Source organism: Pseudohaliea sp. (assembly GCF_054552115.1).
Window position 1 is genome coordinate 1 of record NZ_JBTOLW010000018.1, and the last position, 57,203, is coordinate 57,203.

48 protein-coding genes and 3 tRNA genes (1 of these 51 running past the window's edge) are annotated in these 57,203 nt (G+C 68.6%); 21 read left to right on the top strand and 30 right to left on the bottom strand.

Going from position 1 to position 57,203, the window contains the following annotated elements:
* Window positions 1-162 precede the first annotated feature (162 nt).
* Both ACX93N_RS09990 and ACX93N_RS09995 read right to left on the bottom strand, forming a co-directional pair.
* A complete protein-coding gene (locus tag ACX93N_RS09990; protein WP_459428273.1) occupies window positions 163-528 on the bottom strand; it encodes a hypothetical protein in 366 nt (121 codons plus the stop codon).
* Between the two features lie 539 nt (window positions 529-1,067).
* Window positions 1,068-1,144: transfer RNA gene (locus ACX93N_RS09995), tRNA-Arg, on the bottom strand.
* A 119-nt stretch (window positions 1,145-1,263) separates the two neighbouring features.
* On the opposite strand from ACX93N_RS09995, the gene ACX93N_RS10000 reads away from it, so the two are divergent.
* Window positions 1,264-2,385, top strand: coding sequence for a PilT/PilU family type 4a pilus ATPase (locus tag ACX93N_RS10000; RefSeq protein WP_459428274.1), 1,122 nt, complete (start codon window positions 1,264-1,266; stop codon window positions 2,383-2,385).
* 18 nt (window positions 2,386-2,403) lie between these two features.
* Here the strand turns inward: ACX93N_RS10000 and ACX93N_RS10005 are convergent, their stop codons facing one another.
* The 5 genes from ACX93N_RS10005 to ACX93N_RS10025 form a co-directional block, all read right to left on the bottom strand.
* On the bottom strand, window positions 2,404-3,411 hold the full coding sequence (locus ACX93N_RS10005) for a zinc-dependent alcohol dehydrogenase family protein (protein ID WP_459428275.1): 1,008 nt from the start codon (window positions 3,409-3,411) through the stop codon (window positions 2,404-2,406).
* A 34-nt stretch (window positions 3,412-3,445) separates the two neighbouring features.
* On the bottom strand, window positions 3,446-4,726 hold the full coding sequence (locus ACX93N_RS10010; protein WP_459428276.1) for an acetyl-CoA hydrolase/transferase family protein: 1,281 nt from the start codon (window positions 4,724-4,726) through the stop codon (window positions 3,446-3,448).
* Window positions 4,727-4,805: 79 nt separating this feature from the next.
* Entirely contained in the window at window positions 4,806-5,243 is a 438-nt protein-coding gene (locus ACX93N_RS10015) for a DUF3429 domain-containing protein (RefSeq protein WP_459428277.1), read from the bottom strand.
* Complete coding sequence (locus ACX93N_RS10020) at window positions 5,237-5,785, bottom strand: DUF3833 domain-containing protein (RefSeq protein ID WP_459428278.1); 549 nt, start codon at window positions 5,783-5,785, stop codon at window positions 5,237-5,239. The genes ACX93N_RS10015 and ACX93N_RS10020 overlap by 7 nt, the downstream gene beginning before the upstream one ends.
* Before the next feature lie 163 nt (window positions 5,786-5,948).
* A complete protein-coding gene (locus tag ACX93N_RS10025) occupies window positions 5,949-6,329 on the bottom strand; it encodes a hypothetical protein (protein WP_459428279.1) in 381 nt (126 codons plus the stop codon).
* 161 nt (window positions 6,330-6,490) lie between these two features.
* Here ACX93N_RS10025 and ACX93N_RS10030 point away from each other — a divergent pair, with 161 nt between their 5' ends.
* The gene (locus ACX93N_RS10030) at window positions 6,491-7,747 is read left to right on the top strand and encodes a cytochrome P450 (RefSeq protein ID WP_459428280.1); all 1,257 of its coding nucleotides are present in this window, start codon (window positions 6,491-6,493) and stop codon (window positions 7,745-7,747) included.
* Window positions 7,748-7,753: 6 nt separating this feature from the next.
* Here the strand turns inward: ACX93N_RS10030 and arsH are convergent, their stop codons facing one another.
* The 6 genes from arsH to ACX93N_RS10060 form a co-directional block, all read right to left on the bottom strand.
* Window positions 7,754-8,467 carry an arsenical resistance protein ArsH gene (gene arsH, locus ACX93N_RS10035; RefSeq protein WP_459428281.1) on the bottom strand — a complete coding sequence of 238 codons (714 nt, stop codon included), beginning with the start codon at window positions 8,465-8,467 and terminating at the stop codon, window positions 7,754-7,756.
* Window positions 8,464-9,498 carry an ACR3 family arsenite efflux transporter gene (gene arsB / locus ACX93N_RS10040; protein WP_459428282.1) on the bottom strand — a complete coding sequence of 345 codons (1,035 nt, stop codon included), beginning with the start codon at window positions 9,496-9,498 and terminating at the stop codon, window positions 8,464-8,466. The genes arsH and arsB overlap by 4 nt, the downstream gene beginning before the upstream one ends.
* A gap of 4 nt (window positions 9,499-9,502) precedes the next feature.
* Window positions 9,503-9,994, bottom strand: a complete 492-nt coding sequence (locus ACX93N_RS10045) for an arsenate reductase ArsC (protein WP_459428283.1) — start codon at window positions 9,992-9,994, stop codon at window positions 9,503-9,505.
* Window positions 9,987-10,343: a metalloregulator ArsR/SmtB family transcription factor gene (locus ACX93N_RS10050; protein WP_459428284.1), complete on the bottom strand. Its 357-nt coding sequence runs from the start codon at window positions 10,341-10,343 to the stop codon at window positions 9,987-9,989. The genes ACX93N_RS10045 and ACX93N_RS10050 overlap by 8 nt, the downstream gene beginning before the upstream one ends.
* Window positions 10,344-10,455: 112 nt before the next feature.
* Complete coding sequence (locus tag ACX93N_RS10055) at window positions 10,456-13,122, bottom strand: TonB-dependent receptor domain-containing protein (RefSeq protein ID WP_459428285.1); 2,667 nt, start codon at window positions 13,120-13,122, stop codon at window positions 10,456-10,458.
* Window positions 13,123-13,246: 124 nt separating this feature from the next.
* On the bottom strand, window positions 13,247-17,071 hold the full coding sequence (locus tag ACX93N_RS10060) for a hypothetical protein (RefSeq protein ID WP_459428286.1): 3,825 nt from the start codon (window positions 17,069-17,071) through the stop codon (window positions 13,247-13,249).
* A 262-nt stretch (window positions 17,072-17,333) separates the two neighbouring features.
* Here ACX93N_RS10060 and ACX93N_RS10065 point away from each other — a divergent pair, with 262 nt between their 5' ends.
* From ACX93N_RS10065 to ACX93N_RS10075, 3 genes are read left to right on the top strand one after another with little or no spacing between them, the layout of a single operon-like run.
* Entirely contained in the window at window positions 17,334-17,525 is a 192-nt protein-coding gene (locus ACX93N_RS10065; RefSeq protein WP_459428287.1) for a hypothetical protein, read from the top strand.
* A gap of 33 nt (window positions 17,526-17,558) precedes the next feature.
* Window positions 17,559-19,271 carry a bifunctional ornithine lipid synthase OlsF gene (gene olsF / locus ACX93N_RS10070; protein WP_459428288.1) on the top strand — a complete coding sequence of 571 codons (1,713 nt, stop codon included), beginning with the start codon at window positions 17,559-17,561 and terminating at the stop codon, window positions 19,269-19,271.
* 22 nt (window positions 19,272-19,293) lie between these two features.
* Entirely contained in the window at window positions 19,294-20,133 is an 840-nt protein-coding gene (locus tag ACX93N_RS10075) for a UDP-2,3-diacylglucosamine diphosphatase (protein WP_459428289.1), read from the top strand.
* Here the strand turns inward: ACX93N_RS10075 and ACX93N_RS10080 are convergent.
* Window positions 20,096-21,400: a M20/M25/M40 family metallo-hydrolase gene (locus ACX93N_RS10080; RefSeq protein ID WP_459428290.1), complete on the bottom strand. Its 1,305-nt coding sequence runs from the start codon at window positions 21,398-21,400 to the stop codon at window positions 20,096-20,098. The two genes, ACX93N_RS10075 and ACX93N_RS10080, sit on opposite strands and share 38 nt — an antisense overlap.
* Window positions 21,401-21,668: 268 nt before the next feature.
* Between ACX93N_RS10080 and rmf the strand changes: the two genes are divergently transcribed.
* Entirely contained in the window at window positions 21,669-21,872 is a 204-nt protein-coding gene (gene rmf, locus ACX93N_RS10085) for a ribosome modulation factor (RefSeq protein WP_350035804.1), read from the top strand.
* Between the two features lie 120 nt (window positions 21,873-21,992).
* The gene (locus ACX93N_RS10090; protein WP_459428291.1) at window positions 21,993-24,854 is read left to right on the top strand and encodes a sensor domain-containing protein; all 2,862 of its coding nucleotides are present in this window, start codon (window positions 21,993-21,995) and stop codon (window positions 24,852-24,854) included.
* Between the two features lie 13 nt (window positions 24,855-24,867).
* Here ACX93N_RS10090 and ACX93N_RS10095 read toward each other — a convergent pair whose 3' ends face one another.
* Entirely contained in the window at window positions 24,868-29,727 is a 4,860-nt protein-coding gene (locus ACX93N_RS10095; RefSeq protein WP_459428292.1) for an NAD-glutamate dehydrogenase, read from the bottom strand.
* 216 nt (window positions 29,728-29,943) lie between these two features.
* Between ACX93N_RS10095 and ACX93N_RS10100 the strand changes: the two genes are divergently transcribed.
* From ACX93N_RS10100 to ACX93N_RS10125, 6 genes are read left to right on the top strand one after another with little or no spacing between them, the layout of a single operon-like run.
* Window positions 29,944-30,900: an AAA family ATPase gene (locus tag ACX93N_RS10100; protein WP_459428293.1), complete on the top strand. Its 957-nt coding sequence runs from the start codon at window positions 29,944-29,946 to the stop codon at window positions 30,898-30,900.
* A 5-nt stretch (window positions 30,901-30,905) separates the two neighbouring features.
* On the top strand, window positions 30,906-31,835 hold the full coding sequence (locus tag ACX93N_RS10105; protein ID WP_459428294.1) for a DUF58 domain-containing protein: 930 nt from the start codon (window positions 30,906-30,908) through the stop codon (window positions 31,833-31,835).
* Window positions 31,832-32,308, top strand: coding sequence for a DUF4381 domain-containing protein (locus tag ACX93N_RS10110; protein ID WP_459428295.1), 477 nt, complete (start codon window positions 31,832-31,834; stop codon window positions 32,306-32,308). The genes ACX93N_RS10105 and ACX93N_RS10110 overlap by 4 nt, the downstream gene beginning before the upstream one ends.
* Window positions 32,305-33,324, top strand: coding sequence for a VWA domain-containing protein (locus ACX93N_RS10115; RefSeq protein ID WP_459428296.1), 1,020 nt, complete (start codon window positions 32,305-32,307; stop codon window positions 33,322-33,324). Before ACX93N_RS10110 ends, ACX93N_RS10115 begins: the two co-directional genes overlap by 4 nt.
* On the top strand, window positions 33,321-35,186 hold the full coding sequence (locus tag ACX93N_RS10120; RefSeq protein WP_459428297.1) for a VWA domain-containing protein: 1,866 nt from the start codon (window positions 33,321-33,323) through the stop codon (window positions 35,184-35,186). Before ACX93N_RS10115 ends, ACX93N_RS10120 begins: the two co-directional genes overlap by 4 nt.
* Window positions 35,170-36,843 (top strand): BatD family protein, encoded by a 1,674-nt coding sequence (locus ACX93N_RS10125; RefSeq protein ID WP_459428298.1) that lies wholly within the window; start codon window positions 35,170-35,172, stop codon window positions 36,841-36,843. The genes ACX93N_RS10120 and ACX93N_RS10125 overlap by 17 nt, the downstream gene beginning before the upstream one ends.
* 9 nt (window positions 36,844-36,852) lie before the next feature.
* On the opposite strand, the gene pepN is transcribed toward ACX93N_RS10125, so the two are convergent.
* The 6 genes from pepN to lipA form a co-directional block, all read right to left on the bottom strand.
* Window positions 36,853-39,522 carry an aminopeptidase N gene (gene pepN, locus ACX93N_RS10130; RefSeq protein ID WP_459428299.1) on the bottom strand — a complete coding sequence of 890 codons (2,670 nt, stop codon included), beginning with the start codon at window positions 39,520-39,522 and terminating at the stop codon, window positions 36,853-36,855.
* A 2-nt stretch (window positions 39,523-39,524) separates the two neighbouring features.
* A complete protein-coding gene (locus tag ACX93N_RS10135; RefSeq protein WP_459428300.1) occupies window positions 39,525-40,364 on the bottom strand; it encodes a DUF2797 domain-containing protein in 840 nt (279 codons plus the stop codon).
* Window positions 40,361-40,624 (bottom strand): YeaC family protein, encoded by a 264-nt coding sequence (locus ACX93N_RS10140; RefSeq protein WP_459428301.1) that lies wholly within the window; start codon window positions 40,622-40,624, stop codon window positions 40,361-40,363. Before ACX93N_RS10140 ends, ACX93N_RS10135 begins: the two co-directional genes overlap by 4 nt.
* Window positions 40,625-40,650: 26 nt before the next feature.
* Window positions 40,651-41,280: a rhomboid family intramembrane serine protease gene (locus tag ACX93N_RS10145; protein ID WP_459428302.1), complete on the bottom strand. Its 630-nt coding sequence runs from the start codon at window positions 41,278-41,280 to the stop codon at window positions 40,651-40,653.
* 1 nt (window position 41,281) lies between these two features.
* Complete coding sequence (locus tag ACX93N_RS10150; RefSeq protein ID WP_459428303.1) at window positions 41,282-42,163, bottom strand: NAD(+) kinase; 882 nt, start codon at window positions 42,161-42,163, stop codon at window positions 41,282-41,284.
* A gap of 193 nt (window positions 42,164-42,356) precedes the next feature.
* A complete protein-coding gene (gene lipA, locus ACX93N_RS10155; protein WP_459428304.1) occupies window positions 42,357-43,343 on the bottom strand; it encodes a lipoyl synthase in 987 nt (328 codons plus the stop codon).
* 165 nt (window positions 43,344-43,508) lie between these two features.
* Here lipA and ACX93N_RS10160 point away from each other — a divergent pair, with 165 nt between their 5' ends.
* Together ACX93N_RS10160 and ACX93N_RS10165 are read left to right on the top strand one after the other, a co-directional pair.
* Window positions 43,509-44,561 (top strand): HDOD domain-containing protein, encoded by a 1,053-nt coding sequence (locus ACX93N_RS10160; RefSeq protein WP_459428305.1) that lies wholly within the window; start codon window positions 43,509-43,511, stop codon window positions 44,559-44,561.
* A 110-nt stretch (window positions 44,562-44,671) separates the two neighbouring features.
* Window positions 44,672-44,806 carry a hypothetical protein gene (locus ACX93N_RS10165; protein WP_459428306.1) on the top strand — a complete coding sequence of 45 codons (135 nt, stop codon included), beginning with the start codon at window positions 44,672-44,674 and terminating at the stop codon, window positions 44,804-44,806.
* A 99-nt stretch (window positions 44,807-44,905) separates the two neighbouring features.
* Here ACX93N_RS10165 and ACX93N_RS10170 read toward each other — a convergent pair whose 3' ends face one another.
* From ACX93N_RS10170 to ACX93N_RS10180, 3 genes are all read right to left on the bottom strand, one after another.
* A complete protein-coding gene (locus tag ACX93N_RS10170; RefSeq protein WP_459428307.1) occupies window positions 44,906-45,754 on the bottom strand; it encodes a hypothetical protein in 849 nt (282 codons plus the stop codon).
* Between the two features lie 94 nt (window positions 45,755-45,848).
* Window positions 45,849-45,925 (bottom strand) — tRNA-Asp (locus tag ACX93N_RS10175).
* 39 nt (window positions 45,926-45,964) lie between these two features.
* A tRNA-Val gene (locus ACX93N_RS10180) sits at window positions 45,965-46,040 on the bottom strand.
* 213 nt (window positions 46,041-46,253) lie between these two features.
* On the opposite strand from ACX93N_RS10180, the gene queD reads away from it, so the two are divergent.
* Together queD and ACX93N_RS10190 are read left to right on the top strand one after the other, a co-directional pair.
* Window positions 46,254-46,610 carry a 6-carboxytetrahydropterin synthase QueD gene (queD, locus tag ACX93N_RS10185; RefSeq protein WP_459428308.1) on the top strand — a complete coding sequence of 119 codons (357 nt, stop codon included), beginning with the start codon at window positions 46,254-46,256 and terminating at the stop codon, window positions 46,608-46,610.
* 321 nt (window positions 46,611-46,931) lie between these two features.
* A complete protein-coding gene (locus tag ACX93N_RS10190; protein ID WP_459428309.1) occupies window positions 46,932-47,543 on the top strand; it encodes a LysE family translocator in 612 nt (203 codons plus the stop codon).
* A gap of 70 nt (window positions 47,544-47,613) precedes the next feature.
* Here the strand turns inward: ACX93N_RS10190 and ACX93N_RS10195 are convergent, their stop codons facing one another.
* Both ACX93N_RS10195 and ACX93N_RS10200 read right to left on the bottom strand, forming a co-directional pair.
* Window positions 47,614-47,940 (bottom strand): DUF3301 domain-containing protein, encoded by a 327-nt coding sequence (locus ACX93N_RS10195; protein WP_459428310.1) that lies wholly within the window; start codon window positions 47,938-47,940, stop codon window positions 47,614-47,616.
* Window positions 47,940-48,734 carry an alpha/beta fold hydrolase gene (locus tag ACX93N_RS10200; RefSeq protein WP_459428311.1) on the bottom strand — a complete coding sequence of 265 codons (795 nt, stop codon included), beginning with the start codon at window positions 48,732-48,734 and terminating at the stop codon, window positions 47,940-47,942. Before ACX93N_RS10200 ends, ACX93N_RS10195 begins: the two co-directional genes overlap by 1 nt.
* 66 nt (window positions 48,735-48,800) lie before the next feature.
* Between ACX93N_RS10200 and ACX93N_RS10205 the strand changes: the two genes are divergently transcribed.
* Window positions 48,801-49,589: a hypothetical protein gene (locus tag ACX93N_RS10205; protein WP_459428312.1), complete on the top strand. Its 789-nt coding sequence runs from the start codon at window positions 48,801-48,803 to the stop codon at window positions 49,587-49,589.
* Window positions 49,590-49,637: 48 nt separating this feature from the next.
* On the opposite strand, the gene ACX93N_RS10210 is transcribed toward ACX93N_RS10205, so the two are convergent.
* From ACX93N_RS10210 to ACX93N_RS10225, 4 genes are all read right to left on the bottom strand, one after another.
* Window positions 49,638-50,450, bottom strand: a complete 813-nt coding sequence (locus ACX93N_RS10210) for a crotonase/enoyl-CoA hydratase family protein (protein ID WP_459428313.1) — start codon at window positions 50,448-50,450, stop codon at window positions 49,638-49,640.
* Complete coding sequence (locus tag ACX93N_RS10215) at window positions 50,447-51,067, bottom strand: nitroreductase family protein (RefSeq protein WP_459428314.1); 621 nt, start codon at window positions 51,065-51,067, stop codon at window positions 50,447-50,449. Before ACX93N_RS10215 ends, ACX93N_RS10210 begins: the two co-directional genes overlap by 4 nt.
* 92 nt (window positions 51,068-51,159) lie before the next feature.
* Entirely contained in the window at window positions 51,160-51,969 is an 810-nt protein-coding gene (locus tag ACX93N_RS10220) for an FkbM family methyltransferase (protein ID WP_459428315.1), read from the bottom strand.
* A gap of 18 nt (window positions 51,970-51,987) precedes the next feature.
* Complete coding sequence (locus ACX93N_RS10225; protein ID WP_459428316.1) at window positions 51,988-53,841, bottom strand: beta-ketoacyl synthase; 1,854 nt, start codon at window positions 53,839-53,841, stop codon at window positions 51,988-51,990.
* A gap of 95 nt (window positions 53,842-53,936) precedes the next feature.
* Between ACX93N_RS10225 and ACX93N_RS10230 the strand changes: the two genes are divergently transcribed.
* From ACX93N_RS10230 to ribB, 3 genes are all read left to right on the top strand, one after another.
* On the top strand, window positions 53,937-54,944 hold the full coding sequence (locus ACX93N_RS10230) for a GlxA family transcriptional regulator (RefSeq protein ID WP_459428317.1): 1,008 nt from the start codon (window positions 53,937-53,939) through the stop codon (window positions 54,942-54,944).
* Between the two features lie 164 nt (window positions 54,945-55,108).
* Window positions 55,109-56,302: a thiolase family protein gene (locus ACX93N_RS10235; protein WP_459428318.1), complete on the top strand. Its 1,194-nt coding sequence runs from the start codon at window positions 55,109-55,111 to the stop codon at window positions 56,300-56,302.
* 8 nt (window positions 56,303-56,310) lie between these two features.
* Window positions 56,311-57,203: the 5' portion of a 3,4-dihydroxy-2-butanone-4-phosphate synthase gene (gene ribB / locus ACX93N_RS10240; RefSeq protein ID WP_459428319.1), read on the top strand. It continues 232 nt past the right edge of the window; only the first 893 of its 1,125 coding nucleotides appear in the window; the start codon lies at window positions 56,311-56,313; the stop codon falls past the right edge of the window.

Here is a 57,203-nt window from a genome sequence, read left to right on the forward strand (position 1 = left end):
CTACAGCCTGAATCACACCCAGCCGATCCACCTCCCGCCTGCTCATGGTAATGCGCTCCGTCACCATGCCCCTCCAAAAACCAAAAAGGGGACATTTTAAAATTGGGCAGAGGGGACATTACTGCTTTGGGCTAACAATCTTCGTCATGTCTGCCCACTCCTTTACGCCACGTTGTCGTAGGCTCTGAGATGAGCCTCGCATTCGTTTTTCGGGCGAAAGCCAGGAGCAATCGGGATGTGGCGATCAGGATCGCGAACGTCGTGCCAGCGGCCGTTGGCGTCCTTGAGGATCAGCAGGTTCACGTGGTCCTCGAACATGTCGCGGTCCCACGTGTAGACCGGGCACCTACCCGATCCCTGGTTCATCTGTGGAGGAAGGATGTTCCCGTTGTGCAGCAGCTTGTAGAACGAGCGACGGGAAAGCTCGGAGTTGTCTCCAACTTGGGCAGCTTTTGCGAGCTGGCTGGCTACAACACGCTTTGGGAGGGCGTCAAAATCAATGAGCCCAAAATCAATTGCCTTATACATGGTCGGCACCTTTGGCAAGTCAGCACTCCGATACGGGACCACGCTGTGGTGCCCAGTACCGTCGCGTTAGCGGAGTCGCCCCGAAACGCTATGACTTGCCTGCCGATCTCTACCCTTCCGCACCGGTTGTAACGGCACTTGGGTAACTATTGGTTCCGAATCCTAGCTGCGACGTAATTCTCTCAAGGCAGATGGCACTAGGATCGACTTGCCAATAGGCTTTACTTGATTGCTTTCTTCATCACGCGACAAATATACCTCGCGCTTTCTTATTTCTGAAGGCGCCCAAGCCGCGCCTGACAACATGGCCTGATTCTCAACCGTGACCGCTCAGGTCGCGGATCGCGGGGCTCGACGAGCGATCCACCACGACCCAACTAGGATACCACGGCGACGCACCCCGCGTCTATTTGGGTTTATACATTCGGCAAGGATTTCAAACAGTTAGGGGCGACGTGGCGCGGGCCCAAAGTGTCTACCGGGGGGTGCTACGATGGCTTCGAGGGCCTAGAGCCCGCGTCACGCGGGCCCCCGAGATATGGTCCGCCTGGCAGGAGTCGAACCTGCGACCTGCCGCTTAGGAGGCGGCTGCTCTATCCTGCTGAGCTACAGGCGGAAACCTGCGATTATTTCCGCTGCAGGATGAGAGTACAAGGGCGCGCGGGCCGACAGGGCGCTTTTACCGGTCCGCTGCGGGTGCGATACTCCCGGGGGACCCGTCATGAGGATCACAGGATGTCGGACACGGACCTCGAGATTGCCCCCTACCTCGCCCTCATGGTGAACAAGGAAGGCGAGGACATGTACCTCCACTCTGGCGCCAAGATACTCATCAAGGGGCCCTTCGGCTTCGCCTGGATCGGCGAGCGCCTTGTTGCCGGGCAGGTGGACCGCATCTTCCGCTCCCTCACCTCGGACCGGAAGATCATGGAGTTCGAGGAAAACGGCGAGGTGGATTTCAGCGTCGGCGTGCCGAACCTGGGACGCTTCCGGGCCGCCGCGTTCCGCCAGCGGGGCGAGACCTCAATGGTTTTCCGCTACGTGCGCAACGAGATACCCAGCGTCGAGGAACTGGGCCTGCCCCCGGTACTGAACGACCTGGTGATGGAGAAGAACGGCCTCATCGTGGTCGTCGGCGCCACGGGATCGGGCAAGTCGACCTCCCTCGCGGCCATGATCGACCACCGCAACTCGAATGCGGCCGGGCACATCATCACGCTGGAGGACCCGATCGAGTACCTGCACGAACACAAGCGGTCCGTGGTCGCCCAGCGCGAGATCGGTGTGGACACGGAGAGCTTCAGCACCGGCATCCGCTCGGCCATGCGCTCGGCGCCGAACGTGATCCTCCTCGGTGAGATCCGGGACCTGGAAAGCATGGAGTACGCCCTCAAGTTCGCCAACACCGGGCACCTCTGTCTCACGACCCTGCACGCCAACAATGCGGTCTCGGCGCTCGAGCGGATGCTGACCTTCTTCCCCTCGGAGGACCAGGCCAACGAGACCATCCGCGTCGCACAGAACCTGCGCGCCATCATTTCCCAGCGCCTCGTGCCCACGGTAGGCGGCGGCAAGTGTGCGGCCATGGAGGTGATGATCAACACGCCCCGGGTCCAGGACCTGATCACCAAGCAGGACTTCTCGGAGCTCCGCGACACCATGGCCCAGGGCGGCAAGTACCAGATGCGCACCTTCGACCAGGCGCTCATCGAGCTCTACGAGAAAGGCAAGATCAGCGCCGAGACGGCTATCGAGTACGCCGATTCGAAGAACAACGTGTCGCTGCACATCCGCCTGAACAAGGGCGACGCCTTCGACAATATCGACCTCGAGCTCGACGAGATCGACCGGAAATAGGCGCCGCCACCTCGGGGCTCAGCCCATGGTGATGCAGACCTTGCCGAAGTGCGCCTGCGCTTCCTGGTGCCGGAAGGCGCCCGCCAGGTCCTCGAGGGGGTAACTGCTGTCGATCACCGGGTGCAGGTCCGCCGCCTCGATCGCCCTGACCATGTCGGCCTGGGCCTGCTGGCTGCCTACGGTAATCCCGGCGATCCGGGCGTTTTTCTGGAACATGGCCGCCAGCGGGACCTCGCCGGCGACGCCGGTAAGCACCCCGATCATGGCGATGCAGCCCCCGAAGCCCACGGCCCGTACCGACTCGCCGATGGTTCCGGGCCCGCCGACCTCCACGACCAGTTCGACACCGCGCCCCCCGGTGAGCTTTTCCACCGCCTTGCCCCACTTCGGCTCCTTGCGGTAGTTGATCAGGTGCTCGGCGCCCAGGGCGCCGAGGCGCTCGAGCTTCTCGTCGGAAGAGGACGTGGCGATCACCCGGCAGCCGATCATGCGGGCGAACTGCAGCGCGAACACGCTGACCCCGCCGGAGCCCTGCACGAGCACCCAGTCGCCGGGCTTGAGGCGCGTCTCCACGAACAGTGCCCGCCAGGCGGTGAGGGCCGCACAGGGAAGCGTTGCCGCCTCGGCAAAGTCGAGGTTCGCCGGCATGGGCCCGAAGGCGGCTTCCGCCATGGTCACCGAGCCGGCGGCGAAGCCGTCGACGTGATCGCCGGGTACCCCGACGAGCTTGTCCATGGTGGCCGTACCGTCGACCCAGCCCGGGAAGAAATGGCTGATCACCCGGTCGCCGGCCTGGAAACGGCTGACACCCTCCCCCACGGCCGTGATCGTGCCCGCGCAGTCCGAGAGCGGCACGCGCCCCGGGGCCGTGGGGATCAGCCCGGTCACGACGACGTAGTCGTGGAAGTTCAGGGAACTGGCCGCGACCTCGACCTGCACCTCACCCGGTCCCGGCGGCCGGGGCTCGGCCGTATCGAGGGCGAGGCTGTCGAGGCCGGCGGGTTCACCAAGGCGCATCACGTGCATGGACATCTCCTGTTGGCGTTTTTCGAGAGTTGTGTCAAAGGCTGAGCTTCAGATCATCGCGAGCCTCGCGGGCGAGGGTCTCGCGGAAATCCGGGTGGGCGATGGCAATCAGGTCCCGGGCGCGCTCGCGCAGGGAGCGCCCGCGCATCTCGGCGACACCGTACTCGGTCACGACGAAGTCCACCTGGGCGCGCGTCGTCACCACGCCGGCGCCGGCGGCAAGGCTTGAGACGAGCCGCGTCGACGTCCCGCCCCGGGCCGTGCTCGGCAGGGCAATGATGCTCTTGCCCTGCTCCGAGTAGGTCGCACCGAGCACGAAGTCCACCTGGCCACCCACGCCGGAATAGATGCGATGGCCGATGGAATCGGCGCAGACCTGCCCGGTAAGGTCAATCTGCAGCGCGCTGTTGATGGAGGTGACCCGCGGGTTCTTGGCGATAACGGTGGGGTTGTTGACGAACTCCACGTCGAGAAAGGCCACCTGCGGGTTGTCGTGCACGAAGTCGTAGAGCGCGGCGCCGCCCATGGCGAAGCTGGTCACCGTGCGGCCGCGGCCGATGCGCTTGGCGCTGTTGTCGATCACACCGCTGTCGATCAGCGGCAGCACCCCGTCGGAGAACATCTCCGTATGGATGCCGAGGTGCCGGTGGTCACCGAGGCAGCGCAGGGCCGCGTCCGGGATCGCGCCGATGCCCATCTGCAGGCAGGCACCGTCCTCGACCAGCGAGGCGACATTGGCACCGATGCGGCTTTCCACTGCCGAAGCCTTGCGGTCACCCACGATGAGCAGCGGCTCGTCGGACTCGAAGGCCGTGTGGATCTGGCGCACATTGAGAAAGCTGTCGCCGTGGGTGCGCGGCATGTTCGGGTTGACGTGGGCGATGATGCGGCCGGCCACCTCGCAGGCTGCCGCCGTGGCTTCCACGGAAATGCCCAGCGAGCAGTTGCCGTGGTAGTCCGGCGGCGACACCTGCACCAGCGCCGTGTCCACCCGCTGCTCGCCCTTGCGAAAGAGCTTGGGCAGCTCCGAGAGAAAGAGGGGGATGTAGTCGGCCCTGCCCTGGTTGATCAGCTCCCGGGTCTGCTTGCCGGCAAAGAAGCAGCGATGCCGCAGGTGGCCATTGAGGGACGGGTCGGTCACCGTCTCCGCATGCTCCAGGTGCAACTGCATGAGCGTCAGGTCGCGGCGGGAGCGCGCATGCCCGGCCAGGCCCTCGAGAAGCCGCGTCGGCGTTGCCGCCATCGAATGACACCAGATGAACTCGCCGGACTGGATTTCGTCCAGGGCCTCTTCCGCGCTATCTACCAGCCGCATGACGCCGCGTTCTCCTCGGGGGGACAATGGGGAGCCAACAGTCTAGGGTGCACCGCGGGGCGGCGCAATGGAGCCGGGCCTAGGCCGCGCGCACGACCGTGAGCCCGCCGAGGTAGACGAGATGACAGGCCCCTGCAACGAGCGTGAGCCGCGTGCGCAGACGCCGGTACCAGTCCGCCGGCAGCGTATTGCGCTCGTACCAGAGCTGGGTGAGATGACCGAGCAGGAGAAGGAGCGCAGCGAGCACCGGCTGTGCGGTAAGGAAGGCGAGCACCGCGAAGATCACGACCCCGTTGCTGACCAGGATCCGCGGCGTTCGCTCGCCCGGGGTCACCTGGGGTGCCGAGCCCCAGAGCGTCCCCGCCAGGAAGCAGAGGATGGCGAGGGAATAGACCAGGAAGCCCTGCTGCGCGAAGGCGTGCGGGTAGTCACGAAGGACCCAGACACCGCCGGCACCGGCGAGGAATGGCAACAGGCCGGCATAGCCCAGGCTGCTCGCGAGGCGCCGGTTCACCATCCCTCCGCCTCCCCGACACGCCGGATCACGAGGGTGAGCTCACCCACCCGGAAGCCGAATTTGCGCAGCTCTGACTCATTCAGCAGCGTCTGCTCGTCGATGAGATACATCCGGTCGTCGATCACCACGTCGATGGTGCCGTCGCCCCGGGGCACGCGAAGCACGTAGTCGAGAAACATGGCGTTACCGGCGACGGTGAGTTCGCCCTCCCCTACCACATCACCGGCCGTACCCCGGTAGCGGCCCGGCCCGTCGGGCGTCAGGGTCCAGACCCGGCGGTCCGTCTCGCCGTCATCGAAGACGAAATCCTCCTCGAGGGTTCCCACGCCGTCTTCCCAGTATGCCTTGATGGTCGCCCGGAAGCGCCGTGTAACTTCACCGCCGCGGTTCTTGAGCATGCCGTAGGCGACCAGGTCGCCGTTGAAGAAGCGCTCCGGCACGAGCGCGGGTGTCTCTCCGGCGTAATCCTCGACAGTGACCGAGCCGCAGCCCTGCAGCACGAGTCCAAGGCTGAGTAGCAGGCCGGCAATCATACGGCGCATGAAGGGTCCTCCCGATCGACAAGCAGAAAAAAGCCCGGCCGCGGGGGCCGGGCCAGTAACCATCTGGGGGAAGAGATGGTTCAGGGGGTGGCGGGAAGAAACCCGCCGATGGTAGTTACGTGGCAAGGGGTGGAGCGGATCAGCCGGGCGGCGGCGCCACCGCCTACAGGCGGTAGTTGCTGACCACGAGGCCGGAACAGGCCTGGCTCTGGTTGAAGGCCCGGAGGCGCTCGCTTACCTGGCCCTCGTCGCCGTCGGGGATTCCGAACATGAGGCCGTCGAAGTAGCCGAGAGCCTTGGCGTAGATCACGTCACCCTGGCCCTCGTCGAAGGACTCCAGGGCACCGTCGAGGAGCGTGTTGAAATCGTCTTCGCGCAGGTAGCCGAGGGCGTCCTGGGCCAGGATGCAGGTAACCTCCCGCGCGGCGACGAACTCGTCGGGGCCGAGGGACAGCGCCCGCGCGCCCTGGGCCAGGAACAGGCCGAGGGCGATGGCGGCGAGCGGGGCCAGCGCGCGGCCCGGAAAAAGGCTGAAAGTCATCATGGCGCGGACTGTACGCGATCAACGTGACAGATTTGTGACAATTCCGGGTCACGAGCCAGGGGCATCGCCGACTCCCGGCACGGATACCGGCAGATGACCCGGCCGCGCCGCTGGCCTACACTCTGGCCGACCCACGGTGAACCGGAGCCAGGAGAATAAGCATGAACGCACCGATCCCCGAGCACGACCCCGCCCAGGTGGATGTCGACCCCTACAGCCTGCCGCTGGAAGCCATCGACGTCGCCAACCCGCACCTCTTTGCCGCCGACCGGCACTGGCCCTGGTTCCAGCGCCTGCGCGACGAGGCCCCGGTGCACTACTGCGCCGACAGCGCCTTCGGCCCCTACTGGTCCGTGACCCGCTACGACGACATCATGCAGGTGGATACCTCGCACGAGATCTTCTCCTCCGAGCCCGCGATCACCATCCGCGACGCCGAGGACGACTTTCCGCTGCCCATGTTCATCGCCATGGACCGGCCCAGGCACGACGAGCAGCGGGGCACCGTCAGCCCGGCCGTAGGCGTGAAGGCCCTGGCCGGCTTCGAGCCGATCATCCGCGAGCGCACCATCGACGTGCTGGAGTCGCTTCCGGTCGGCGAGACCTTCAACTGGGTGGACCGGGTGTCCATCGAGCTGACCACGCGCATGCTTGCCACCCTCTTCGACTTTCCCTTCGAGGAGCGCCGCAAGCTCACCCACTGGTCTGATGTGGCCGTCGCGACACCGGGCATGGGGCTCATCGACAGCGAGGATGAGCGGCGCGCGCACATGCTCGACTGCCTCGTCTACTTCCAGGGGCTCTGGGAGGAGCGCGCGAGCGCCCCGGAGAAAAACGACTTCATCTCCATGCTCGCCCACGGCGAATCCACCCGCGACATGCCCGCGGAGGAATACCTCGGCAACCTCCTGCTGCTCATCGTGGGCGGCAACGACACCACGCGCAGCACCATGAGCGCGAGCGTGCTCTGCCTGCATGACAACCCGGACGAGTTCGCAAAGCTCACGGCGGACCAGTCGCTGATCCCCGCCATGGTCTCCGAGACCATCCGCTGGCAGACGCCGCTCGCGCACATGCGCCGGCGGGCGAAGGTCGATACGGAGCTGGGCGGGCAGACGATCCGCGCGGGCGACAAGGTCGTGATGTGGTACGTCTCCGGCAACCGCGACGAGCGCATGTTCGACGACCCGGGCGCCTTCCGCATCGAGCGCGAGAACGTGCGCAAGCACATCGCCTTCGGTTTCGGCATTCACCGCTGCATGGGCAACCGGCTGGCCGAGCTGCAGTTGCGCATCCTCTGGGAGGAGATCCTCGCCCGCTTCGAGCGCATCGAGGTCGTGGGCCCGCCGGTGCGCACGCCCTCGGTCTTTGTGAAAGGCTACACGGAGCTCCCGGTCAGGGTTGTGCCGAAGGGCTAGTGCTGGCTAGAGACTGCGCTGGTTGACGCGCCGGGACAGCTCCTCGGCGCTCTCCACCCGCTCCGAGTAGCGGTCAGTCAGATAAGCGGCGGCATCCCGCGTAAGCAGCGTGAACTTCACGAGTTCCTCCATGACATCCACGATACGGTTGTAATAGGCCGAGGGCTTCATCCGGTCCTCCTCGTCGAACTCGAGGAAGGCCTTGGGAATCGACGACTGGTTCGGAATAGTCAGCATGCGCATCCAGCGGCCGAGAATGCGCATCTGGTTCACGGCGTTGAAGGACTGGGAGCCACCGCAGACCTGCATGACCGCGAGGGTCTTGCCCTGCGTGGGCCGCACAGCGCCCAGGCTGAGCGGAATCCAGTCTATCTGCGCCTTCAGGATGCCGGTCATGGCGCCGTGGCGCTCCGGGCTGCTCCAGACCATGCCCTCGCTCCAGGTGGCGAGTTCGCGAAGCTCCTGCACCTTCGGATGGTCCTCCTCAGCACCATCGGGCAGAGGCAGCCCCACCGGGTCGAAGACGCGGGTGTCCGCACCGAGGAGGCGCAGGATGCGCTCGGCCTCGAGCAGGGCGAGGCGGCTGAAGGAGCGGGCGCGCAGGGAGCCGTAGAGCAGCAGGAAGCGCGGCGCATGCGCCGCCCGCGGCGCGCTGACGAGGCGCTCCCGGTCGATGGGCGGGAGTGCCTCGGTCTTCAGGTTCGGCAACGCCGTGTTCATGCCGGCGCCTCCGCGGGAGGAAACCAGTGCCGGGTGCGGTTGGCAAAAGCCACCAGGGACAGCATCACCGGCACTTCCACCAGCACGCCCACCACCGTGGCAAGCGCGGCACCGGACTGCAGCCCGAACAGGGAGATCGCCACTGCCACCGCCAGCTCGAAGAAGTTGGACGTGCCGATCATGCAGGCCGGCGCTGCGATATTGTGCGGCAGGCGCAGGGCTTTAGCCGCCCCGTAGGCCACCGCAAAGATGCCGTAGGTCTGCAACAGCAGTGGAATGGCAATCAGTGCGATAGCCAGGGGCTGCGCCAGGATCGTCTCGGCCTGGAAGCCGAAAAGCAGCACCACCGTGGCCAGGAGACCGGCGATGGAGATCGGCTTCAGCACCGCCAGGAAGTGATTCAGGCGCTCGTGGTTGTCCGCCGAATCGAGCCGGTGGCGCGTGAACACGCCGGCGACGAGGGGCAACAGGACGTAGAGCAGGACGGAAAGCAGCAGCGTCTCCCAGGGCACGGCCACGTCGCTCACCCCGAGCAGGAACGCGGCGATCGGCGCAAAGGCGAAAACCATGATGAGATCGTTCACGGAGACCTGCACCAGGGTGTAGTTGGCATCGCCCTTCGTGAGGTGACTCCAGACAAAGACCATTGCCGTACAGGGCGCGACGCCGAGGAGGATCATGCCGGCGATGTACTGCCCCGCCGTCTGCGGATCAACGAGGTCGGCAAAGATGACCCGGAAGAAGAGCCAGCCCAGGGCTGCCATCGTGAAGGGCTTGATCAGCCAGTTGACCACCAGGGTCAGCGCCAGCCCCCGAGGCCGGCGGCCCACATCGCGGATGGACGAGAAGTCCACCTGCACCATCATCGGGTAGATCATCACCCAGATGAACACGGCGACCGGCAGGTTGACCCGGGCAACCTCCAGGCTGGCGAAGAACTGGAACAGGCCCGGGAAGCTGTTGCCGAGCACCACGCCGGCGATGATGCACAGCCCCACCCAGAGGCTCAGGTAACGCTCGAAGAATCCCATGAGCTCAGTGCTCCTCCCCCGCCAGTGATGAAAGCGCCGCGACGAAACCCGCCGCGTCCAGACCCTCCGGGTCGAGGGCCAGCAGGCGCTGGAGCCGGCCCTCGATCGTCGCGATGACCGCATCGAAGGCCGCGGCCCGCTCGGCATCCGTACCCTCTACCTTCGAGGGATCCGGCAGCCCCCAGTGCACCCGGGGAGCGCGCCCCATCCAGAGCGGGCACGGGTCCCCCGCCGCGCTGTCGCAGACGGTGATCACCGCATTCGGAGCCAGCCCCGCAAAGGCTTCCCAGGACTGGCTCTCGAGCCCGGCCGTGGGAATGTCGCGAGCCTCCAGTGCCGCAAGGGTAGCGGGGTGGACGGCCCCGGCAGGCTGGCTGCCCGCACTGCACGCGCGCAGGCGGCCGCCGGCGAGGTGATTGGCCAGCGCCTCGCAGAGTATGCTGCGGCAGCGGTTGTGCGTGCATACGAAAAGCACGGTCTTCACGGTATCAGCCACAGGCGATGGCTCCTCTCCCGGGTGACGCGGGCAGGCCCGGTGCGCCGTCCAGTCGCTGCCCCATAACGGCAAGCGTGTCGGCTTCGGCTGTGCCGGCCTGCTCGAGGATCGCCAGGGTCCAGGCCGGCAGCGCCGGATGCAGCCGGTAGTAGACCCACTGGCCGCGGCGCTCGTCGGCCAGCAGCTCGCAATAGCGCAGCTGGGCCAGGTGCCGGGAGACCTTGGGCTGGGACTGGTCGAGGGCCGCGACCAGCTCGCAGACGCACAGCTCTCCCCGTTCCTGGAGCAGGAGCATCGCGTACAGCCGGGTGGGCTCGCCGAGGCACTGAAAGAATCGATGTGTGTTCATCGGATGGCTCGTCCGGCAGTTGCGGCCAGTATATTCGTATATTCGTATATGCAAAACCATTGCTGCAAAAAAAGGGGCGGCCGCGCCGCCCCTGAAGTTGAGGACCTCTGCTTCAGAAGTTCGCGCGGATGCCGAACGAGTAGGTGACCCCCAGGTCGTACTTCTCGTAGATCTGACCACCCTGCGTCCACTCGATGGGCTCGTCGAACACGTTCTGGGCCTTGAGCTCCAGCTCGAAGTCCTGGTCCATGAAAGACGACTCCCAGCGGAACAGCAGGTCGAGGCGACCACGGGCCTCCTGGATCACGTCGGGCGCGTTGATGGCGCCCACCAGGGCGATGTACTCGCCGGTGTAGTTGTAGGCCACGGAAGCGGTGATACCGCGGTACTCGTCCTCGTAGGACAGCAGGATGTTGCCCAGCCAGTCCGCCTGCCCCGTCAGCGGGCGCTCGTTGGCGAAGAGCCGGCCGATCTGCCGGCCGCCGGTGATCGGGACGTCCGCCGCCGTTTCACCCTCACCCAGGAGCGTGACCTCCGAGTCGATGTAGGAGATGTTGGCGGACAGCACGAAGTTGTCCCACCAGGCATCGTTCCAGCCCTCGCTGTCCAGGTCGAACCAGTCGGAGATGAGCAGATCCTTGCGGAAGTCGTACTCGATCCCGGACAGTTCCGCTTCCTCGGCGTTGAACCAGGTGAAGATGTCGTTCTGCGCCTGGATGAGTGCCTGCTCGATCGGGTCACTGAACTCCTTGTAAAACAGGCCGAGGGACATGCTGTCCGCTGCACCGAAGTACCACTCCCAGCGGAAGTCGTAGTTGGTGAGTTCGGCCTGCTCCAGGAACACGTTGCCGCGGTAGAGCTGGAAGTTCTCCGGGTTACGGATCGTCGTGCCGGTGATTTCCAGCAGGCTGGGCCGGTTCACCGTCTCGGACCAGGCCAGGCGAACCTGCATGTTCTCGATGAACTCGTAGGTCAACGAGGCCGCCGGCAGCCAGTCCTGGTACTCCTGGTTGACCGAATTCTCCGTGCCCTGTTCCGTGTTGCCGCCCCAGGCGTCCGCAAACAGCGTCACGTCCTCATAGCGCACGCCCCCCTGGAGACGCAGCCGATCCGTCAGCTGGGCATCGAACTGCGCGTAGTAGGACTCGTTTTCCTCGCCCGACTCGGCGAAGGGGAAGATCCCCGCCGCGTTGGCCGCACCGGCCGAGAAGTCACGGACTTCCACCCAATCGTTCTGGAAGTTGCGCAGGTCGAAGAGCTGTGTGGGATACTGCAGCGCCACGAAATCGGGAGCGTCGTTGGTCAGATCGAAACGGAACAGCCGCTCCTCGCTTTCCCGGGTACGCTCGTAGTAACCGGCGCCGAAGTTGAAGGACACGTCCACCCCGCCCAGCATCACCGGGACCTTGAAATCAAAGCCGTAATCGCTGAGCGAGTCGTCCAGGCGGGCAAAGTTGCGCTCGGGTGCCTGGAACACCACACGCAGGTCGCCGGCTGCCTGGCGGGACGGGGTGACCACCTCGTCGATGCCGTCCCGGTTTTCCGCGTAGGTGTAGGTCCGGGTGTCCGGTGCGTCGCGGAAGGCGGAGCCGTCGACCAGGCGCCAGTTGAATTCCGCATCATTGAGGGCCGGAATGAAGTGCTCGCCGGCCAGCTGCCAGGTCTCGATCTCGTTCTCGGTCCACTGCAGGCGGACGTTTTCCACCGGCGTCGCGTCGGCAGTGACATCGTCCTCACTCGACAGGCCCTTGGCGAGCTGCGTCTCGTCATCGGTCTGGCGCATGAGCGTGTAGGTCAGCGAGACCGAGTTGTTGTAGTCGAATTCGTAGCCGAGCGTGGCGAACGCGTTCAGCCCGACGCGACGACGGGTGGTGAACTGTTCATAACCCACGGTCTGGTTGGAGCCGCCATCAACACCGGTGAACTCATAGCGACGGTAATCGGTGCTCCGGTTCAGCCAGTTGTTGCTGTACTTGACCGAGCCAATGAAACCGAGGGCCGACTCTTCACCGATCTCCCGGCGAAAACCGAGCTCTGCCTCACCGCCCATGTTCGGCTCTAGCTCTTTCTCGAGAAGGTCCCACTTGTTGTAGAAGCTCGCACCGAGAGCCGCCCGCTCGGGATACTCCGTGGCCTCGAAGGCCTCGCTGGTAAGCTGCTGCACATTCAGGGGGATTTCACGGGTGCCGTCGTCGTAGCCGGAGCCATCCCACTGGCCGCCATCGTAGTGCAGCCCGTCGCCCCCGGTAGTCACGCTGTTACCGCCGAGAGAGAGCTTGATGTTGGCGAAGTTCTCCTGCGGAGTGCTCTTCGTGCGGATATCGATGACACCGCCGCTGAAATCGCCGGGATACTGCGCCGAGAAGGTCTTTTGCACCAGCAGGCTCTCGACGATCTTGTTGGGCACAATGTCCAGCGGCACCGTCTTCTGGAACGGGACCGGGCTGGAAAGGCGCGTCGCGTTCAGCAGTGTCGACGAGTAGCGCTCGCCGAGGCCGCGTACGTAGACGTACTTGCCGCCGACGAGGCTCAGGCCCGTGACCCGCGACAGCGACACGCCGACGCTGGTCTCGCCGAGCTTGGAGAGATCCTCAACGTCGAGAATGTTGGAGATCTCGGAAGTGTCGCGCTTTTCGTCGGGAATGAATTCCCCGAGCACGAAGACTTCCTCGATCTGTCCCGGAGGCGCCACCTGCGGCACGTCCTCCTGGGCCCGGGTCGTACCGGCCAGGCCGGCGACGGCACCGGCAACGGAAAGCGCGAGAATTTTACGTTTCATAATCACCTTTTCGCCTGTTCCACACGCCGCCCAGCGGGCCGGCGCTTCGGTGAAGGGTTCGGCAAGACAACGCCAGGCCCCTTCCGGAACCTGGCGTGTCGTTGCGCTGCCGAGTCACCGGACCTCAGATACCGAAGGTCCAGGTGCCCTTCCAGCTGTCGACGTCCGCACCGATGGTGCTGTTGGCCTCGAAGAAGCCATCCGCGGGCAGCGTGCCGGCCGGGGGCGGGTTGGCGCCTTCGGCCACGTTGCTGCCGTCGAGGAAGCTCTGGATCGCGTCCACGTCGTCGCCTTCGACGTTCGTGGCACAGTCGAGCTGGACACCGTCAAAGGTGATGCCGCTGCCGAGCAGGTTGAGGGACTCACCCTGGATCCGCAGGCAGGTGTCGCCGTTGAGCAGCTGCGAGTTGAAGAGCATCAGGCCGGTGCCGCGGCGCAGGCGCACGGCGCGCTGATCATCGCGGGCCACGATGGTCATGTTGGCGATGCTGGGCATGGAGACCGGCGTGACCAGCTCGTCGCCCTCGCGGTTGTCCGCCTCGATGCCGTTGTCGCCCGTGTCCGTCTGCTCGATGTAGACGTACTGCAGGCGGCCGGTCCAGCCGTCGGTCCAGTCGAGGGAGTCGTCGGCGTGGCCGGTGAGGACCACGTACTTGGCATCCACGGTGCCGCCGAAGAACTCGACACCATCGTCCAGGTTGTTGTGGACCTGGATGTACTCGACCACCGTGCCGGAGCCCACGCCCTGGAAGGCGATGCCGTTCAGCTGGTTCTCCGGATCGACGTTGGAGCCGGCGTACTTGACCACGACGTAGTGCAGCTCACCGCTGGAGTCCGCCGGGTTGTCGCCACCGAAGAGCCCCGAGTTGGCTTCGCCTTCCTTGGTGCACTGGGCAGTACCGCCCTCGATGCCCGCCGGGCAGTCGTTGATCGGTGCGAAGCCGTTGATCACCAGGCCGCCCCACTCACCGCGGGTGGACGGGCCGACCACGCCGTTGATGTCGGAGAGGGAGGTGAAGGTGACCGGCGCCATCGCCGTACCCATGGCGAAGATCTGCGAGCCGCGGCTGACCACCATGAAGTCCTCGGCGTTGCTGCCGATGATCGTGGTACCGGACTCGATGTTCAGCGTCGCGGGCGTGCCCTCGTCGCCGACCAGCACCTTGCCGTCGAGCACGTAGTTGTTGTCGCGGGTCAGCGTCAGCGTACCGGCGATGGTGCCGGAGAGCTGGCAGGCCTGCTTGCCGCCGATGGTGCCAAGATCGCCGGTGCCGGCGGGGCAGCCGAAGCTGACATTACCGTCGGGCATACCCACGGTCCAGCCGCTGGTCCAGTCGTTGGCCGGGTCCTCGACGGCGCCGACGAAGCCGGTGGCGTCGAAGAAGGCGTCACCGGCGAGGTCCGCAGCCGCCGGCGCGCTGGCGCCCTCGGCGACGTTGCTGCTGTCGAGGAAACTCTGCACCGCGTCCACGTCGTCACCCTCGTTCACCGTGGCGCAGTCGAGCGTCACGCCGTCGAAGATGATGCCCGTGCCCAGCTGGTTCAGGGATTCACCCTGGACGCGCAGGCAGCTGTCGCTGCCCCGGACCACGCTGTTGTACAGCTCGAGGCCCGTACCGCGACGCAGGCGAATGCCGCGCTCGGCCGGGTTGCCGTTGATCGTCATGTTGGCGATGCGCGGCAGGGAACGCGGTTCGAGGTTCTCGTCGCCTTCGCGGTTGTCCGCCTCGATGCCGTTGTCGCCGGCGTCGTCAGCCTGGTCGATCACCACGTACTGCAGGGAGCCGGTCCAGCCGTCGGTCCAGTCGAGGGAGTCATCGGCGTTGCCGGTGAGTACCACGTACTTGGCATTCGCCGTGCCGCCGAAGAACTCGACACCGTCGTCCAGGTTGTTGTGCACCTGGATGTGGCTGATTTCCGTGCCGGAACCCACGCCCTGGAAGGCGATGCCGTTCAGCTGGTTCTCCGGATCGACGTTGGAGCCGGCGTACTTGACCACGACGTAGTTCAAGGTACCGCTGTCATCGGCCGGGTCCGCACCGCCGAAGAGGCCGGAGTCGGCTTCACCCTGCTTGGTGCAGGCCTCGGTGCCGCCCGTAGCGCCTTCCGGACAGTCGTTGATCGGCGCGCGGCCGTTGATCACCAGGCCGCCCCAGAGGCCGCGATCCGTCTCGATGTCGGCGGAACCTTCCACGTCGGCGCGGGCCGTCAGCGTGATCGGCGCGGTACGGCTGCCGATGGCCTCGATTTTCGAGCCCTGGGCGATGACCAGGAAGTCGAAGCTCGTGCCGCCGAAGACCGTGGTGCCGGCCTGGATGTTGAGCGTGGCCGGGTTCGCGTCGTCGCCGATGGTGACCTTGCCGTTGAGCTGGTAGAGGTTGTTGGCGGTCAGCGTGAGGTCGCTGGTCACCGTACCCTCGATGTCACAGACGCGCAGGCCGTCGATCGTCTCGTTGGCGTCGGTCGTACCGCTCGGGCAGCCGAAGTCGGGCTGCTCGGTGTTGCTGATGGTGCCGGGGGTAGTCCAGCCGGCCGTCCAGTCGGTGGCGCCGAAAGCGCCCACGAAGGTCGTCGGCTCCAGGCGCGGATCCGCCGGCGTTACCGCCTCGACGTTACCGCCGTTCTGGGACACGTTGGTGGCAGAGTCGAGGTAGGCCTCGACGGCGCCGTCCGCGTCCTCGTCGTGCATGGTCCCGCAGTCGAAGGTCACGCCGGCGAAGGTCAGTTCGGCGCCGAGCAGGTCCCTGGAGGTGCCGTCGACGCGCAGGCAGCGATCGGAGCCGGTGATCAGGCTATTGCTGAGCGCAAGGCCCGTACCGCGCCGGATGCGAAGAGCGCGCTCGGACGGTGCGCCAAAAGCGCTCATGTTCGCGATGGACGGGTTCGAGCGGGGCTCGAGGTTCTCGTCGCCCTCGCGGTTGTCCGCTTCGATGACGTTGTCGGCGGAGTCGGTCTGCTCGACGTAGACGTACTGGATCGCGCCGGTCCAGCCATCGGTCCAGTCGAGGGAGTCATCCGCCGCGCCGGTAACGGCCAGGTACTTGCCGGTCACGGTGCCGCCGAACCACTCGATGCCGTCGTCCAGCGCATTGTGCACCTGTACATACTCGACGACCGTACCGGACCCCACGCCCTGGAAGGCGATGCCGTTCAGCTGGTTTTCCGGGTCAACGTTGGAGCCGGAGTAGCGGACATTGACGTACTTGAGGATGCCGGAGTCGTCTTCAGGATCGGCGCCGCCAAAGGTACCGGAGTTCGCCTCACCTTCCTTGGTGCACCCTTCCGTGCCGCCGGTCTCGCCTTCGGGGCAGTCATTGATGGGGGCAAAGCCGTTGATGACGAGGCCGCCCCAGAGGCCGCGATCATTGTCTTCCACGGTGCCTTCGACGTCAGCGGAGGCGGTGAAGATGATCGGCTGGTCAGCGGTGCCCTCGGCGTCGATGCGGGCGCCCTGGGAAATCACCAGGTACTCGAACTGCGAGCCGCCGGCGATGACTGCACCGGGTGCCATTTCCAGCGTGCCGCCGGTGACGAAGAGGGCGCCGCCGGAGATCTCGAAGATGGCGTCGTTGCCGAGCAGGAGCCCCGTGGGGTCGAGCTGGCCATCGGTGAGCTGCGCCACGTCGATGGTGAAGATCGGCCGGTTGCCGAAGTCACCCGAGGCCGTGCGGCCGGAATCGGTGATCACATCGGCAAGGCCGTCGGGGATCACGGACGGGGTCACCGTGCCGTCGCCGCCGTCGCCACCATCACCGCCGTCGCCGCCGTCGCCGCCATCGCCGCCATCGCCGCCGTCGCCGCCGTCGCCGCCGTCGTCACCGCCACCCTCGACGGGCACTTCTACCACGATGGATCCGGGCGACACATTGTCCGAGGAACCGCCGCAGGCGGCCAGGAGCGACGTGATCGCGAGAACCAGCGTGCGCTGCATGAATCGTTCGCTGAGCATTATCGACCTCTTCAAGTCATGAGTGTGGACACGACAAAACGAGCAGCCAAGCCGCGTTTATCGACCCCCGGCATGCTAGAGAGGCTTTGTTACTAAATTGTTATTTCTATGTGACGTTTCTGTGACAGCCCGCTGCACCCTCCCCCGCAGGTTCCGAGGAAGGCACGGTCACAAAAATTTCAGAATTCCGCCGCTTTTTCTTAACAGACCCCGCGCAGGCTTGTGCCCAACCGATGCCCAACAGCGAGCGAGGGATGTCGCCATGCAGCACGGCAACGCAAACGTCAACCCCGTGGAAAAGCAGCGCCTGCGGGATTCCATCAACCGGGAGATAAACCGCTTCCTGGCAGCCGGCGGCGCCATTACGGTGCTCGAGACGCGCGGCCCCCGGGACCGGGACTACCGCGCCACGGCCTGGCAGAACGGCGACGGTGTCGAAGAGATCCTGGACTGACCGGGCGCTTCCGCCGCCGAGGACACACAACGCATGCTGAACATCGAACGGACGCTGGCCACCCACTACCCCGACTTCGTCCAGCGCCACCGGCGCTCTGCCCGGACCCTCAGCCGCTTCCTCGGCTTTCTCTTCTACGAGTCCCGCTTCCAGAAGTTCGCCGCCGACTACCCGCACCTGCGCGGTTTCGATTTCGTCGAGGAGGTCCTGCGCTACTTCGACTTCGACCTGCGCCTGACGGAGCGGGAACGCGCGCGCATTCCCTCCACCGGCCGCGTGGTAATCGCGGCGAACCACCCGATCGGCTCGCTGGACGGCCTCGCCCTGCTCAAGCTGGTGCGCAGCGTGCGCCCCGACGTGAAGGTCGTCGCCAACGAGCTGCTCACGGCCATCGGCCCGCTGCACGACGTGCTGCTGCCCGTGGCAAATATGGGTACGGCCGGCTCCGCCCGGGACAATCTCAAGGCGATCAAGGAGCACCTGCTCGCCGACGGGGCACTGATCATCTTCCCCGCCGGCGAGGTCTCGCGCCTCAGCCCCGGCGGCGTGCGCGACTGCGAGTGGCAGAGCGGCTTCGTCAAGCTGGCCAGCTCCACCCGCTCGCCGATCCTGCCGGTCTACGTTGCCGGCCGCAACTCGCTCTTCTTCTACAGCCTGTCGGCGCTGGCCAAGCCGCTGTCGACACTGTGGCTGGTGCGCGAGATGTTCAAGCAGAGCCACAGCACCGTTGATGCACGTATCGGCCGGCCGGTGCCGCACGAGATCTACACAGCCAACGGTTTCTCGGCGCGGCAGCTCGCGCGCATGTTCCGCAAGCACGTCTATCGCCTCGGCAGCGGCAAGCCGATCTTCCGCTCCGTGGAAACGGTGGCACCGGCGGAGAACCCGCAGCTGCTGCGCGCGGAACTCGCCGCCTCCGAGTGCCTGGGGGAAACCCGGGACGGCAAGATGATCTACCTGTGCACGATGGAGGCGGCGCCCTGCGTCATGCGCGAGATCGGACGGCTGCGGGAGTTCACCTTCCGCGCCGTCGGCGAGGGCACGGGCCAGCCGCGGGACATCGACCGCTACGACAAGTACTACCGGCAGCTGGTCCTCTGGGACCGGGATGCCATGGAGATTGCCGGCGCCTACCGGATCGCGGATGCCGGCGCGATCATCGACCAGTACGGCCTCGATGGTCTCTACTCCGCCAGCCTGTTCGACTACGGACCGAGCATGCTGCCGCTACTCCGCCAGGGCCTGGAACTCGGCCGCAGCTTCGTGCAGCCGCGCTACCAGACCCGGGGCAGCCTCGACTACCTCTGGTACGGGATCGGGGCCTACCTGAAGGGCCGGCCGCAGCTGCGCTACCTGTTCGGACCGGCCTCCATCAGCCGCTTCTACGGCACCGACGCCACGGCGCGGCTCGTTCACTACTACGGTACCCACTACAGCGGCGCTCACCTCGACGTCACTCCCCGCACGCCCTTCGTCATTCCGCCGGAGCTGCAACAGCAGCTCGCCGCGGAATTCGACGGCTGTGATGCGGAGGAGGACTTCAAGGCCCTGAAGCAGGCCCTCGCGGGCCGGGGCCTGCCGGTGCCGACGCTGTACAAGCACTACTCGCAGGCCACCAGCCCGGACGGGGTCTGCTTCAGCGCCTTCAACGTCGACGAGGACTTCGGCGACTGCGTGGACAGCTTCGTGATGGCGGACCTTCACAAGCTGACCGCGCGCAAACGGCAACGGTACCTGGAGTCATAACGACCAGAGGAGTGAGCTGACGATGCAGGCCCTACCCCCCGATGGCAAAGTGCGCTGCAAGGCGCTGTGGATCTCTGACGTGCACCTGGGCAGCGTGCACAGCAAGGCCGAACAGCTCTTGCAGCTCCTCGACCGCGTGGAGTGCGAGCGGCTGTATCTCGTCGGCGACATCGTCGACGTCTGGGCCATGCAGCGCCGCGTCCACTGGCCCGAGGCGCACACGCGGGTGTTGCGCCGGATTCTCAAGTTTTCCCGTCACGGCACCGAGGTCGTCTACATTCCCGGCAACCACGACCAGAACTTCCGCGAGTTCTGCGGCAGCGAGTTCGGCGAGGTGCACATCCGCAAGGAAGTGATCCACGAAACGGGCCAGGGCCATCGCATGCTGGTCACCCACGGCGATGAGCTGGACTTCGCCGTGCGCTACAGCCGGCTCAACCGCTTCATCGGCGACATCGCCTACGACCTGCTCATGTGGGTGAACCGGCGCGTCAACCAGGCCCGCGAGGCCCTGGGCAAGCCCTACTGGTCCCTGGCCAAGTGGGTGAAGGTCAACGTGTCACAGGCCGAGGCGGCCATCCACGCCTACCAGCACGCGGCCGTGAACCTGGTCCGGGACCGAGGCCTCGACGGCATCATCTGCGGCCACCTGCATTACCCGGTGGTACGGGAGATCGAGGGCGTCCTCTACTGCAATGACGGCGACTGGGTGGAAAACTGCACGGCGCTGGTCGAGGACCATGCCGGGGCGCTACACCTCCTGCGCGGCGTGGCGCACCCGGAGAAGCCCCTGGAGCTGGTGTTCGCCGACGACCGCTTTCCGGTCACTGCGGACCCGCTCCCCGCGCCAGTGCCAGCATGAGCAGGGCCGCGCGCTTGCCCTGGCTGGCCAGGGTGGCCATGGTGGCGGTCTCCTCCACCGTGTGGCCGCCCTCCCCCATCAGTCCCAGGCCGTCGATGGCGGCGCGCACGTAGGGGGCGGCAAAGGAGATATCCGCGGCCCCGGCGCGACGCGGGTCCACCGCCCGCACGGGGCCGGAACCAAGGGCCTCGCTCCCCGCGCTGTAAAGCGCCAGCAGCGCCTCGTTACCCGCCGTGGGCGGCATGGGCGGGTAGCCCTCCGTGAACTCGAAGCGGGCCCCGGTACCGGCCAGGTGCTCGCCGGCAATCCGCTCCATGGTAGCAACGGCGCGCTCCAGCTGTGCGGGCGTCAGGGCACGGATACCGCCACTGGCGAGCGCCGCCCGGGGGATCACGTTGTCCTTGCCGAAGGCCATGCCGCGGGTGCGAGCCGGCTCGTGGGACAGCTCCGTCCCGGCCAGCAGCAGCCCGGCGTTGAAGGTGAGGTTCTCCTCCCCGGCGAGTGCCGTCCGCCAGCCGTCCAGGATGCGCGCCAGCTCGAAGGCCGCGCCGTAGCCCACATCCGGCCGGAAGATCTGCGAAGAGTGGGCGGGCCTGCCGGTGACCGACAGGCGCCAGCTGCTCGAGCCGCGCCGCGCGATGACCGCGGTCTCCGGGTCGCCATCGCCATCCTCGAAGCCGATGGCGTAATCGGCCCAGCGGGCAGCTTCGACCAGCGGTCCCGTGGCCAGCGCGAGCGGTTCGCCCCGGTCCTCCTCGTCGCCGGCGAGAAACACCCGGACCTGTAGTTCATCGAGGGTTCCGGTAGCGGCCAGTGCCTGCAGTGCCGTCAGCAGTACCACGTTGCCGCCCTTCATATCGGTAATGCCCGGGCCGCGGATACGCCCGGGGGCCACGGTTTCCATGGCCTGGAAGGGGCCGTCGGCGGGAAATACCGTGTCGAGGTGGCCGATCAGCAGCAGCTTCGGGCCACGGCCGCCGCGGGAGGCCAGCAGGTGGCCGGCGCGGCCGAAGGGGGCGCCGTCGATCCACTCCACGGTAAAGCCAAGCGCCGTGAGCGGCGCCACGAAACGATCGCCGACGGCGCGCACGCCGGCAAAATTCATGGTGCCGCTGTTGATGGCGACGGTTTCGGCCAGTAGCGCCCGCGCCTCGGGCTGCAGCGCGTCCACGGCTTCCGCGAGGGCCCGGGCGGCAGGGTCTCCGGCGCGGGCCGCCACGGCGGCGGCAAGGCAGAGCAGCAGGAGCAGGGGGGCGAGGCGACGCATGGGCTTTCTCCGGGCAGTGGGCAGCGAGCTGTCGGTATCCTGAACCGCGGTGGCACCCGCCGCGGCGAAAGCCCCAAGCCTAGCAGACCCCTCCTGCCGTCGCTAAGGCATTGGGCAGCTGGCAGTTTTTTGGCCTTATAAGCAGGGGGCGCTAGAGCGTGACCCGTTGTAACAAATCGTTCATCGACAGTCCGTGACCGCTTTGCTTAGATCAGGAAGCGGGTTGCGTGCCCGCACCTTCCATCGCCACTGCTCGAGAGGCATCACCATGAAAAGACAGAAGCGCGACATGGCCAGCCGGGCCTACGACCGGGGTTATCTCGCCGGGGTTTCCGGTCGCAGCAGCGACAGCTGTCCCCACGAGAACGAGCAGCAGCGGGTCAACTGGCTGTCGGGCTGGCGCGAGGGCCGGGCCGCGCAGTGGGATGGCATGACGGGCGTGTCCGGGGTGCATCGATTGCCTTCTGTCTGAACGGCTCCGCGGTGTGAAATCCCCGCTCTTCGGCCGTGCCGGGGAGGCGCTTCAGTGGCAAGTTGACACCGCTCACGGCGTGCCTATGATGGCACTGCAGGACGCAACAAGGGGGTGGCCGTGCCAGGGCTCCCGGTGCAAGCCGATTACCCAATAACCGCGGAGATCACGGCAGGCCTTCTCGATGCCGTCGAGTTCGGCGTCGCGATCTACCGGCCCATCGACGACGCCCGTGACTTCGAATTCGTCTACCTCAACCCTGCCGCCTGTCGCATTGCCAGCATCGACCCCCGGGATACTCTCGGCCAGCCCCTGAGCCGTGTGATGCGGGGTGCTTCCGCCATGGGCATCACCGAGGCCCTGCGCCGCGTCAGCCGATCGGGAATCCCCGAAGCCCTCCCCTCGCGCTATTACGAGGACGACCTGCGTGCCGGCTGGTACAGCAACGATCTCTACGCGCTCGCCGGCGGCTACCTGGCGGCGATTTTCCGCGACACCGGCGAACAGACCAACCTGCGCCGCACCATCGACCAAGAGCGGCTGCGCTACCGCCTCCTCACCTCGGCCCTGGAAGAGGGCATCTGGGACTACGACCTGGTCGAGGACCGCGTCTACTTTTCGCCGAGCTGGAAGGCCCAGCTCGGCTACCGCGACGACGAGCTTGAAAACAGCTTCGCTACCTTCGAGACGGCGCTCGCCGCGGAGGACCGGGAACCGGTCCTCGCGCACCTCGCCCGTTTCCGAGAGACGGGCGAGGGGCACTGGGAGCATACCTTCCACCTGCGCCACAAGGACGGCCATTACGTGCCGATCCTCGCCCGCGGGACGCCGGTGCGGGACCGCGACGGCCGGGTCACGCGCCTGCTCGGGGTACATGTCGACCTGACTGAAACCCGCGCTCTTGAGAACGCGGGCGCCCGCCAGGCCGAGCTCCTGGCCTCGCTCTTTGACGTGCTGCCGGACCTGTTCGTGCTCATGGACCGGGACGGCGTGATCCACTCGATCCATACCGGCCGCCCGGAGGACCTCGTCGAACCGGCCGCGGCGCTCGTGGGCAGGAGGGTCAGCGACGTGCTGCCCCCCGCCGTCCGCGACGACCTCCGCGCGGCCCTCGAGCGGGCCGTCGCCAGCGGCGAACCGGCGGAACTGAGCTATGCGCTGACACTGCAGGGCGAGAAGCGCTGGTTCGAGGCCCGGATGGCACTCACCGGCGACGGCGAGCGCGTCGCCTGCGTGGTCCGCAACATCTCCGAGCGCATGCGGGCGCGGGAAGAACTGTCGGCCCGGCTCAGGGACCTGGAGATCTACGCCCAGGCTGTTGCCAGCACCCAGGACCAGCTGGCAGCGGTGGACAAGGACTTCCGCTACCTGATGGTGAACGAAGCCTACGCGGCCTTCTTCGGCTACCAGCCGGACGAGCTCATCGGGCACCGCGTGGAGGAACTGTTCGGCGGAGATGCCCTGAGAAACAAGGTTGCCCCCGGCCTCGCCCGCTGTCTCAAGGGTGAGAATGTCAGCTTCGAGGAGTGGCGGCAGCCGGCAGTGGGGGAACCGCGCTGTTTCAAGGTCGTCTACACGCCGCTGTACGATGGTGAGGCGATGCTGGGGGTGCTGGCGAGCGCGCACGATATCACCGCCCTGCAGACTGCCCAGGCCCAACTGGAGCAGATTGCCCACCACGACCCGCTCACCGGCCTGCCGAATAGACTCCAGCTCGATATCATCCTGCAGCGAAGCCTCAAGCAGGCGAACCGCGACGGCAGCCAGCTGGCGGTGATGTTCATCGACCTGGACCGCTTCAAGACCATCAATGACAGTCTCGGCCACGCCGCCGGCGACGAGGTGCTGCGCCAGGCGGCGGGGCGTCTCCTCGGCGCCCTGCGCGACAGCGATTCCCTGGCCCGGGTCGGTGGCGACGAGTTCGTGGCGGTGCTCTCCGGCGTGCGGGATCCGGCCAACCTGTCCCAGGTTGCCAGCAAGCTCATGGACGCCGTCTCACGCCCCTTTGATCTCGGCGGCGAGCAGGCCCAGCTGAGCTGCAGCATCGGCATCAGCCTCTATCCCGAGGACGCGGGCAGCGTCGACGAGCTGCTGAGCAACGCCGACACGGCCATGTACGAGGCCAAGGACCAGGGGCGCAACGACTGGCGCTTCTACACGGCCGCCATGACCGCCCAGGCCGCGGAATACCTCGCCCTCGTGGAGAACCTCCGCGCCGCCCTGGAAGGCCGCGGGCTGGACATCGCCTTCCACCCGGAGTTCGACGTTGCCACCGGCGAGGTCGTCGCTATCGAAGCGCTCACGCGCTGGGAGGACCCGCAGCTGGGCAGCGTGCCGCCGGAGCGATTCATCGCCGCGGCCGAGAAGGCCGGCCTGGTCCGCCAGCTCGACTTCCAGTCCCTGGACACCGCCTGCGCACACCTCGCTGCCTGGCAGGCCGACGGCATCACCCCGCCGCGACTGGGCATGAACCTGAGCCCCAAGACCCTGAACCACGCCGACACACCGGCGCGGATCGCGGCGACGCTGCGCCGCCACGGCCTGGCCCCCTCTCAGCTGGAGCTGGAAGTCCACGAGCGGGCGCTTCTCGAGAACCCGGAGCGGACAACAGAGAGCATGGAGAAGCTCGAGGCCCTCGGTGTCGGCCTGGTCGTCGACGGCTTCGGCTCCGGCTCCCTCGGCCTGCGCTACCTTCAGGCGCTGCACGTGCGCACCCTCAAGATCGACGGCAGCTACTTGAAGGACGTCGACGGCGAGGAGGGCCGGCGCATCGCCCGGGCGATGATCGCCATGAGCCGGGCGCTCGGCCTGGACGTGGTCCTCGCAGGCGTGGAAAACATGCAGCAGGCCAGTTTCCTGCAAAGCGAACCCGGGGTGCACGGTCAGGGCTACTACCTGTCGCGCCCGCTCCCGGCCGGGGACGTCGCCGCCTTCCTGCGCGGCGGCGCGCACGGGCAGAGCACGGTAACCGCCGCCGGTTGACGCGGCTCCGGGCTCAGGAGCGGCGGCTGCTCTGCGCGAGGTCCAGGAGTTCCCGGTTGGCCACCGCGAACATCGCGAAGTCCGGCGCGGTCGTCGCATGCAGTTCGGCCAGCATTTCGCGCCAGCGGGCGATCAGGGGCGCCTCCTTCATTTCCCAGCGCTCGATGCAGGCCGCGCTGTCCAGGCCCTCGCAGCGCAGGCGAAGGATGCCCATGGCGAGCGTGCACTGCTGCGCCTGCAGATCTTCCAGGTAGGACTCGCGCGCCAGCGCCTGCCACTCGTTGTCCACGGCGCTGCGCAGGATCTGCCCGCCGAACCAGTCCAGCTCGAGGCGCTCCCCGAGGTGGAAGTAGAGCTCGGCCACTTCCCCGAGGGGCGCTTCCGCCCGGCTGGCTACATCGATGATCGCCAGGCCCGTGGCCGCGTAGAGCCCCGCCGCCACCGTCGCCGCCAGCGGCTCGTCGACACCGCCGGCGAGGTAGCGGTCCCGGCGCTCCTCATAGAACGCCTGCGCATTGCCGCGCAGCAGCGAGGGCAACTGACCGAGGAAGCCGTCGATGCCACCGGCGAACTCCTCGATCAGCAGCGACGGCGCCAGCTGGTGGCGCCGGTTGCGCAGCAACCAGCGGGTGGCACGCTTTACCAGCCGCACCACGTCGAGCATCATCTCGTGCTGGAGCGCGGCCTCGACCCGGTAATCGAGGGCCTCGATGGCATCCCAGCGCTCGCCGACGCCGTAGACCGCCATCGCCGCCGTCCAGGCCCGCGCCACATCGGCCACCGGCGCGCCCGTGGCCCGCTGCTGGCGCGCCACGAAGTTGGGGCCCATGCGATTGACCATGTCATTGGCCACCTGCGTGCAGGTGATCTCCCGGCGCAGGCGGTGCGCCGCGACCTCCTCCGGGAAGCGCTCGACGAGGCGAGAGGGAAACGCCGTGGCCACGGCTTCCGCCAGGCTCGGGTCCTGCTCCAGCGCGGATTCGCTGAGCGCCTCCTTGAGGGCCGCCTTGCTGTAGGAGACGAGCACGGCGAGTTCCGGCCGGGTCAGCCCCCGGTTGAGCAGGGCGCGCTCGGCGAGGTCCTCGTCGCTGGGCAGAAACTCGAGCTCCCGGTCCAGGCGGCCGGTGGCCTCCAGGTTGCCGATGAGACGACGGTATTCGCCGGCCCGCTCCCGGGCCTCGAACTCGGCCAGGCTGATCGCCTGCACCTGCCGGTAGTTGTTCGCCAGCACCAGCGCGGCGACGCTGTCGGTCATTTCCTCCAGCAGCGCGTTGCGGTGCTTCTCGGTGAGGTCCCCGCGGGCGACGATGGCGTCGAGCAGGATCTTGATGTTCACCTCGTGGTCGGAGCAGTCGACGCCGCCAGCATTGTCGATGAAGTCCGTGTTCACACGCCCGCCGTGCAGCGCGTACTCCACCCGCGCGAGCTGCGTCATGCCGAGGTTGCCGCCCTCGCCGATGACCCGGCAACGCAGTTCGTTGGCATCGACCCGCAGGCTGTCGTTGGTCTTGTCGCCAACGTCCGTATGTGCCTCGAGGCTGGACTTCACCCAGGTACCGATACCGCCGTTCCAGAGGAGATCGACCTCGGCGCACAACAGGTGGCTGATCAGCTCCGCCGGTGTCAGGTGGTCCGCGCTGATGGCGAAGCGCGCCTTCATCTCCCGGGAAATCGTTACCGACTTGGCGGCGCGGCTGAAGACGCCGCCGCCGGCCGAGATGAGCGACGCGTCGTAGTCTTCCCAGCTCGAGCGCGGCAGGGCGAAGAGCCGCTGCCGTTCGGCATAGCCGGCCGCGCTGTCCGGTTCCGGGTCGATGAAAATGTGCTGGTGGTTGAAGGCCGCGACCAGGCGGATGTGCGGCGACAGCAGCATGCCGTTGCCGAAGACATCGCCGCTCATGTCGCCGATGCCGACGACGGAGAACGCCGTGGTCGCCACGTTGATGCCGAGCTCGCGGAAATGACGCTCCACGGACACCCAGGCCCCGCGGGCCGTGATGCCCATTTTCTTGTGGTCATAGCCGACACTGCCACCGGAGGCAAAGGCATCACCGAGCCAGAAGCCGTATTCCCTTGACAGCGCATTGGCGATGTCGGAGAAGGTCGCAGTGCCCTTGTCGGCCGCGACGACGAGGTAGGGGTCCTCGTCGTCCTTGGCGACGACGTGTGGTGGGCGCACCACGCCGCGCTCGGTGCGGTTGTCGGTGATATCCAGCAGCCCGCGGATGAAAGTCTGGTAACAGGCGACGCCCTCGGCCTGCACCGCGTCGCGTTCCCAGTCGGCGCCGAGGCGCTTGCAGACGAAGCCGCCCTTCGCCCCCACCGGAACGATCACCGCGTTCTTCACCTGCTGCGCCTTGACGAGGCCCAGGACCTCCGTGCGGAAATCCTCGAGGCGGTCCGACCAGCGCAGACCGCCGCGGGCCACCTTGCCGCCACGCAGGTGCACGCCCTCGAGCCGCGGCGAATAGACGAAAACCTCGTACAGCGGCACCGGCCGCGGTACATCCGGGATCTCGCCCGGCGAAAGCTTGAAGGAAAAGTAGGGCTTCAACTCTCCGCGGTCGTCGGGCTGGAAAAAGTTGGTGCGCAGCGTCGCGCGGATGACGGCCACGTACTGGCGGATGATCCGGTCCTGGCCGAGGTTCTGCACGGCGTCGAGGCCGGTGAGCACGCGCTCCTCGACGGCCGCCTCGCGTTGCGCGCGCCAGTCCTCGTCACCGTCGAAGACCGGCGAGAAGCGGGTCAGGAAAAGCTCGACGATGCCGGCGGACAGGTGCAGGTGATCCGCCATGGTCTCGGCGATATAGGCGAGGCTGTAGGGGAAGTTGATCTGCCGCAGGTAGCAGGCGTAGGCACGCAGCAGGGCGATCTCCCGCCAGGACAGCCGGGTGCCGAGGAGCAGGCGGTTGAAGGAGTCACTCTCCGCCTCGCCGAACCAGATGCGGCGGAAGGCATCCTCGAACTCGCCCTTCACTTCGTCCAGGTCGATGTTCTGCGCCAGGGTATAGATCAGCGAGAACTCCTGGATCCAGTAGCGCTCGCCCTCCCGCGCGCGTACCGGGTAGGCGCGCTCGGTGACCACGCGCAGGCCCAGGTTCTCGAGGATCGGCAGCACGTCGGACAGCGGCAGCGGGGCGCCGCGATTGTAGAGGCGCAGGCGAAGGTGGTCGTCGCCCTCCTCCAGCATCCGGTAGAGGCTCATGCCCAGGCGTTCGCCGGCATCCAGCGCCAGCATCTTGTGCATGTCGACCACGGCGACCCGCGGATCGAAGTCGTCCTGGTACCCGGGCGGAAAACCCGCGCCGATATCGCGGAAGTGCCGCTCGCCCTGTTCCTCGCCGAACTCCTCGATGAGCCGGTGCCGCAAGCGGTCTTCCCATGCCAGTGTGGCCTGCACGATCTGTTCCTCGATCTCGTTGACGTCGTAGGTGCCCAGCCGTTGCGGGTCCACCCGCAGCACGAAGTGCACCCGGACAAGAATCGACTCCGTGAACAATGTTGTGAACTCGGATTCCTCCGCCGCGAAAGCACTGCTGAGGATGCGCTGTACCCGCTGGCGCCGCTCAGTGGTGTAGCGGTCCCGGGGCATGTAGACCATGCAGCTGACAAACTTGTCGTGCGTATCCCGGCGAACGAACAGGCGGGTCTGGCGCCGTTCCTGGATACGGTTGACCGCACTGGCAGTCTCGTAGAGCTCCTGCACGCTGGACTGAAAGAGCTCGTCGCGGGGGAAGAGTTCGAGCACGCGGATCAGTTCGCGGCCGTCGTGTTCGCTGGTGTCGAGGCCCGACAGCGCAAGGACCGCATCGACCTTGCGCCGCAGCACAGGAATCAGCGACGGATTCATCGTGTAGACGGCCGCCGTATAGAGGCCTAGGAAGCGATGCTGGCCGATGACCTCGCCGCCCTCGTCGAACACCTTGACCTCGATGTAATCGGGGTAGGCCTGCCGATGCACGCGCGAGCGCCGCCGCGACTTGCCGAAGGTGAGCACACTGTCGTGCAGCACCGCCGGCGCGGTGGTGGCAAGGTCCTCGGCGAGATCGCGGGGGCCCCGCGTCTCCCGCTCGCGAAGAATGCCGAGGTGGGTGTCGGCGGCGCTCTCCACCTCGTAGCCGGCCCCGGCGCGGGAGACCGCCAGGTACTCGTAGCCGAGGAAGGTTACGTGGTCGCGCTTGAGCCAGTCGAGGAAGGCCCGCGCTTCCTCGCGCCCCTCCCGGTCGACGCAGGCGGCCGCGGCGAGGTCGGCGGCGGCCGCGTCCAGGCGCTCCCGCATGGGCGTGAAGTCGTCGACCACCCGGGCCACCTCGCCGAGGATGTCCTCGAGGGCCCGGCGCAACGGCTCCAGTTCGGCCACGTCCGAGTGGCGGCCGATCTCGAAATAGAGAAGGCTCTCGGCTGAGGACCCGCCTGGTGCCTCCGCGCCCGCCGGCAGCACGGCCTCGAGGCCGCCGTCGCTGTCGCGGCGGGTGACCAGGTTGCAGCTGGCCAGGGTGTGGATCGGCAGCTGCCGCTGGTTGATTTCGCCGCGCACGGAAGCCGTGCAAAAGGGCATGTCGCGGCAGAGGATCGCCACCACCGTGGCGCTGCTCTCCCAGCCGTGCCGGTCCAGCTGCGGATTGAAGATGCGCACCCGCGGCCCCTCCCCCGCCGCGAAGCGGCGCATGAAGCGCAGGAGGCCGTAGAGGCAGCCGTAAAGATTCTCGGGCGAGCGCCCGCGCAGGTCCTCGGCCGGGAAGCGCCGGTAGAAGGCGGATGCAAGATTGTGCAGGGAGTCGCGCTTGTCCGCCTCGGCCCGGCGGTCGATGCGGTCGGCGAGCTCCGAGAGCAGCGTCGCCTTCAGGTTCTCCCAGTTCATAAGTCCGTCCATCAAGAGACCGCCGTGCCAGGGCTGCGGCGACCGGAACCGCCGCGCACCGCTAGAGGGGCCCAGTCTACCGAATTCACCGGGGGCTTGCCGCCTGAACGTTGTGGAACTTTTGTCTTCGGCGCCAGTCCCATCGCCGGCCGCGGCGTTTTGAGCGCATCGCACGCTGCGCTAGACTGCGCGCCTCCATTACCCGACCCCCAATGAAAAGGAGTGACCGTGGCGAAGGCGGAAATCCAGGCCCTCAGGGAGTGGCTCGCGACCCAGGTCATCGGCCAGGAACACCTCGTGGAGCGGCTGCTCATCGCCCTCCTCGCCGACGGGCACCTCCTCGTCGAGGGCGCTCCGGGCCTCGCCAAGACCCGTGCCATCAAGAGCCTCGGCGACGGCCTCGAGGGGTCCTTCCACCGTATCCAGTTCACGCCGGACCTGCTCCCCGGCGACGTCACGGGCACGGAGATCTTCCGGCCCCAGGAGGGCGGTTTTCACTTCCAGCAGGGACCGGTTTTTAACAACCTGGTCCTCGCCGACGAGATCAACCGGGCGCCGGCGAAGGTCCAGTCCGCACTGCTCGAGGCCATGGCCGAGCGCCAGGTCAGCGTCGGCGCCGAATCCTGGCCGCTGCCCCGGCTGTTCCTCGTGATGGCGACGCAGAACCCGATCGAGCAGGAAGGTACCTACCCGCTGCCGGAAGCGCAGCTGGACCGCTTCCTGCTTCACGTCCGCGTCGATTACCCGGACGCCGCGGCGGAAACGGCCATCCTGCGCCTGACCCGCGCCGAGGCCGGCCAGGGTGGCACGGTAGCGCCGCCGGTGGTCAGCCAGGAACAGGTCTTCGAGGCGCGCCATGCGCTTCTCGATCTGCACATGGCCGAAGCCGTGGAGCAATACATCGTGCAACTGGTGATCGCCACGCGGCAGCCCGACAGCTACAGCCAGGAGCTCGCGGGCTGGATCGCCTACGGTGCCAGCCCCCGCGCCACCATCGCCCTCGACCGCTGCGCCCGGGCCCACGCCTGGCTCCGCGGCGCCGCTTTCGTCGGCCCCGACGACGTGCAGGCGGTACTGGCTGATGTGCTCCGGCACCGGCTGCTGCTCACCTTCGAGGCGGAGGCGAACGGCGTCACGCCGGATCGGGTCACCGACGAACTGCTGGCCCTGGTGCCCGCGGCCTGAGGTCCGTGGACTTCGAGCGCGCACCGCGAGGCGCCTACAGCGAGCTTTCCGACCTGCTCGCGCTGCGTTTCGCCGCCCGGCAGTTCAACGTCACCAGCCGGCGACGCGCTCTTTCCCACCTCGCCGGCAGCAACCGCGCGAACTTCCGCGGCCGCGGCATCGACTTCGACGAGGTGCGCAGCTACCAACCGGGCGACGATATACGCGCCATCGACTGGCGGGTCACCGCCCGCACCGGGAGCGCCCACACCAAGCTCTTTCATGAAGAGCGCGAGCGGCCAGTACTGGTGGCCGTGGATCAGCGCCCCGGCATGTTCTTCGGCTCCCGCGATTGCTTCAAGTCCGTACTCGCCGCCCACCTCGCCGCGCTCGTGGCCTGGAGCGCCCTCGACGCCGGCGAGCGCGTCGGCGGCCTGGTCTTCGGCGCCGCAGGGCACCGCGACCTCCGGCCGCGGCGCAGCCGCCGCTCCGTGCTCGGGCTGCTGTCCACGGTCTGCGAGTACAACGCGGCGCTGCGCGACCCGGCCATCCCGGCACCCGGCGCCGCCGACCTGCTGGCGAAGCTGCGGCGCATCGCCCGCCCGGGCAGCAGCGTGTTCCTGGTCAGCGACCTCACCGGGCTGCTCGACGAGGGCGGCCGGGAACACCTCTTCCAGCTCAGCCGGCATACGGAGCTGACTCTCCTCCACTGCACGGACCCGCTGGAGGAGTCGCTGCCGCCGCCGGGGCGTTACACGATCAGCGACGGCGAGCACCGGCACACCCTGGCCCTCGCGGACAGCGCCCTGCGCCGGCGCCTCGGCGCGGTGCTCGCCGAGGCCCGCGCGCAACGCGAGGCGCTGCTCAGGCAGCTCGGCATTCCCTGTGTCGAGGCGAGTACCACCCGGTCGCCGCTGGCGCTTCTCCGCGACATCTACGGGGGAGCCCGCGCGTGACCCCCCCGGACCCGCTCGACGCCCTGCACCCGCTGCGCACACCGCCGCCGGTGGACGCGTGGCCGCCGGCCCCGGGCTGGTGGTTGCTCGCCGCGGTCCTGCTCGGGGCGCTCGTCGCCCTTGCCGTCCTGGCCCTGCGCGCCTGGCGCCGCCGCGCCTGGCTGCGCGAGGCCCGCCGGGAACTGGCAGCGCTGCGTGCGCGTCTCGAGAGCGACCCGGCGGCGCTGACCGCGGCGACGAACGCGCTCCTCAAGCGCGCAGCCCTCGTCCGCTACCCGCGCCGCGGGACCGCGGCCCTGGCCGGCAGCCAGTGGTTCGCGTTCCTGGATCAGACCGCGCCGGCGAAACCTTTCGCCAACGTACCCGCGACACTTCCCTACGAGCCCGCTCCCGCGGCGGGCGACGCCGCGGCCTTCTGCGAGGCCGCCGATGCGTGGCTGCGCGCGCAGCGTGCCGGGAGCCGGACGCGATGATCGAACTGCTCTGGCCCTGGGCCTTCGCCCTCGCGCCGCTGCCCCTGGTGCTTCGCGCGGCGCTGCCGCCCCGCGCCCACCGTGACGCGGCCCTGCGCGTACCTTTCAGCCTGCCCTGGCGCAGTATCGAAGACACCGCTGCCCGCGGCACAGGTCCGCGCGGCGCCCTGCTCCTCATGGCACTCGCCTGGCTCGGCCTCGTCGGTGCCCTCGCCCGGCCGACCTGGGTCGGCGAACCGGTGGCCCTGCCGAACGAAGGCCGGGATCTCATGCTCGCCGTGGACATCTCCGGGAGCATGCGGGTCGAGGACATGCGCGTGGGTAACGAGCTCGCCCGGCGCATTGACGCGGTCAAGGTCGTCGGCGGCCAGTTCATCGAGCGCCGCCGCGGCGACCGCGTGGGCCTTATTCTTTTTGGCAGCCGGGCCTACGTGCAGTCACCCCTGTCCTACGACACGCGCACCGTGGACCGCTTTCTGCAGGAGGCGCAGATCGGCTTCGCCGGCCAGGAAACAGCGATCGGGGATGCGCTGGGACTGGCCGTAAAACGGCTGCGGGGACGCCCCGCCCAGAGCCGGGTGCTGGTGCTGCTCACGGACGGACAGGATACGGCGAGCAGCGTCGACCCGCTGGAGGCGGCGGCGCTCGCCGCCTCCCTGGACATCCGGGTGCATACCATCGGCATCGGCGCTGACAGCCTCACCGTGCCCGGGATCCTCGGCTCGCGCTTCGGGAGCCGACGGGTGAACCCCTCGGCAGACCTCGACGAGGCGACCCTCGAGGCCATCGCCACCCGTACCGGCGGCCGCTACTTCCGCGCCCGGGACCCGCGGGAACTCGAGGCGATCTACCGCGAGATCGACCGCCTGGAACCGGTCGAGACCGACACGGCGACCTTCCGCCCCCGGCGCTCGCTGCTGCACTGGCCGCTGGCGCTCGCGGTCCTGGCGAGCTTCCTGCTCGCACTGCGCGAGGCCCGCGGCGGCACGCTGTGGCCGCGGGAGGCCCGCGCATGAGCCTGCTCGCGGACTTCCACTTCCTGCGCCAGGCCTGGCTGCTGCTCCTGGTACCGGCCCTCGCCCTGGCCGTGCTCGTCGCCCGCGCCCGGCGTCGCAGCGGCAGCTGGCAGACGGTGATCTCGCCGGCGCTCCTGCCCTACCTGCTGGAGGACGGGGCCGGCCCGCGGCGGCCCCGGTCAGCCGGGAAGGGGCCGCTGCTACCGCTGCTGCTCACCGCTTGGGGCCTGGCGGCTGTCGCAGCCGCCGGACCGAGCTGGGTGCGCCAACCGCTACCGGTGCTGCAAAAGCAGGACGCCCTGGTGGTCATCCTCGACCTCAGCTACTCGCTCTGGGCCGAGGACCTGGCGCCCTCGCGCATCGACCGCGCCCGGCGCAAGCTGCTCGACCTGCTCGAGCGCCGGGAGGAGGGCCAGACCGCGCTCGTCGCCTATGCCGGCGATGCGCACGTGGTCACGCCGCTGACCGACGATGCGCCTACCATTGCCAATCTGCTGCCCGCCCTGGACCCGGCCATGATGCCGGTCCCCGGGGCGGACGCGCCCGAAGCCGTGGAAGCGGCCCTCGCCCTGCTCGATGCGGCCGCGGTGGGCAGTGGACGCCTGCTGCTGGCCACCGATGCCATAGAGCCCGGTGAGCTGACCGCGATCGCCGGTCTCCTCGAGGGTCGCGACGTCACCCTGTCGGTCCTCGGCATCGGTACCCCCGAGGGCGCGCCCATCCCGCTGCCGGAGGGCGGCTTTCTCAAGCGCGACGACGGCAGCATCGTGATTCCCGGTCTCCCGGAGGCAGCGCTCGAAGACCTCGCGCGGCGCGGCGGGGGCCGCTACCGGCGGATTGCCATCGACGACAGCGACCTCGCCGCCCTCACTGCCGAGGGCCCGGGGCCCGGCGAAAACACGGAGACGGAGCGCCGCGCCGAGGCCTGGGTCGACATGGCGCACTGGTTCCTGCTGCCCCTGGTGCCCCTGGCGGCTTTCGCCTTCCGCCGCGGCCTGGTCGCCGCCCTCACGCCCCTCGCCCTCACGCCCCTCGCCCTCGCGCTACTGCTGCCGGCGCCCGCCGCCCGCGCCGATCTCTGGAGCGACCTCTGGCTCACAGCGGACCAGCAGGGCGCCCGGGCCCTGGCAGAGGGTGACGCGGAGCGGGCCGCGAGAACCTTCGAAGCCCCGGCCTGGCAGGGCACGGCCGCCTACCGGGCCGGCGACTACGCGACGGCCATCGACCGCTTCAGCGATGGCAACGATGCCGATGCCTGGTATAACCGGGCCAACGCCCTCGCCCGGGCCGGCCGCCTCGAAGAGTCCATCGACGCCTACGAACGCTCGCTGGCACTCGCGCCGGACCGGCAGGACGCCCGGGACAATCTCGAACTGGTAAAGACTCTCCTTGACCGGCAGGAACAGGAGCGGCAGCAGAGCGGCGGAAAAGACGGGCAGGGGCAGCCGCAGCCGGGCAGCGACCCCGGTCAGCAGGGGGAGCAACCGGGGCAGCGAGACCCCGGTGAACCGCCGGGCAGCGACCCCGGCGGGAACCAGCGCGGCGAGGACACTGAGCAGCCCGGCACCCCCCCCTCGCCGGGGCAGCCCGGCGAGGGGAGAGACCCGCAGGGAGCTGCCGACGCCGAAGAGGGAGACCCGGGCAACGCCGCGCAATCCCTCGAGCAACCCGCCCCGGGGCGGGAGGCCGGCGAGGCGCTCGCGCAGGACATGGCCGACGACCTCGAAGCCCGGCAGGCCATGCAGCAGTGGCTGCGCCGGGTACCGGACGACCCCTCGGGCCTGCTCCGGGAAAAGTTCCGCTACGAGAGCCGCCAGCGCCAGCGACGGGGGGAGGAGAGAGACAATGGCAAGATCTGGTGAGGCGTGGCTACGCCGGGTATTGCGGTGCGCGGCCTTCCTCGCGCTCCTCGTTCCCTGCACCGCTTTCGCGCTCGAAGCGAGCGTCGACCGCTACCGGGTGAGCCTCGGCGACAGCCTGCGTCTGACGCTGCGCTCCGATGGCGGCGTCGACCCGGCCGAGGCGGACCTGGCACCGCTCACCCGCGACTTCGAGATCCTGCAGCGCTCGAGCAGCTCCAGCACGCGCATCATCAACGGGCGCGCCAGCCGCGAAGTGGCGCTGGAGCTGGAGATCACGCCCCGGCGCGAGGGCACCCTGTCGATCCCACCGCTCTCAGCGGGGGGCGAACAGACGGCTCCGCTGGTCATCGAGGTCGAACCGCCCCCCGCCGCCGGCAACCCGGACGCGACCGTGCTCTTCTCCGCCGAGCTCGACCGCGACAGCGTCTACGTGCAGCAGCAGGTCCTGCTCACGCTGCGCATCCAGCAGGCCATCGCCCTCGACGACCGCAGCGTGACCGAGCTGAAACTCGACGGCGCTTTCGTCAAGCCGCTCGGCCAGAACTCCTTCCAGCGCGACGACGGCAGCCGGCGCTGGCTGGTACACGAGATTCGCTACGCGATCTTCCCGGAGCAGAGCGGCACGCTGGAGATACCGGTGCAGACCTTCAGCGCGACGGTCCGCCAGGGCTCGCGCAGCCTCTTCGACCTGCGCAGCGGGCCGCGCCTGTCCCGGCAGTCGGAACCACTTACGGTGACCGTGCGTGCGCGGCCCGACGCTTTCCCGGGGCAGACCTGGCTCCCCGCCGCGGAACTCACCATCGAGGAGAGCTGGTCGCGGCCGCCGGAGCAGCTGGCCACCGGCGAGTCGGTCACCCGCACCGTGACCCTGACCGGCAAGGGGCTCCAGGGCGCCCAGTTGCCGCCCGTGCGCTTCCCCGCCACCGCGGGCCTCAAGTACTACCCGGACCAGCCGCAGATCGAGGACGCGGAAGGCGCCGGGGGCGTGATCGGTGTGCGCACGGACAGCGCCGCCCTGGTACCGGTCGCGCCCGGCAGCTACGAGGTGCCGGAACTGCGCATCCCCTGGTGGGACACGGAGGCGGACCGGCTGCGCTGGGCGGTGCTGCCCGCGCGAACGATCCGCGTGACGCCGGCCGCGGGTGCCGCCGAGGCGGCGGGTTCCACCCCGGCCGCGGTGACGCCGGGAACCACGGCGCTGGCGCCCGCCGGCCCCTGGCCGTGGATCGCCTCGGCCTGTGCAGCAGGATGGCTGCTGACCGGCCTCCTCTGGTGGCGAAGCCGCCGCAGGCCCGCAGGCCAGGCCACCCGGGCCGGCCCCAGGGCGGGTGAGCCCCGGGCCTGGAAGCAGCTGCGTGCCGCCCTCGCCAGTGGCGAGCCGGCGGCGAGCCGGCGCCAGCTCGCGGACTGGCTGCGCACGCTGCCGGGGGCGAGACCGCAGGCTACCCTGGCCGCGCAGGCCCGCGCAGTCGGTGGCGAGCAGCTCGCCGCGGCCGTCGCCGCCCTCGACGCGGCGCTCTACGGGCCCACGGGCGGCAGCTGGGATCCGGCCGCTCTCGATGCGGCCGCACGTGCCGCGCGGCGGCGCCACGCGGGCGAGAACACGCGGGTCGACGGGGACAGCGCGCTGCCGCCCCTCTACCCCGGGAACACCTGACGCACAGCCCTAGTCGGCCGGCGCCTCCAGGCTCTTGCTCACGACCTCGTACACGTCGCGAGACAGCGCCGGCAATGCCGCCAGGCGGGACAACTCGGCGCGCATGGCATCGGCCCGGGCGGGCAGCGCACGCCACTTGGTCAGGGGCGCGAGGAGCCGTGCCGCCAGCTGCGGGTTGCGCTCGTTGAGGGTCTCCACCATGCCGCCGAGAAGCCGGTACCCGGCACCGTCGGCGCGGTGGAAGTGGACCAGGTTGCCCCCCGCGAACGCGCCGATGAGGGCGCGCACCTTGTTCGGGTTGCCCATGTCGAAGGCCGGGTGCGCCATGAGGGCGCTCACACGCTCTACGGCACCGGGCAGGTCCAGGGTGGCCTGCAGCTGCAGCCAGTGGTTCACCACCAGCGTCTCGTGCCGCCAGTCGGCGAGAAAGGCCTCGAGGGCCTCTTCCCGGGCCGTTTCGTCGCCGGCCTGGGCAATGACCCGCAGCGCGGCGAGGCGGTCCGTGAGGTTGTCGGCCTCGGCGAGCTGCGCGCGGGCCAGGGCGAGGCCGTTCTCGCCGCGGGTGGCAAGGTAGGCCAGGGCGGTGTTGCGCAGGCTGCGGGGGCCGATCTGCTCCCCGGCCGGGGCATAGGCCGCCGCCGGCCGGTGCCGCTCCACGCAGGTGACCAGCGCGTCCTCGAGGGCCTCCGCGAGCGCGGCCCGCAGCCATTCCCGGGCGGCGTGAATGGCGTCGATGTCGGCGCCGCCCGCGTGCGCGGCCAGCTCCACCAGGGTGCTTTCGGTGGGCAGCGCCAGCATCGCGGCGGCCACGGCCGGGTCCGGCGCCGCCGGGTCCAGCAGTGCGGCACAGGCCTCCGCCAGCAGCGGGTCGAGCGTCGGCGCCCCGCCGGCGGCCAGGGCCGCCTGTACGTCATCCAGGGCAGCGACCATGAGCTGCTGTCCCGCGTCCCAGCGCACGAAGCCGTCGCCGTCCCGCGTCATGAGCGCGCGCAGCTGCTCGCGGGTGTACGGGTAGTCGAGGCGGACCGGCGCAGAGAAGCCGCGCAGGAGCGCCGGCACGGGACGCTCCGGGAGGCCCGTGAAGGTGAAGGACTGCTCGCCCTCCTCGAGAACCAGCACCCGGTGGGTGTTGTCTGCCTGCTCGGCGTCGGCCGCCTCGCCGGCGAGGGAGAGGCGCAGGTTGCCCGCATCGCCCAGGAGCCCCAGGGCCAGCGGAATCACCAGCGGCGCCTTCTCGGGCTGTCCCGGGGTCGGCGGTGTCTGCTGGCGGACGGTGAGCGTATACGCGCCGGCTGCCTCGTCCCAGTGGTCCGTGACGGTAAGTTCCGGTGTGCCGGCCTGGGCATACCAGCGCTTGAAGGCGGTGAGATCGGTGCCGGTCGCGTCGGCCATGGCGGCGATGAAATCGTCGCAGGTCACGGCCTCGCCGTCGTGGCGCTCGAAGTAGAGATCGCTGCCGGCGCGGAAGCCCTCCTCACCGAGGAGCGTGTGCAGCATGCGCACCACTTCCGCGCCCTTCTCGTACACGGTCAGCGTGTAGAAGTTGTTGATCTCGATATAGCTGTCCGGGCGCACCGGGTGCGCCAGCGGCCCCGCGTCCTCGGCAAACTGCGCGGTGCGCAGCAGCGCGGCATCCTCGATGCGCTTCAGGTCGCGCGACCCCATGTCGGCGGAGAATTCCGCATCGCGAAAGACCGTAAAGCCCTCTTTCAGGCTGAGCTGGAACCAGTCCCGGCAGGTCACCCGGTTGCCGGACCAGTTGTGGAAGTACTCGTGGGCGACGATGGCTTCCACGCGCTGGAAACCGGCGTCCGTCGTGGTGGCCGGGCAGGCGAGCACGCAGCTGGTGTTGAAGATGTTGAGGCTCTTGTTCTCCATCGCGCCCATGTTGAAGTCGTCCACGGCGACGATGTTGAACACGTCGAGGTCGTATTCCCGGCCGTAGCGCTCCTCGTCCCAGCGCATGGAGCGCTTCAGGGACTGCATGGCGTGATCGCACTTGGCGACGTCCTTCTCCTCCACGAAGATCCGCAGGGTGACGTCCCGGCCGCCAGCCGTGCGAAAGCGATCCTCCACGCAGGCGAGATCGCCGGCCACCAGGGCGAACAGGTAGCTGGGTTTCGGGAAGGGGTCCTCCCAGACCACGCGGTGGCGGCCATCGACGAGTTCCGCATGGGCCGTGCGGTTGCCGTTCGACAGCAGCACGGGATAGCGGGCGAGCTCGGCGTCGATGGTCACTGTGAAGACAGACATGACATCCGGCCGGTCCGGGAAATAGCTGATGCGGCGAAAGCCTTCGGCCTCGCACTGCGTGCAGAACATGCCGCGGGACAGGTACAGGCCCTCGAGCGCGGTATTCGCCCGGGGATCGATGCGCACCGTCGTGCGCAGCTCGAAGGCCTCCGGGGGATCGTCGATCTCAAGGCCCTGCTCGTCGCGGCGCCAGCTGCTCTCGGCCGGCGCCACGCCGTCGATGAGCAGCTCGCGCAGCTCCAGGCCCTCGCCGTCGAGACGCAGCGGCCCGCGCTGCTCGCTGCCCGGATTGCGCATGAGCTGGAGCGTCGCGTGCACCAGCGTGAACTCCTCGTAGAGCTCGAAGTGCAGCGCCGTGCGCGGCACGAGGTACCCGGGCGGCCGGTAGTCGGCGAGCCGGATCGAGCGGGGCTGCGCGTCGCGCATGGTCAGACCTCCGTGGCTGTTTCGAGGGTAAGCTGGTAGCCCCCGTACTTGCGCATGTTGATGACACCGCCGTCGAAGACCAGGTACTGCCCCTTGATGCCGAGGAGCGTCCCGCCCACGCGGGGCGTCTTGTCGAGGTTGAAGGACTTCACCTTCACCGGGTACTCGAGCACCGGGTAGCGGATCGTCGTCTCCTCGGCATCCTCGAGGCGTGACAGCGCCTGCAGGCCATGCTCCTGCTGCAGCCCGGCCACATCGTCGGCACAGCGCTCCAGCAGGGCGGCCGCCGCGCCGTGCAGATCCCGCGGCTCACCGTCCCCCTTGAGCATGGCCTGCCATTGCGTGCGGTCCCCGATCTCCCGCGCGAGCGCGACCTCGAGGAGACCGGAGTGCAGCCTGGAATCGACCCGGAACAGCGGCAGCGCCTGCGTGGCGCCCTGGTCGATCCATCGCGTCGGCACCTGGCTGCCGCGGGTGATGCCGACCTTGAGCCCGGAGGTGTGCGAGAGATAGACGATATGATCGATCATGCAGTTGGCCAGGCCCCACTCCGGCTCGCGGCAGGTGCCCTCGTGGAAGTGGCACTTCTCGGGGCTGACGATGCAGCTGTCACAGCGCGCGAGGCGCTTGAAACAGGGGTAGCAGTAGCCCTGGTTGAAGCTCTTGCTGGTCTTGCGGTCGCAGTAGATGCAGCGGATCTCGCCATTGAACTGCAGGTGCACCACCTGGCCGAGCAGCGGGTTCATGGGCACTTCGCCGTCGCCCAGGGGGAGCCGGTAGCTGACCGGTTCATCGAGCGCCGCGCGCATCTTGCGCACGCCGCCATGGCCGAGGACGCTCACGGCTGACCCTCGCCGTCGGCCCAGCGCAGCGGGCGCGGGCCGCTCTCTCCGGGCGCGCTCTTGCGGCCGCGGTCGATATAACCCACCCGTTCCTCCGGCGGCAGGTGGCGCTCGCCCCAGGTGATCACCGCCTGCAGGCAGTGCTCCCGCTGCTGTGGGGTGACGGCGCGGCCATCGGGCCAGCGCCCCGTTTCCACCGCCTGCTTGAGGCGCTGGTACAGCTCCGGCGTGAGGCTGTCGAGGAGTTGCTCATAGTCCATGGACTTACCGCCCGGCAAAACGGCCATTATAACCGCCGGCGGTAGCGCGCAAGAAAGGCCAGCGGCACCGCGAGCAGCGCGCCGGCGGCCAGGCCGCCGATGTGCGCGGCGTTGGCAATGGCTCCGAAGCCGAGTACCTCGACCACCCCCAGCACGCAGGCCACCAGCCAGCCGAGCATGAACACCACCACCCCGGGCGGCAGTCCGAGGGCCCAGCGCGGGTTGATGCGCTCAGCGACGACCGCAAAGCCGAGGAACCCGTAGACCACGCCGGACATGCCGCCGAAAAGGCCCGGCCCGCCGAAGAGATACTGGGCCACGTTGGACACCAGGGCCACGGCGAGGAACAGGCCCAGGGTGGACAGGCTGCCCACCCGCGCCTCGATGCGACGGCCGAACTCCCAGGTCCAGAGCGCGTTGAAGGCGATATGCAGCCAGCCGAAATGCAGGAACGCGGGCGTCACGAGGCGCCAGAGCTGGGCTCCCGGCTCGCCGAAGACCGGCCCCGCCGCCGTGAGCTCGAAGGGCGTAAAGGTCAGCGCCGCGACCCAGCTCACCGGAGCATTGAAATAGATCAACGAGAAACCGAGCAGGGAACCGGCGAGAAGCGCGGCCGTCACCGGGAACGGGCGCAGTGCGTTGATGAGATCCTGCACGTCAGTTGACCAGCGCGTTGCTCCAGCGGAGCTTGTCCCGGCAGCTGGCATAGAAGCTGTGCCCCAGCGGGTGCAGGAGCGTCAGCCGGTGCGGTTTCTTGCGCAGCACCACCGCGTCCCCGGGACGGGCAGTCATGTTTACCTGGCCGTCGCAGGTCACCGGCGGGTGGATGCGGTTGCGCTCGAGCACATCGAGGCGGATCACGCTGTCGCCCTTGACCACGATGGGCCGGCTGCTCAGCGTGTGCGGAAACATGGGCACCAGCACGATGGCGTCCAGGGACGGGTGCATGATCGGCCCGCCCCCGGACAGCGAATAGGCAGTCGAGCCGGTAGGCGTGGAGATGATCAGCCCGTCCGCCCGCTGCCGGTAGACGAACTCGCCGTCGATGGAAAGCTCGAACTCGATCATCTGCGCCGACGTGCCGGAGTTCAGCACCACATCATTCAGCGCATCCGCCCGGGCGACGACCCCGCCCTCGCGCTCGACGTTCACGTCGAGGAGGAAACGCTCCTCCCGCTCGTAACGCCCCTCCAGCACCGCCGGCACCAGCTCGCTGACCTCATCGGGGCTGATGTCCGTGAGGAAGCCGAGGCGGCCGCGGTTGATGCCGAGCACCGGGGTCTCGAAGCGGGCCATGGTGCGCGCGGCGGACAGCAGGCTGCCGTCGCCGCCGAGCACAATGACGAGATCCGCCCGCTCGCCGATCTCCTCGCGGGTCAGCAGCGGGCAGTCGCGGGTCGCAACGGCGCCGAGCCGGTCCTCCAGCATGACCTCGCTGACGAGGTCCCCGAGCAGGCCGAGGAGTTCGTCGAGGAGTTCCTGCAGGCCTTCCTGGCGGCTGCGCCCGACGAGGCCGACGCGGTGGAACTGGGCTGCCATGAACGCTTTCCTGCGCAGGGTGGCCCGGCAGTATAACCCCGCGGGCAGGGCGCGCCCATGGCCTCGGGGGATGGCAACCCGCCCCCTGCGCCGGGGCGGCCCGCGATGCTGTCCTGCAGTGCCGGGTGCCCTGCGCCCCGGCCCGGCCGCCCCCCCCCCGGGCGGGCCCGGACAGCGAAGTGAAATGCAGACGTCAGAGCCCGACGTTGTTCTTCGCAAGCACCTGCTCGGCGCGGTAGCTGGAGCGCACGAAGACCCCGGAGACCACTTCCAGGAAACCGCGCTCCAGGCCCCACTCCCGGTAGCGGGCGAACTCGTCCGGGGTCACCCAGCGGTCGATGGGATAGTGGTGAGCCGTCGGCTGCAGGTACTGGCCGAAGGTGACGATATCGACCTTCGCCGCGCGCAGATCGTCCAGCGCCTCGATGATCTCCGCTTCCGTCTCACCGAGGCCGAGCATGAGGCTGGTCTTGGTGAGCACGTCGGGCCGGTGGGCCTTGGCGTGGGCGAGCACGGCCAGGGTCTGGTCGTAGCCGGCGCGGCTGTCCCGCACCGGGTGGGTCAGCCGGCGCACGGTCTCGACATTCTGGGCGAAGACCTCGATGCCCGAATCCACCACGGTCTCGACGTCAGCGAGCGCGCCCAGGAAATCCGGCGTGAGCGCCTCCACGGCGGTCTCCGGGTTCACAGCTTTCACCCGCCGCACACAGGCCGCGTAGTGGCCGGCACCGCCGTCGGGGAGGTCGTCCCGGTTCACAGACGTCAGCACCACGTACTTCAGGCCCATGAGTTCCACGGAGCGCGCGGTATTGTCCGGTTCCTCCGGGTCGAGCCAGCCGCGCGGGTTGCCGGTATTCACGGCACAGAAGCGGCAGGCCCGGGTGCACACATCGCCCATGAGCATGATCGTCGCGGTGCCGGCGCTCCAGCACTCGCCCATGTTCGGGCACTTGGCTTCCTCGCAGACCGTGGCCAGCCGGTGCTCGTGGACGATATCGCGGACTTTCTCGAAGGTCGCCCCCTGCTGGATGCGCATGCGCAACCACGGTGGCTTGGGCAGGCGCTCGCCGCCGCCCGCACTCGCCTTCACACCATCCTTGATGACGCGCATGCCGCGCTCGTTGGTGAACTTTTCGCCGCTCGCCACGTCGACGACGGGTATCAGGGCGGGCTCCTGCATGAGGCCTCCCGGGCATCGCTTGAAAAGACCGTATTCTAACGCAACGCGGCCCGCGCCGCTGCCCGCTCCTATGGACACCCGCCGCGGAAAAGATAACCATAGGCTCTGCACAAGCCAGCCGCCCGGAACAGCCCGGCGGGGGCCGGGCAGGGGGGATGACGCAGGATGAAGTGGTTCCGACGAACCGGGGACAAGGCCTCGGAAACGGCGCGGGATCCGGCGGCGGATGCCGGGGGGCTGCCGGCGGAGACGGGCAGCGCGCCCCTCCTGCCGGAAAACGGGACCGTGCCCGAGCAGCTCGCCGATTTCTTCCTCGTGCTCGAAGAACACCTCACGGACATCGAGCGCGAGGACATGGCCGGCATCGTGGAGCGGCTGCGCAAGCCACCGACGGTACTCGACCGCGTCAGCCGGGGCCTCGACGACCCGCAGGAACTGGCCGAGACGGTGCTGACCAACCCCGCCCTCTCCGCCGATGTCCTGCGCATCGTGAATTCCGCGGCCTTCCAGCTGAACAGCCCGATCTCGAGCGTGCACCACGCCGTCAACTACCTCGGCACCAACCTGGTCAAGGGGCTGGTGCTGCAGGCCGCCGTCGACCAGATGCTGCCGACGGAGAGCCCCGCGCAACATACGGCCTACATGCGGCTGTGGCGCGCCAGCTTCGTGGCCAGCGCGGTGGCCCAGGCACTGGCCCGGGATATCGGTCTGCCGGATCCGACCGAGCTCGCCACCAAGGCGCTGCTGGTCAACATCGGGGACCTCGCCCTGGTGCTGGCCCGCCCGGAGCTGGCGAGCCTCTACGGCGCCCACGCCACCCTGTTCGACCGCGTCGCCGGTCAGCAGGAGGCCATCATCGGCAACAGCGCCATCATCGGCGCGACGCTGGCCCGCGCCTGGAACCTGCCGGCGCCCATCGAGGCCCACCTGCGCTTCTGCCATGTGCCCATGGCCTGGCCGCCGGAACGGCACGGCGAAACGGACCTGGACATCGTGGAGCATACCCTCGTCTACTTCGCCAACCGCGTCGGCGATGCGGTCACCTTCGGCGCGAGCCGGGAGCTGGGCGACTTCACCATCGTCCGGCCGGATGCCCTCGAGTACCACTTCCTCCCCGCCTATCTCATCGCGGCGGACCTCACGGACCTGCCCGCGCGCCTGGCACGGCCGCAAACGGCGGACAAGCTGCAGCAACTGATCAACCGGTTCGGGAAATAGCAGCAGGGTCGCCCGGAACACCGAGACAGGACCGAGACAGGACAATGGGCAACGCAGGACAGGTCCCGTGTGCTGCGAAGACCGGCCGCCCGGCAGATAGCGCATCGACCGTGACCCTAGCGGTTTACCCGGCACTGTCCCGCGACCTGAACGCCATCATGGCGTTCTTCTTCCTCTACCCGGCACCAGGGCGGCCACGGACTGCTCGTCTGCCGGAGCAGAACCGGGAAGGCAGCGCGCTGTAAAACACCTCCGGGCGCCTGCTCCCGGGCAGGGAGCCCAGCCTGGTGTTCGAGACCGACCCGCTAGAAGCGCGGGGACGCGACGCTGCCGGAAGACGACGGCTAGCGACAGGCGGACGGCACCTCGCCATCCAGCCGCTCACAGGCCCGGCGGTACAGCTCGAGGTCTGCCTCGTTGACGGCCAGCAGGCGGTCGCAGAGCGCCTCTCCCAGCGCTTCACGGACCCTGCCGAGCCGCTCCTCGAGCGGCCGGTCGATATCGCCCGCCGTCCGGTTCGCCGGCCGCCGGTCGATGTAGAAGAAGTCGACACCCCGGGCCGACAGCGTGTCTGCGAAACGCGCGACGTCAGGTCCGTAGAACTCGGTGCGGGCGAGCAGCTCCACCGCGGCCAGGTTGCGCAGCGCCTGCGCGAGATCCACCTCGACGCCACCGGCCGCAGCGCCCCGCGTACGACTCAGGGAGCGGCGCCCGTAGACGCCGCCGAGGAGCTGGGCCTGGGCGTTGGACAGGTTGCCGAGGGGACGCTCGCCATCGAGGGCCTCGCGGACCCACTCGGCAAAGGACAGGCGGCCGGCCCGCTCCTCGTCGCGGGAGGTGAAGCCGGCCCGCGCCGCAAAGCGGAACAGGCGTCGAAGGCCGGTGCCGCGCTCCCGCCGGTGGAGATACTCGTACACCGAGCGTACCCGCAGCAGCGGATGGCGCAGGAAGACCACCGGCAGCACCTCGACATCAAGGGCCGCGGGCACCGGCAGGCGCACCTGGTGCGAGCTGAAAGCCGTGGCCTTCGGGTGGTTGCGAATGACCTTGAGAAGCTCGTCCTGGGAGATGACCGAGAACGGGTAGGGGCCGTCGAAGGCGATGGGCTCGCCCGGGAAATTTTCCTCAAGCAGCTGGTCGAAGGACGTGCCGCTGTTCTTGAAGATATGATAGTGGCAGATAACGGTGCGCACGTGCTGTTCCTGCTGGGGTGGCCCTGCTCACAGGCGCGTTGTGCGCAGGGCACGCGGCCGTGCACCGCTGTGGCCGGGATGAATGACGAAGAGATGGCGGAGCGGACGGGACTCGAACCCGCGACCCCCGGCGTGACAGGCCGGTATTCTAACCAACTGAACTACCGCTCCCCGGTAGGATCGACCAGCTTTCGCTGGCCGGCGAAAACGTGGTGGGTGGTGACGGGATCGAACCGCCGACCCTCTGCTTGTAAGGCAGATGCTCTCCCAGCTGAGCTAACCACCCGTGGCCGAGAACGCGCATTATAGGGATCGCACTGACCCTGTCAATCGCTGCGGCGGAATTTATCGCTTGTCACAACCGGCACACCGCGCGGGCCGGTTTTCAAAGGCCCTGGCGAGGCACCGGAGGCTGGTGCCGGCGAGCTCGCCATCGCCGGCACCGGGACGGCGCGCTACAATGCGCGCCGGGCGACGGGGCCCGCGGCGATGGTGCAGCATGGACATCTACAAGGACTTCCACTTCGAGGCGGCACACCGGCTGCCCAACGTGCCCGAGGGACACAAATGCGCCCGGCTGCACGGCCATTCCTTTCACCTGCGGGTGACGGTCCGGGGCGAGGCTCCCGAGCCGAGCGGCTGGGTCATGGACTTCGCGGACCTGAAGGCCGCCGTCAAGCCGGTCATCGACCGCCTGGACCACTACTACCTCAACGAGATCGAGGGGCTGGAAAACCCCACCAGCGAGAACCTGTGCCGGTGGATCTGGGCACAGCTCGCCCCCGCCCTGCCCGCCCTTTGCGCCGTGGAAATCCGGGAGACCTGCACCTCAGGCTGTATCTACCGCGGCGACTGAGGCGAACCGTGGGCTTCATTACCTGCCATCTTTCGGTAACACGACCTGCATTACGAAAGGTGACAGTCCAGACCGGTTATACACACAAAGCAGGCTGGTGCAAGCCCTGCCGGTTCGGATGAGGCCTTACATTCATTTTCAAACAAGCGGCCTTAGGTAGGACTCTTAATTTATTGTTTTTATTGCATTTTTTGTTATTGTCTGTTTTTTAACCAATTCGTCACAATGCAAGACTTATCGGGCCTTCGCGTCGAGTTAAACAAATTACCCACTGCTTTATCCACAGATACTGTGGACAAGCACGCGGCGCGCTGACCGGCCATGACGCTGGATCACTGGCTCGCTCTCTGTACCGTGTGCTGGCTCGGGGCCGCTTCCCCGGGTCCGAGCCTCGCAGTGGTCGCCGGAGCCGCCCTGGGCGGCAACCGGCGGGCCGGACTTGCCGCCGCCCTCGCCCACGGTGCGGGCGTCGGCCTGTATGCACTGGCGACGGTGACGGGCCTGGCACTGCTCCTGGCCGGCGCCCCGGGACTGCTGCTCGCCCTCCAGCTTCTCGGCGCAGCCTACCTCGCCTTCCTCGGCCAACGCGCACTCCGTGCCCCACTCACCGTAGCCCTCGGCGGCGGCGCCTCCGGCCACCCGGGGCGGGACGGCTTTCTCATCGCCTTCCTCAACCCGAAGCTCGCGCTGTTCATGCTCGCCCTGTTCAGCCAGTTCCTCGCGCCGGGGGCGGGATGGGGCCAGAAGCTGGTAATGGCCGGCACTGCGGCGGGCATCGATGCACTCTGGTACAGCCTGGTCGTGCTGCTGATCGGCGCACCGGCCGTGCGCACGCGGCTGGAACGGGGCGGTGGCTGGCTCGGCCGTGGCTTCGGAGTGCTGCTGCTGGCGCTCGCGGTGTGGATGGCGCTGGAAGCGCTGCGGACTTTCTAGGTTCAGGCGTTCCGGCGGCCGACAGCGAGGGCCGCCGGAAACCCTGCCGCTGCGGTGCCGTCCTGTTCGGTCAGTGCACGACCTGGCCAGGCTCCGTCACGACCAGGGCCTGCAGGCGTTTGCCGAGCATGATCACCGCCCCCGTCTCCCGCTGCACGCCGTCGTAGCTGTACTCGAAGCGGTACTGGCGCCACACGCGCCAGCGCCCGCCGCTGTCGCGGCTCAGGGACACGCGCTGCAGTGCCACACTGTCGTCCAGGAACTGGAAGTCGCCGTCCCTGGACGCCCGGCGCACCGCCTGGATGGCGAGCTCGCGAACCCGAGTGGCAGTGAACAGGTAATAGCCCACGCTCCCGAAGAAGGCGATCACGACCAGGTCGACGAGCTCGATGACCATCAGGCGGCCGCCTCCATGCTGTCATCCAGGAAGGCGCGCACCAGCGCGTTGAAGCGCGCCGGATCCTCGGCGTGCAGCCAGTGCCCGCAGTCCGCGAGGGTCTCGATGCGCGCGGCGGGGAACAGGCGGCGGATAGTGTCGCCGTGCGCGTCGCCGACGTAGGAGGAACGGCCGCCACGCAGGAAAAGCACCGGCCCGCGGTAGGGCCCCGGCGCCGCCGGCGCCTCGAGATAGGCCGGGTAGTTCGCCTCCAGGCCCGCCCGGTTGAAGCGCCAGCCCCAGGCACCGTCATCCCGGCGGGCAAGGCTCAGCAGCAGGAACTGCACCACGCCCTCCTCTTCCAGGTAGCGGCGGAGGATCTCACCCGCCTCCCGGCGGCCGTCCACGCCGGCGGCCTCGACCGCCGCCAGGGCGGCGAAGACCGCGTCGTGGGACCCGTCATAGCGCACCGGGGCGATATCCGCCACCACCAGCGAGGCGACGGCGGCAGCATCGGCGAGCGCCAGCTGCATCGCCACCTTGCCGCCGAGGGAATGGCCGACGACGTGGGCTTGCTCTATGCCGGCTTCGCGCAACCACGCGCCCACGGCCTCGGCCATGCGCGGCAGATCCGTGCCGTCGGTCCAGCCGGAGCGCCCGTGATCGGGCAGGTCGAGGCTGTGAACGCGGTAGCCGCTTTCCAGCGCCCGCGCGAGGGCACCCAGGTTGCTGCCCATGCCGAAAAGCCCGTGCAGCAGCACGACGTGGGGCCCCGCGTCACCGACGCGGGTTGCGTGCAGCGGAGTGGGGGTCATGGCCTGTGGCGTCGGGGAGTTTCTGCTACCATCGCGCCACTATACCGGAGAGGGGTGACAGCGCGCATGCTCGGACTGATGAAAACCGCCACCCGGGTCGCAGGCGTGGCGCTCGCCGCCGCGCTCGCCGCCTGTGCCGGCGGGCCGACCTACAACCCGACGGTGTTCCCCTACGAGATCGAGGAGGAACGGCTCGCCGCGGACCCGGTGAAAACGGTCATCATCCCGCACGTCAATCTCGGTTCACCCTCGCGCAACTATCTCGAGCCCGTGGAGCCGCGGCTCGACGGCCTGCTGACCCGGTACCTGAAGGACAACGGCTACGAGGTACTGCCGCAGCGGCTGTTCCGCCAGCACTGGAACACGGCCGTGCGCGCCTTCGGCGACCCGGTGGACCCGACCACCGGCCGCGTCAACATGAAGACCTTCACCCGGCTCATGCAGAGCGTCCGCGACCGCCTCGCCGAGGAGACAGACCTCGACGCGTTCCTGTTCACCGATATCGTCGAGCTGGAAGTGCCCTTCAGCGGCGGTCTCAAGCACGTGGCGCGCTGGGACGGCGTCTCCCGCCGGCCGACCCTGGACGGTCCCGGCAGCGGCGTGACCTCGGATTTCGACTGGGGCCAGCCCGCAGCGGTGGCCTCGCTCCAGGTCACGGTCTTCGACATGGAGCTCAAGCGCCTGTTCGTCAGCCGCGGCGGCCTCGACGCCACCGATGCCATTGACACGCGCTCGTCCAGCGGCGGCTATACCCGGCGGCGCAACATCCTCGAGAACGAGGCCAACCTCGAGGAGGGCATACGCCTCGCCCTGCACCCGCTGATCCCCTGGGAGCGCTGGCCGGGGAATCCGTGATCCCGGCGGCTCACGCCGCGGCTCTCAGCGCCTCCGGGTACGCGCCCCTCAGTCCTCGTAGCTGGCGGGACGCTTCTCGGCCTGCGCGGTGATGCCCTCCTCCAGGTCGCGCAGGCTCATCATCCCGGCATTCCAGGTGGCGATGTAGTTGAGCCCCTCCGCGACGCTATGGTCGCGGCCGTAGAGCAGCATTTCCTTGGTGCCGCGTACCACCAGGGGTGACTTCGCGGCGATGCTCCGGGCCAGGGCCGTCACCTCGCGCAGCATGACCTCCCGGTTCTCGAACACGCGGTTGATGAAACCCGCCTCCTTCGCTTCCTCCGCATCCATGTTACGGCCCGTGTACGCGAGTTCCCTGGCCATACCATCCGGGATCAGCGTCGGCAGCCGCTGCAGCGTGCCCACGTCGGCGACCATACCGATGTCCACCTCGCGCACGGAGAACCACGCGTCCTCCGACGCATAGCGCATGTCCGCGCAGCAGACGAGGTCGATACCGCCGCCGATACAGGTGGAGTGGATCGCAGCAAGCACGGGCTTGCGGCAGCGCTCCAGCGCGGTGAGATTGTCCTGCATGCGCAGCACGTTGCGGCGGAAGGCTTCGCCGCGGCGGGCCGGATCGCCGGAGGCCCCGTGCAACCCCTCGAACATGCCGAGGTCGAGCCCGGCGCAGAAATGGCGGCCCTCGCCGGCGAGCACGACGGCGCGGACCGCATCGCTCTCGTCCAGCCACTCGAAGCAGGCCTGCAGTTCCTGCCACATGGCCGCGTTCATGGAGTTCGCCTTGTCGGGTCGGTCCAGGGTGACCGTGGCGACATGGGCATCGACGCTGAGCGCCAGGGTTTCGAAGCTGGGAGTCATGGGGTCTCCTTGCCGTGCGTGGGGCCCGTCCAGGGGGCAACAAAGTCTTCCACCGCCAGGGCGGGGAGCGCCTTGCCCCGCCCCTCGCGCGTGCCGAGGTAAAGAAAGGCGACGATCTCCTCATTCTCGGCTCCGCCGAGCGCTTCCACCACCTCGCGGTCGAACGCGCCCGCCCCGGTGCGCCAGATACCCGCGTACCCCTGGGCCTCCGCGGCGAGGAGGATCGCGTGCGCCGCGCAGCCGGCGGAAAGCCGCTGCTCCTGCGGCGGTACCTTCGGGTGCGGCTGCAGCCGCGCCATGACCACGACGACGAGCGGCGCCCGCAGCGGCGCGCAGCGCGCTTTCTCCCGCGCCGCGTCGTCGGCCTCGGGCTCGCGCCGCAGCAGGGAATACTCCAGAACGCTGCCCAGGTCCCGGCGCGCCTCCCCTTCCACGGTGAGAAAGCGCCAGGGACGCAGCCAGGCGTGATCCGGCACGCGCAGGGCGGCGGAGAAGATGGCCTCTCGCGCCGCGGCGTCCGGCGCCGGCGCCGCCAGCTTCGGCGACGAGTTACGCTCGGTGAGCAGGGTCATGGCATCGATCATGGCGGCACCGGGTCGTTGCTCGAAGCGGGGCATGATAGCAGGCCCGCGCTTCGCCTGCGGGGGCGGCGCCTCGCCGCGGCTGCGCCCGCGGGCCCGCCGCCGGCGATCGCCACGGGTAATCGCGCTTACAGGTCCGGGGCGTGGGCGATGAGGATATTCATGAAGCCCCGGTCCCCCGGCGTGGCCGCTACGTTGTCACACCAGGTGGCCAGGGCTTCGGCCTCCGTGGCCGCGAGGCGTCCGGCGACATGGTCGACGATCCAGAACGGCAGGCCCAGGGTCGCGAGCGACGCTACCAGCGCCCGCCCCGAACTGCCCGCGAGGGCGAGGGAAAACGGCGTCAGCTCGACGAGGATCGCCGGCGGACGAGACTGGCGAGCAAGGAGCGGGAGCAGGCCGGCGAGCACTGCCGCTTCGCTGCCCTGGGTATCGACCTTGAGAAAGTCGATCGCCTCCAGGGCGGTCCCCAGTACCTCCTCGCCACGGGCAAGGCGTATCGGAACGGCCGGCCGTTCCCCGTCACCGGGATAGACCTGGTGGTCGCCGAGATTATCGCCGCTCAGGTACAGCAGGCCCGCCCCCGCACGGTCGGAAAGCGCCAGGGAGGACAGCGTACAGCGGTCTGCCAGTCCATTGAGGGCGACGTTGGCGGACAGCAGGGCGAAGTTGGCGGGGTCCGGCTCGAAGGCGTACACCCGGCCGCCGGGGCCGGCCTGCGCCGCGGCGAGCACGGTGAAGTAGCCGAGATTGGCGCCGACGTCGACGCAGCAGGCCCCCGGGGACATCAGCGCCAGGCACAGGCGGGTCTCGAAGGGTTCCCAGCAACGCGCTTCGCGCAGCCGGTCCGACACCAGGTCGGTGCCCGCCGGGTGCAGCCGAAGGCGCAGCGGGCCGGGCGGTGAAGGCAGGGCCAGCTCGATGGCATCGCCGCCCATCACCCGGTGCGCGGCCGGTCAGCCCTCGCCCTGCATATCCGCAAAGGGCGACGGGTAGCGCAGGTCGATGCGGGCGCCGCCCACGGTAACGGTGTGACGCTCGAAGACCACATCCCCGTCGTCGAGCACCCCGTGGTCGAACAGGTAGCGGGCCGTGGCCTCGCCGGCGAGCACTGCCGCGTCGTGGGCCGCGCGGCGCTCCACCACCGCTTCGCTCGCGCGCTCCCAGCCGGCGATCGCCCGCGCACCGTGGCGGGCCTCGAGCATACGCCGCGTCGGATCCGGGCCGAGGAGAGTCCCGCTGGCATTGTTGCCGCCGAAGCCCTTGGCGTTGACCACCGCCCAGGCGCGCTGCGCCGGCGCCAGTTCCGTGTGCTCGAGGCAGAAGGAGAGGTGTTCATCGGTCACATCCTCGGCGATGCCGTCGATGGTGGCAATGCCGGGCACGATGCCCCGGCGCCAACTGTCGAGGGTCATCACCACCTGGTCTGCCGAGGCCGCGCCCAGGGAGTGGCCGAGGTAGCATTTGAGGGCGGCCACCGGTAGCCCTTCGAGCCCGAAGGCGCCGGCACAGCGGCTCAGGATTTGCGACTCCGTGGTGCGGTTCTGCGGCGTGCCGGTGCCGTGCGCCTGAATCAGGCCTCCCTGGCGGAAGGTCGGCTCGCCAAGGACAGCCCGGGCCGCGGCCAGGGCCCGGGCCACGGTCACGTAATTGCCGACACCGGGGCCGGAGATGGATTTCTTGTAGCCGTCCGCATTGACGAACACATCGACGACGCTGCCGCGCAGCGCCGCGCCGAGCTCAAGAGCCAGGGCATCGTCGAACAGCACTACCACCTGCGCGGACTCGGCGATGGTGAAACCGCAGTTCTCCGCAAAGGGACGGCAGGCGCGCCGGTAGTCGGGCTCCGCGTCCGCGCCGAGCCCGTCGAGCTGGCGCAGCGCCTTGTCCGTGGCCAGCGCCCCCATGGCGGCGTAGCCCTCCATGACTTCCGGGGTAATCGGGGCTTCCGCCGCACCCACGATGGCGACCCGGGCGCGGCCGCTGCGGATGTCGTGCACGGCGTGGCGCAGGTTGTAGAGGAAGGAGGCACAGGCGCCGAGGCTGGCGCCGGTGGCGCCGAGGGAACCGAGGACATAGGCATTGAGGAAGTCCGCGGGCATCTCCGCCAGCCCCAGGGGGCAGTACTTGCTGGTCGCGCGCTGCCCGCTCACCCGCGCCTTGAGCATGCCGCCGGTACCGGCATCGTCCAGCTGCCCCATCGCACTGCCGGCGTAGACGCTGACCTGCTCGGCGGCGACCCGCTCGCGGAGCTGCTCCCAGGGGATGCCGAGATCGCCGAGCGCGTCGGACGCCGCATAGATTGCCAGCTGCAGCCCCCGCGGGTGATTGCGCGACGGGTACTGGGCCGCCGGGTCGAAGCCCGAGGGCAGTTGACTCGCCACCTTGACCTCGAATTCGCGGGTGGCCGGCATGATGAACTCCTGGGGGCCGGCGAGCACCACGCGGGCGTGGGTGGCATCCTCTTCATCCACGGTCCAGCCCGCTGGCAGCGGCGACGGCAGGCTGCGCCGGGGCATGTCGACCACCAGCGGGCGCTCACCGCCGGAGCGCATGCGCCGCCCGCAGGGCAGGGCCGCCGGGTCGAACCAGGCCGGTTCGAGGCGGCGAATCAGCGTGCCCGCCAGCACCTCCGGCGCCGAGGCCGTGACCGGCAGGCCGCGGAGCTGGCGCAGGGCATCCAGCATGCGCGCCCGGGCGGCGGCCGGCAGCCGCTCGGCCACCAGCCGTGCGTGGGCATGGCCGCCGGAGGTACGGCCGGCGCTGTTGATACCGCCACTGGCGACGATGACCGGCAAGGGCTGGCCCACGGTGCAAACTCCTCCTTCAGGTGTCGGGGCGCAGTCTACGGGCCATCGCGCACCTAAAATATACATTTCATGCCATTTATTTTATGTTTACAGCCATGCCTGCCCGCCATTACCGCGCGGTCGCCCTGCTCTACCCGGATGCCCTGGCGACCAGCGTCACCCTGCCCATGGAGATCCTGCACGCGGCCGCCCAGCGGGCCCGCGCCGGCGACCGCGGCGCCCGCGGCTGCGTTTTCCGCCTCGCCGGCGCCGCCGGCCCCGGGCAGGTGCGGCTGGGCACGGGGCTCACGCTCGCGGCAGCGACGGGGCTCGCCGCCCTGCCCGCGCCGGATCTGCTGCTCCTGCCGGCGATCTGGCGGAACCCGCGCCGCACCCGGCGGCTATGCGAGCCGCTGCACGGCGAACTCGAGCGCCTCGCAAGCGCCGGAACGCGCCTGTGCAGCGTCGGTACGGCCAGCCGGATCCTCGCCGACGCGGGACTCCTCGACGGCCGCTCGGCCACCACCCACTGGAGCGACTTCGACCGTTTCGCTGCCGACTACCCGCCGGTGACCCTGCGCCGCCGCCACCTCATTACCCAGAGCGGCAACCTGTACTGTGCCGGCAGCGTGAACTCCATCGCCGATCTGCTCGTGCATATCGTGGAACAGTGGTACGGCGCGGCGGTCGCCCGCGCGGTGGAAAGCCAGTTCTCACCGGAGAGCCGCCAGGCCTTCCTGAGCGCCGCCTTCCTCGAGGACAGCCGCACCAGCCACCACGACGAGCTCATCCTCGACGCGCAGCTCTACCTGCAGGAACACCTCGCCGCGCAACACAGCCTGGACACCCTCGCCCGCCGCGCCGGCCTCGCGCCGCGCAGCTTCAGCCGCCGCTTCCGCCGGGCCACGGGCACGACCCCCATGGCCTACCTGCTCGCCCTGCGCATCGGCGAGGCACGCTCCCTGCTCCTGCACAGCGACCTGCCCCTCGGGGAGATCGCCTGGCGCTGCGGCTGGCAGTCCGCGAGCCGCTTCAGCGAGCAGTTCAAGGCGCGAACCGGCCTCGCACCGCGGAACTTCCGCGCCGCCACCCGGGGCAAGCGCTTCCAGGCCGACGGCACCTGAGGGCGCTGTGGGTTCGCCTTGAGTCCTCCCGGTCCCTATGGCTAAATGGCGCGCCACTCCGCCGCGGCCCGACTGTCGACACCACCATCGGTTCGCCTGCTGGTGAACCGCTCGGTACGACCATCGGCCCGGCGCCCCCGCACAACGACAGCACGGAAAGAGCCATGGCCACGGATACAGACAGGGAAAAAGTCATTATCGTCGACGGCACACGCACTCCCATGGGCGGCCTCATGGGCAGCCTGAGCAGTGTGCCGGCCACGGAACTCGGCAGCACCGCCGTGCGCGAGGCCCTCGGCCGCAGCGCCGTCGAGGGCGCGGACGTAGACGAGGTCTTCATGGGCTGTGTACTGCCCGCGGGGCTCAAGCAGTGCCCGGCGCGGCAGGCCGCCATCGGCGCAGGGATTCCCACGTCTACCGGCGCGGTCACGGTCAACAAGGCCTGCGGCAGCGGCATGCAGGCCACCATCTTCGGCTATGACAGCATTGTCGCCGGCACCAACCGCGTGGTCGTGGCCGGCGGCCTGGAGAGCATGAGCAATGCGCCGCACCTGCTGCCCGCGGGCCGCACCGGCACGCGCCTCGGCGCCACCACGCTCTACGACCACATGTTCATGGACGGCCTCGAGGATGCCTACACGGGCCGCGCCATGGGCACCTTCGCGCAGGAGACCGCCGACCAGCGCGGTCTTACCCGCGAGGCGATGGACGCCTTCGCCATCGAGTCCCTGTCCCGGGCCAAGGCGGCGATTGAGGACGGTTCCCTGAAGGCGGAAACCGTCCCGGTGACGGTGAAGACCCGCAAGGGTGAGACCGTCGTCGAGGACGACGAACAGCCGCACAAGGCCGCCGTGGACAAGATCCCGGGGCTGCGTCCGGCCTTCGCAAAGGAGGGCACGATCACCGCCGCCAACGCCAGCTCCATTTCGGATGGCGCCAGTGCCCTGGTGCTCATGAGCGGCAGCGAGGCGGACCGCCGCGGCATCAGCGGCAGCGCCGAGCTGGTGGCCCACGCGCGCCACAGCCAGGCGCCGGAAGAGTTCACGCTCGCCCCGATCGGTGCTATCAGCAAGCTGCTCGACAAGACCGGCTGGTCCGTGGAGGACGTCGACCTCTTCGAGATCAACGAGGCCTTCGCCATGGTCACCATGCTGTCCATGCAGGACCTCGGCCTGCCCCACGACAAAGTCAACATCCACGGCGGCGCCTGCGCCCAGGGCCACCCGATCGGTTCCACCGGCTCACGGATCATCGTCACGCTCATGTACGCGCTGAGGAAGACCGGCGGCAAGCGCGGCATCGCCGCCCTGTGCATCGGCGGCGGCGAAGCCACCGCCGTTGCCATCGAGCTCCGCTGAGGCGCGCCGTGGCCCTCGCCAGCGTTCCGGAGCTCATCGACGACATCCGCGCCGGCCGGATGGTCATCCTCATGGATGACGAGGACCGGGAAAACGAGGGCGACCTCATCGTGGCCGCCGAAACGGCCACGCCGGCGATCATCAACTTCTTCGCCACCGAGGCCTGCGGCCTGATCTGCATGCCGATCACGGAGGCGCGGGCGCGACAGCTGCAGCTGCCCCTGATGGTGCGCGACAACCGCTCGCAGCACGAGACCAACTTCACGGTCTCCATCGACGCCACGGAGCGCAAGGGTCCCGGCATCAGCGCCGTACAGCGCGCGCACACGGCCCGGGTCGCCGTGCGCCCGGACGCGGCCCCCGGCGACATTCGCCAGCCCGGGCACATCTTCCCTCTCGTGGCCAAACCCGGTGGTGTGCTCCGCCGCGCCGGGCATACGGAGGCCGGAGTCGATCTGGCCCGCCTGGCCGGCTTCGAGCCGGCGGCGCTGATCGTCGAGATCATGAACGAGGACGGCACCATGGCCCGGCGGCCCGAGCTTGAGGCCTTCGCCGAGAAGCACGGCCTGAAGATGGGCACCATCGCCGACCTCATCGAGTACCGCAGCCTGCACGAGCAGTCCGTGGAGCTGCACGGCAGCAAGGCCGTGGAGACGGAATTCGGGCCTTTCACGCTGCACACCTTTGTCGACCAGATCGACGACACGCTGCACTTCGCCCTCTCCGTGGGCGAACTGGACCCGGACGAGGACACGCTGGTCCGCGTGCAGACCATCAACACGCTGCGCGACGTGCTGGCCACCCGCATCAGCGGCGCCGAGGGCTGGTCCTACCGGCGCGCCATGGCAGCCGTTGCCGAAGCGGGCCGCGGCGTGGTCGTGCTCATCGGCCAGCCGGATAC

Bases quoted from the DNA above. Each gene is read 5' to 3' on its own strand.
- ACX93N_RS09990 (WP_459428273.1), bottom strand. From the start codon at position 528: ATGTATAAGGCAATTGATTTTGGGCTCATTGATTTTGACGCCCTCCCA.
- ACX93N_RS10000 (WP_459428274.1), top strand. From the start codon at position 1,264: ATGTCGGACACGGACCTCGAGATTGCCCCCTACCTCGCCCTCATGGTG.
- ACX93N_RS10005 (WP_459428275.1), bottom strand. From the start codon at position 3,411: ATGCACGTGATGCGCCTTGGTGAACCCGCCGGCCTCGACAGCCTCGCC.
- ACX93N_RS10010 (WP_459428276.1), bottom strand. From the start codon at position 4,726: ATGCGGCTGGTAGATAGCGCGGAAGAGGCCCTGGACGAAATCCAGTCC.
- ACX93N_RS10015 (WP_459428277.1), bottom strand. From the start codon at position 5,243: ATGGTGAACCGGCGCCTCGCGAGCAGCCTGGGCTATGCCGGCCTGTTG.
- ACX93N_RS10020 (WP_459428278.1), bottom strand. From the start codon at position 5,785: ATGCGCCGTATGATTGCCGGCCTGCTACTCAGCCTTGGACTCGTGCTG.
- ACX93N_RS10025 (WP_459428279.1), bottom strand. From the start codon at position 6,329: ATGATGACTTTCAGCCTTTTTCCGGGCCGCGCGCTGGCCCCGCTCGCC.
- ACX93N_RS10030 (WP_459428280.1), top strand. From the start codon at position 6,491: ATGAACGCACCGATCCCCGAGCACGACCCCGCCCAGGTGGATGTCGAC.
- arsH (WP_459428281.1), bottom strand. From the start codon at position 8,467: ATGAACACGGCGTTGCCGAACCTGAAGACCGAGGCACTCCCGCCCATC.
- arsB (WP_459428282.1), bottom strand. From the start codon at position 9,498: ATGGGATTCTTCGAGCGTTACCTGAGCCTCTGGGTGGGGCTGTGCATC.
- ACX93N_RS10050 (WP_459428284.1), bottom strand. From the start codon at position 10,343: ATGAACACACATCGATTCTTTCAGTGCCTCGGCGAGCCCACCCGGCTG.
- ACX93N_RS10055 (WP_459428285.1), bottom strand. From the start codon at position 13,122: ATGAAACGTAAAATTCTCGCGCTTTCCGTTGCCGGTGCCGTCGCCGGC.
- ACX93N_RS10060 (WP_459428286.1), bottom strand. From the start codon at position 17,071: ATGCTCAGCGAACGATTCATGCAGCGCACGCTGGTTCTCGCGATCACG.
- ACX93N_RS10065 (WP_459428287.1), top strand. From the start codon at position 17,334: ATGCAGCACGGCAACGCAAACGTCAACCCCGTGGAAAAGCAGCGCCTG.
- olsF (WP_459428288.1), top strand. From the start codon at position 17,559: ATGCTGAACATCGAACGGACGCTGGCCACCCACTACCCCGACTTCGTC.
- ACX93N_RS10075 (WP_459428289.1), top strand. From the start codon at position 19,294: ATGCAGGCCCTACCCCCCGATGGCAAAGTGCGCTGCAAGGCGCTGTGG.
- ACX93N_RS10080 (WP_459428290.1), bottom strand. From the start codon at position 21,400: ATGCGTCGCCTCGCCCCCCTGCTCCTGCTGCTCTGCCTTGCCGCCGCC.
- rmf (WP_350035804.1), top strand. From the start codon at position 21,669: ATGAAAAGACAGAAGCGCGACATGGCCAGCCGGGCCTACGACCGGGGT.
- ACX93N_RS10095 (WP_459428292.1), bottom strand. From the start codon at position 29,727: ATGGACGGACTTATGAACTGGGAGAACCTGAAGGCGACGCTGCTCTCG.
- ACX93N_RS10115 (WP_459428296.1), top strand. From the start codon at position 32,305: ATGATCGAACTGCTCTGGCCCTGGGCCTTCGCCCTCGCGCCGCTGCCC.
- ACX93N_RS10120 (WP_459428297.1), top strand. From the start codon at position 33,321: ATGAGCCTGCTCGCGGACTTCCACTTCCTGCGCCAGGCCTGGCTGCTG.
- ACX93N_RS10125 (WP_459428298.1), top strand. From the start codon at position 35,170: ATGGCAAGATCTGGTGAGGCGTGGCTACGCCGGGTATTGCGGTGCGCG.
- pepN (WP_459428299.1), bottom strand. From the start codon at position 39,522: ATGCGCGACGCGCAGCCCCGCTCGATCCGGCTCGCCGACTACCGGCCG.
- ACX93N_RS10140 (WP_459428301.1), bottom strand. From the start codon at position 40,624: ATGGACTATGAGCAACTCCTCGACAGCCTCACGCCGGAGCTGTACCAG.
- ACX93N_RS10150 (WP_459428303.1), bottom strand. From the start codon at position 42,163: ATGGCAGCCCAGTTCCACCGCGTCGGCCTCGTCGGGCGCAGCCGCCAG.
- lipA (WP_459428304.1), bottom strand. From the start codon at position 43,343: ATGCAGGAGCCCGCCCTGATACCCGTCGTCGACGTGGCGAGCGGCGAA.
- ACX93N_RS10160 (WP_459428305.1), top strand. From the start codon at position 43,509: ATGAAGTGGTTCCGACGAACCGGGGACAAGGCCTCGGAAACGGCGCGG.
- queD (WP_459428308.1), top strand. From the start codon at position 46,254: ATGGACATCTACAAGGACTTCCACTTCGAGGCGGCACACCGGCTGCCC.
- ACX93N_RS10190 (WP_459428309.1), top strand. From the start codon at position 46,932: ATGACGCTGGATCACTGGCTCGCTCTCTGTACCGTGTGCTGGCTCGGG.
- ACX93N_RS10195 (WP_459428310.1), bottom strand. From the start codon at position 47,940: ATGGTCATCGAGCTCGTCGACCTGGTCGTGATCGCCTTCTTCGGGAGC.
- ACX93N_RS10200 (WP_459428311.1), bottom strand. From the start codon at position 48,734: ATGACCCCCACTCCGCTGCACGCAACCCGCGTCGGTGACGCGGGGCCC.
- ACX93N_RS10205 (WP_459428312.1), top strand. From the start codon at position 48,801: ATGCTCGGACTGATGAAAACCGCCACCCGGGTCGCAGGCGTGGCGCTC.
- ACX93N_RS10210 (WP_459428313.1), bottom strand. From the start codon at position 50,450: ATGACTCCCAGCTTCGAAACCCTGGCGCTCAGCGTCGATGCCCATGTC.
- ACX93N_RS10215 (WP_459428314.1), bottom strand. From the start codon at position 51,067: ATGCCCCGCTTCGAGCAACGACCCGGTGCCGCCATGATCGATGCCATG.
- ACX93N_RS10220 (WP_459428315.1), bottom strand. From the start codon at position 51,969: ATGGGCGGCGATGCCATCGAGCTGGCCCTGCCTTCACCGCCCGGCCCG.
- ACX93N_RS10230 (WP_459428317.1), top strand. From the start codon at position 53,937: ATGCCTGCCCGCCATTACCGCGCGGTCGCCCTGCTCTACCCGGATGCC.
- ACX93N_RS10235 (WP_459428318.1), top strand. From the start codon at position 55,109: ATGGCCACGGATACAGACAGGGAAAAAGTCATTATCGTCGACGGCACA.